General features: G+C 67.5%; 54 protein-coding genes, 2 pseudogenes and 1 riboswitch (1 of these 57 cut by a window edge). Of the genes and pseudogenes, 41 read left to right on the top strand and 15 right to left on the bottom strand.

The window, feature by feature from the left end; genetic code table 11:
• Both AWC25_RS07350 and AWC25_RS07345 read left to right on the top strand, forming a co-directional pair.
• Nucleotides 1-707, top strand: partial view of a lipid-transfer protein gene (locus AWC25_RS07350; protein ID WP_069400866.1) — the 3' portion only. It extends 484 nt beyond the left edge of the window; 707 of the gene's 1,191 nt are visible here — the last part of the coding sequence; the start codon falls outside the window, past its left edge; it ends in the stop codon at nt 705-707.
• Between the two features lie 6 nt (nt 708-713).
• Entirely contained in the window at nt 714-1,964 is a 1,251-nt protein-coding gene (locus AWC25_RS07345) for an acyl-CoA dehydrogenase family protein (RefSeq protein ID WP_085166557.1), read from the top strand.
• 81 nt (nt 1,965-2,045) lie between these two features.
• Here the strand turns inward: AWC25_RS07345 and mntR are convergent, their stop codons facing one another.
• Entirely contained in the window at nt 2,046-2,750 is a 705-nt protein-coding gene (gene mntR / locus AWC25_RS07340; protein ID WP_085166556.1) for a manganese-binding transcriptional regulator MntR, read from the bottom strand.
• Between the two features lie 112 nt (nt 2,751-2,862).
• Here mntR and AWC25_RS07335 point away from each other — a divergent pair, with 112 nt between their 5' ends.
• From AWC25_RS07335 to AWC25_RS07315, 5 genes are all read left to right on the top strand, one after another.
• A complete protein-coding gene (locus AWC25_RS07335; protein ID WP_069400869.1) occupies nt 2,863-3,834 on the top strand; it encodes a bifunctional riboflavin kinase/FAD synthetase in 972 nt (323 codons plus the stop codon).
• Between the two features lie 132 nt (nt 3,835-3,966).
• Nucleotides 3,967-4,236 (top strand): 30S ribosomal protein S15, encoded by a 270-nt coding sequence (rpsO, locus tag AWC25_RS07330; RefSeq protein ID WP_044513170.1) that lies wholly within the window; start codon nt 3,967-3,969, stop codon nt 4,234-4,236.
• A gap of 316 nt (nt 4,237-4,552) precedes the next feature.
• Nucleotides 4,553-6,844: a polyribonucleotide nucleotidyltransferase gene (locus tag AWC25_RS07325; RefSeq protein ID WP_069400870.1), complete on the top strand. Its 2,292-nt coding sequence runs from the start codon at nt 4,553-4,555 to the stop codon at nt 6,842-6,844.
• On the top strand, nt 6,822-8,207 hold the full coding sequence (locus tag AWC25_RS07320) for a M16 family metallopeptidase (RefSeq protein ID WP_084229369.1): 1,386 nt from the start codon (nt 6,822-6,824) through the stop codon (nt 8,205-8,207). The genes AWC25_RS07325 and AWC25_RS07320 overlap by 23 nt, the downstream gene beginning before the upstream one ends.
• A 60-nt stretch (nt 8,208-8,267) precedes the next feature.
• Nucleotides 8,268-9,293 (top strand): nitronate monooxygenase, encoded by a 1,026-nt coding sequence (locus tag AWC25_RS07315; protein WP_069400871.1) that lies wholly within the window; start codon nt 8,268-8,270, stop codon nt 9,291-9,293.
• A 3-nt stretch (nt 9,294-9,296) separates the two neighbouring features.
• Here the strand turns inward: AWC25_RS07315 and ald are convergent, their stop codons facing one another.
• The gene (gene ald / locus AWC25_RS07310) at nt 9,297-10,412 is read right to left on the bottom strand and encodes an alanine dehydrogenase (protein WP_085166555.1); all 1,116 of its coding nucleotides are present in this window, start codon (nt 10,410-10,412) and stop codon (nt 9,297-9,299) included.
• A gap of 43 nt (nt 10,413-10,455) precedes the next feature.
• On the opposite strand from ald, the gene aldR reads away from it, so the two are divergent.
• From aldR to AWC25_RS07285, 5 genes are all read left to right on the top strand, one after another.
• Nucleotides 10,456-10,995, top strand: coding sequence for an HTH-type transcriptional regulator AldR (gene aldR / locus AWC25_RS07305; RefSeq protein ID WP_069400916.1), 540 nt, complete (start codon nt 10,456-10,458; stop codon nt 10,993-10,995).
• Between the two features lie 30 nt (nt 10,996-11,025).
• On the top strand, nt 11,026-12,519 hold the full coding sequence (locus AWC25_RS07300) for a flavin-containing monooxygenase (protein WP_069400873.1): 1,494 nt from the start codon (nt 11,026-11,028) through the stop codon (nt 12,517-12,519).
• Between the two features lie 109 nt (nt 12,520-12,628).
• Entirely contained in the window at nt 12,629-13,549 is a 921-nt protein-coding gene (locus AWC25_RS07295; RefSeq protein ID WP_069400874.1) for a metal-dependent hydrolase, read from the top strand.
• Between the two features lie 3 nt (nt 13,550-13,552).
• Entirely contained in the window at nt 13,553-15,301 is a 1,749-nt protein-coding gene (locus AWC25_RS07290; RefSeq protein WP_085166554.1) for an SDR family oxidoreductase, read from the top strand.
• Between the two features lie 10 nt (nt 15,302-15,311).
• Complete coding sequence (locus AWC25_RS07285) at nt 15,312-16,394, top strand: PDR/VanB family oxidoreductase (protein WP_069400876.1); 1,083 nt, start codon at nt 15,312-15,314, stop codon at nt 16,392-16,394.
• 7 nt (nt 16,395-16,401) lie between these two features.
• On the opposite strand, the gene AWC25_RS07280 is transcribed toward AWC25_RS07285, so the two are convergent.
• Nucleotides 16,402-16,980 (bottom strand): TetR/AcrR family transcriptional regulator, encoded by a 579-nt coding sequence (locus tag AWC25_RS07280; RefSeq protein ID WP_069400917.1) that lies wholly within the window; start codon nt 16,978-16,980, stop codon nt 16,402-16,404.
• Between the two features lie 229 nt (nt 16,981-17,209).
• Here AWC25_RS07280 and AWC25_RS07275 point away from each other — a divergent pair, with 229 nt between their 5' ends.
• Both AWC25_RS07275 and AWC25_RS07270 read left to right on the top strand, forming a co-directional pair.
• Nucleotides 17,210-18,217, top strand: a complete 1,008-nt coding sequence (locus tag AWC25_RS07275; RefSeq protein ID WP_085166553.1) for an aromatic ring-hydroxylating dioxygenase subunit alpha — start codon at nt 17,210-17,212, stop codon at nt 18,215-18,217.
• Nucleotides 18,214-19,296, top strand: a complete 1,083-nt coding sequence (locus tag AWC25_RS07270; RefSeq protein ID WP_085166552.1) for an NAD(P)H-dependent amine dehydrogenase family protein — start codon at nt 18,214-18,216, stop codon at nt 19,294-19,296. The genes AWC25_RS07275 and AWC25_RS07270 overlap by 4 nt, the downstream gene beginning before the upstream one ends.
• A gap of 3 nt (nt 19,297-19,299) precedes the next feature.
• Here AWC25_RS07270 and AWC25_RS07265 read toward each other — a convergent pair whose 3' ends face one another.
• Both AWC25_RS07265 and AWC25_RS07260 read right to left on the bottom strand, forming a co-directional pair.
• Nucleotides 19,300-19,623, bottom strand: a complete 324-nt coding sequence (locus AWC25_RS07265) for a hypothetical protein (RefSeq protein WP_069400879.1) — start codon at nt 19,621-19,623, stop codon at nt 19,300-19,302.
• A 163-nt stretch (nt 19,624-19,786) separates the two neighbouring features.
• A complete protein-coding gene (locus tag AWC25_RS07260; protein WP_069400880.1) occupies nt 19,787-20,395 on the bottom strand; it encodes a TetR/AcrR family transcriptional regulator in 609 nt (202 codons plus the stop codon).
• 198 nt (nt 20,396-20,593) lie between these two features.
• Between AWC25_RS07260 and AWC25_RS07255 the strand changes: the two genes are divergently transcribed.
• On the top strand, nt 20,594-21,553 hold the full coding sequence (locus tag AWC25_RS07255; RefSeq protein ID WP_069400881.1) for an AraC family transcriptional regulator: 960 nt from the start codon (nt 20,594-20,596) through the stop codon (nt 21,551-21,553).
• A gap of 50 nt (nt 21,554-21,603) precedes the next feature.
• Here the strand turns inward: AWC25_RS07255 and AWC25_RS07250 are convergent.
• Nucleotides 21,604-22,963 (bottom strand): annotated as a pseudogene (locus tag AWC25_RS07250) (HNH endonuclease signature motif containing protein).
• Between the two features lie 111 nt (nt 22,964-23,074).
• Between AWC25_RS07250 and dapB the strand changes: the two are divergent.
• Genes dapB through AWC25_RS07235 form a run of 3 tightly spaced genes read left to right on the top strand, consistent with a single transcriptional unit; the run spans nt 23,075 to nt 24,716 of the window.
• The gene (gene dapB, locus AWC25_RS07245) at nt 23,075-23,812 is read left to right on the top strand and encodes a 4-hydroxy-tetrahydrodipicolinate reductase (RefSeq protein WP_069400883.1); all 738 of its coding nucleotides are present in this window, start codon (nt 23,075-23,077) and stop codon (nt 23,810-23,812) included.
• Entirely contained in the window at nt 23,809-24,264 is a 456-nt protein-coding gene (locus AWC25_RS07240) for a tetratricopeptide repeat protein (RefSeq protein ID WP_069400884.1), read from the top strand. Before dapB ends, AWC25_RS07240 begins: the two co-directional genes overlap by 4 nt.
• The gene (locus AWC25_RS07235) at nt 24,261-24,716 is read left to right on the top strand and encodes a flavodoxin family protein (protein WP_069400885.1); all 456 of its coding nucleotides are present in this window, start codon (nt 24,261-24,263) and stop codon (nt 24,714-24,716) included. The genes AWC25_RS07240 and AWC25_RS07235 overlap by 4 nt, the downstream gene beginning before the upstream one ends.
• Before the next feature lie 43 nt (nt 24,717-24,759).
• Here the strand turns inward: AWC25_RS07235 and AWC25_RS07230 are convergent, their stop codons facing one another.
• On the bottom strand, nt 24,760-25,593 hold the full coding sequence (locus AWC25_RS07230; protein ID WP_198166666.1) for an acyl-CoA thioesterase domain-containing protein: 834 nt from the start codon (nt 25,591-25,593) through the stop codon (nt 24,760-24,762).
• A 38-nt stretch (nt 25,594-25,631) separates the two neighbouring features.
• Here AWC25_RS07230 and AWC25_RS07225 point away from each other — a divergent pair, with 38 nt between their 5' ends.
• Together AWC25_RS07225 and AWC25_RS07220 are read left to right on the top strand one after the other, a co-directional pair.
• Nucleotides 25,632-27,164 (top strand): class I adenylate-forming enzyme family protein, encoded by a 1,533-nt coding sequence (locus AWC25_RS07225; protein WP_211281027.1) that lies wholly within the window; start codon nt 25,632-25,634, stop codon nt 27,162-27,164.
• On the top strand, nt 27,161-30,388 hold the full coding sequence (locus AWC25_RS07220) for an acetyl-CoA carboxylase family protein (protein WP_085166550.1): 3,228 nt from the start codon (nt 27,161-27,163) through the stop codon (nt 30,386-30,388). The genes AWC25_RS07225 and AWC25_RS07220 overlap by 4 nt, the downstream gene beginning before the upstream one ends.
• Before the next feature lie 12 nt (nt 30,389-30,400).
• Here the strand turns inward: AWC25_RS07220 and AWC25_RS07215 are convergent, their stop codons facing one another.
• Nucleotides 30,401-30,751, bottom strand: coding sequence for a PE-PGRS family protein (locus tag AWC25_RS07215; protein ID WP_069400888.1), 351 nt, complete (start codon nt 30,749-30,751; stop codon nt 30,401-30,403).
• Between the two features lie 114 nt (nt 30,752-30,865).
• Here AWC25_RS07215 and AWC25_RS07210 point away from each other — a divergent pair, with 114 nt between their 5' ends.
• The 3 genes and pseudogenes from AWC25_RS07210 to AWC25_RS07200 all read left to right on the top strand — a co-directional run bounded on the left by AWC25_RS07210 (nt 30,866) and on the right by AWC25_RS07200 (nt 33,461).
• On the top strand, nt 30,866-31,642 hold the full coding sequence (locus AWC25_RS07210) for an SDR family oxidoreductase (RefSeq protein WP_085166549.1): 777 nt from the start codon (nt 30,866-30,868) through the stop codon (nt 31,640-31,642).
• A 2-nt stretch (nt 31,643-31,644) separates the two neighbouring features.
• Nucleotides 31,645-32,172: pseudogene (locus tag AWC25_RS07205) on the top strand (acyl-CoA dehydrogenase family protein); the annotation flags it as partial.
• A 59-nt stretch (nt 32,173-32,231) separates the two neighbouring features.
• Nucleotides 32,232-33,461, top strand: a complete 1,230-nt coding sequence (locus AWC25_RS07200; protein ID WP_069400891.1) for a glycosyltransferase — start codon at nt 32,232-32,234, stop codon at nt 33,459-33,461.
• Nucleotides 33,462-33,466: 5 nt separating this feature from the next.
• Here AWC25_RS07200 and AWC25_RS07195 read toward each other — a convergent pair whose 3' ends face one another.
• Entirely contained in the window at nt 33,467-34,216 is a 750-nt protein-coding gene (locus tag AWC25_RS07195) for a dienelactone hydrolase family protein (RefSeq protein ID WP_069400919.1), read from the bottom strand.
• Between the two features lie 64 nt (nt 34,217-34,280).
• Here AWC25_RS07195 and AWC25_RS07190 point away from each other — a divergent pair, with 64 nt between their 5' ends.
• From AWC25_RS07190 to AWC25_RS07150, 9 genes are all read left to right on the top strand, one after another.
• On the top strand, nt 34,281-35,081 hold the full coding sequence (locus AWC25_RS07190) for a thymidylate synthase (RefSeq protein WP_069400892.1): 801 nt from the start codon (nt 34,281-34,283) through the stop codon (nt 35,079-35,081).
• Nucleotides 35,078-35,575, top strand: a complete 498-nt coding sequence (locus AWC25_RS07185; RefSeq protein ID WP_069400893.1) for a dihydrofolate reductase — start codon at nt 35,078-35,080, stop codon at nt 35,573-35,575. The genes AWC25_RS07190 and AWC25_RS07185 overlap by 4 nt, the downstream gene beginning before the upstream one ends.
• Before the next feature lie 100 nt (nt 35,576-35,675).
• Nucleotides 35,676-36,377 carry a DivIVA domain-containing protein gene (locus AWC25_RS07180; RefSeq protein WP_069400894.1) on the top strand — a complete coding sequence of 234 codons (702 nt, stop codon included), beginning with the start codon at nt 35,676-35,678 and terminating at the stop codon, nt 36,375-36,377.
• 41 nt (nt 36,378-36,418) lie between these two features.
• Nucleotides 36,419-37,642, top strand: a complete 1,224-nt coding sequence (locus AWC25_RS07175) for a winged helix-turn-helix domain-containing protein (protein ID WP_085166548.1) — start codon at nt 36,419-36,421, stop codon at nt 37,640-37,642.
• Nucleotides 37,642-39,018: a type I restriction-modification system subunit M gene (locus AWC25_RS07170; protein ID WP_085166547.1), complete on the top strand. Its 1,377-nt coding sequence runs from the start codon at nt 37,642-37,644 to the stop codon at nt 39,016-39,018. Before AWC25_RS07175 ends, AWC25_RS07170 begins: the two co-directional genes overlap by 1 nt.
• A complete protein-coding gene (locus tag AWC25_RS07165) occupies nt 39,015-40,085 on the top strand; it encodes a restriction endonuclease subunit S (RefSeq protein ID WP_069400921.1) in 1,071 nt (356 codons plus the stop codon). The genes AWC25_RS07170 and AWC25_RS07165 overlap by 4 nt, the downstream gene beginning before the upstream one ends.
• A 10-nt stretch (nt 40,086-40,095) precedes the next feature.
• Nucleotides 40,096-40,857: an FAD-dependent thymidylate synthase gene (gene thyX, locus AWC25_RS07160; protein WP_069400920.1), complete on the top strand. Its 762-nt coding sequence runs from the start codon at nt 40,096-40,098 to the stop codon at nt 40,855-40,857.
• A 237-nt stretch (nt 40,858-41,094) separates the two neighbouring features.
• A complete protein-coding gene (gene dapA / locus AWC25_RS07155; RefSeq protein WP_069400897.1) occupies nt 41,095-41,997 on the top strand; it encodes a 4-hydroxy-tetrahydrodipicolinate synthase in 903 nt (300 codons plus the stop codon).
• Between the two features lie 19 nt (nt 41,998-42,016).
• Nucleotides 42,017-43,693, top strand: coding sequence for a ribonuclease J (locus tag AWC25_RS07150; protein WP_069400898.1), 1,677 nt, complete (start codon nt 42,017-42,019; stop codon nt 43,691-43,693).
• Here AWC25_RS07150 and AWC25_RS07145 read toward each other — a convergent pair.
• From AWC25_RS07145 to AWC25_RS07135, 3 genes are read right to left on the bottom strand one after another with little or no spacing between them, the layout of a single operon-like run.
• Nucleotides 43,690-44,562: an SAM-dependent methyltransferase gene (locus AWC25_RS07145; RefSeq protein ID WP_069400899.1), complete on the bottom strand. Its 873-nt coding sequence runs from the start codon at nt 44,560-44,562 to the stop codon at nt 43,690-43,692. The two genes, AWC25_RS07150 and AWC25_RS07145, sit on opposite strands and share 4 nt — an antisense overlap.
• 5 nt (nt 44,563-44,567) lie before the next feature.
• Nucleotides 44,568-45,389, bottom strand: coding sequence for a mycofactocin-coupled SDR family oxidoreductase (locus AWC25_RS07140; RefSeq protein WP_069400900.1), 822 nt, complete (start codon nt 45,387-45,389; stop codon nt 44,568-44,570).
• Between the two features lie 10 nt (nt 45,390-45,399).
• On the bottom strand, nt 45,400-45,714 hold the full coding sequence (locus AWC25_RS07135; protein ID WP_069400901.1) for a putative quinol monooxygenase: 315 nt from the start codon (nt 45,712-45,714) through the stop codon (nt 45,400-45,402).
• Between the two features lie 191 nt (nt 45,715-45,905).
• Here AWC25_RS07135 and AWC25_RS07130 point away from each other — a divergent pair, with 191 nt between their 5' ends.
• Complete coding sequence (locus tag AWC25_RS07130; protein WP_084229371.1) at nt 45,906-48,407, top strand: FtsK/SpoIIIE family DNA translocase; 2,502 nt, start codon at nt 45,906-45,908, stop codon at nt 48,405-48,407.
• Nucleotides 48,408-48,479: 72 nt separating this feature from the next.
• Here AWC25_RS07130 and AWC25_RS07125 read toward each other — a convergent pair whose 3' ends face one another.
• Nucleotides 48,480-49,016, bottom strand: a complete 537-nt coding sequence (locus AWC25_RS07125) for an amino-acid N-acetyltransferase (RefSeq protein WP_069400902.1) — start codon at nt 49,014-49,016, stop codon at nt 48,480-48,482.
• A gap of 38 nt (nt 49,017-49,054) precedes the next feature.
• On the opposite strand from AWC25_RS07125, the gene pgsA reads away from it, so the two are divergent.
• From pgsA to pspM, 4 genes are all read left to right on the top strand, one after another.
• Complete coding sequence (pgsA, locus tag AWC25_RS07120; protein WP_211281026.1) at nt 49,055-49,654, top strand: CDP-diacylglycerol--glycerol-3-phosphate 3-phosphatidyltransferase; 600 nt, start codon at nt 49,055-49,057, stop codon at nt 49,652-49,654.
• Nucleotides 49,655-49,716: 62 nt separating this feature from the next.
• Nucleotides 49,717-50,034, top strand: coding sequence for a transcriptional regulator ClgR (gene clgR / locus AWC25_RS07115; RefSeq protein WP_069400903.1), 318 nt, complete (start codon nt 49,717-49,719; stop codon nt 50,032-50,034).
• 113 nt (nt 50,035-50,147) lie between these two features.
• Nucleotides 50,148-50,975, top strand: a complete 828-nt coding sequence (gene pspA, locus AWC25_RS07110; protein ID WP_069400904.1) for a phage shock protein PspA — start codon at nt 50,148-50,150, stop codon at nt 50,973-50,975.
• An 18-nt stretch (nt 50,976-50,993) separates the two neighbouring features.
• Nucleotides 50,994-51,803 carry a phage shock envelope stress response protein PspM gene (gene pspM / locus AWC25_RS07105; protein ID WP_085166546.1) on the top strand — a complete coding sequence of 270 codons (810 nt, stop codon included), beginning with the start codon at nt 50,994-50,996 and terminating at the stop codon, nt 51,801-51,803.
• On the opposite strand, the gene AWC25_RS07100 is transcribed toward pspM, so the two are convergent.
• The gene (locus AWC25_RS07100; protein ID WP_069400906.1) at nt 51,800-52,231 is read right to left on the bottom strand and encodes a limonene-1,2-epoxide hydrolase family protein; all 432 of its coding nucleotides are present in this window, start codon (nt 52,229-52,231) and stop codon (nt 51,800-51,802) included. The two genes, pspM and AWC25_RS07100, sit on opposite strands and share 4 nt — an antisense overlap.
• A 49-nt stretch (nt 52,232-52,280) precedes the next feature.
• On the opposite strand from AWC25_RS07100, the gene AWC25_RS07095 reads away from it, so the two are divergent.
• Both AWC25_RS07095 and AWC25_RS07090 read left to right on the top strand, forming a co-directional pair.
• Nucleotides 52,281-53,447: a glycosyltransferase gene (locus AWC25_RS07095; RefSeq protein ID WP_069400924.1), complete on the top strand. Its 1,167-nt coding sequence runs from the start codon at nt 52,281-52,283 to the stop codon at nt 53,445-53,447.
• Nucleotides 53,448-53,469: 22 nt separating this feature from the next.
• Entirely contained in the window at nt 53,470-53,664 is a 195-nt protein-coding gene (locus AWC25_RS07090) for a DUF3046 domain-containing protein (protein ID WP_069400907.1), read from the top strand.
• A 21-nt stretch (nt 53,665-53,685) separates the two neighbouring features.
• Here AWC25_RS07090 and AWC25_RS07085 read toward each other — a convergent pair whose 3' ends face one another.
• The gene (locus AWC25_RS07085; RefSeq protein ID WP_085166545.1) at nt 53,686-54,369 is read right to left on the bottom strand and encodes a (2Fe-2S)-binding protein; all 684 of its coding nucleotides are present in this window, start codon (nt 54,367-54,369) and stop codon (nt 53,686-53,688) included.
• Between the two features lie 43 nt (nt 54,370-54,412).
• A riboswitch (cobalamin riboswitch) is annotated at nt 54,413-54,540 on the bottom strand.
• Nucleotides 54,541-54,698: 158 nt separating this feature from the next.
• On the opposite strand from AWC25_RS07085, the gene recA reads away from it, so the two are divergent.
• Entirely contained in the window at nt 54,699-55,739 is a 1,041-nt protein-coding gene (gene recA / locus AWC25_RS07080; protein ID WP_044511015.1) for a recombinase RecA, read from the top strand.
• A complete protein-coding gene (gene recX / locus AWC25_RS07075) occupies nt 55,705-56,235 on the top strand; it encodes a recombination regulator RecX (RefSeq protein ID WP_069400909.1) in 531 nt (176 codons plus the stop codon). The genes recA and recX overlap by 35 nt, the downstream gene beginning before the upstream one ends.
• The last annotated feature ends 217 nt before the right edge of the window (nt 56,236-56,452 follow it).

The raw sequence follows: 56,452 nt of genomic DNA, 5'->3' as shown, positions 1-56,452 counted from the left end.
AGTACGGAACCAGCGCGGAACACTTCGCCAAGATCGGCTACAAGAACCACAAGCATTCGGTGAACAACCCGTTCGCGCAATTCCAGGACGAGTACACCCTCGACGACATCCTGGCGGCGAAGATGATCTACGACCCGCTGACCAAGCTGCAGTGCTCGCCGACCTCGGACGGGTCCGGTGCCGCGATCCTGGCCTCGGAAAGATTCGTCGACCGCCACGGGCTGGCCGGCCAGGCGGTGGAGATCGTCGGGCAGGCCATGACCACCGACTTCAAGTCCACCTTTGACGGCAGCGCCAAGGGCCTCATCGGCTACGACATGAATGTGCAAGCAGCGCAACGGGTTTACGATCAGTCCGGGTTGGGCCCGGAGGACTTTCAGGTGATCGAGTTGCACGACTGCTTCTCGGCCAACGAACTGCTGCTCTACGAAGCCCTCGGGCTGTGCGGTGCGGGTGAGGCGCCCAAGCTGATCGACAACGGCGACACCACCTACGGCGGGCGCTGGGTGGTCAACCCGTCCGGCGGGTTGATCTCCAAGGGCCACCCGCTGGGCGCGACCGGGCTGGCGCAGTGCGCCGAGCTGAACTGGCAGCTGCGCGGACAGGCCGACAAGCGTCAGGTGGACAACGTCAACGCCGCGCTGCAACACAACATCGGGCTGGGCGGGGCCGCCGTCGTCACCGCCTACCAGCGGGCCGAGCGTTAGGACGCCATGATCGAATGGTCCGAAACCGACCTGATGATGCGGGATGCCGTTCGTCAGTTCGTGGATAAGGAGATCCGCCCGCATCTGGACGAGCTGGAAACCGGTGGGTTGTCGCCGTATCCGATCGCGCGCAAATTCTTCAGCCAGTTCGGCCTCGACGCGATGGCCGCCGAGTCGGTCAAGAAGATGCTGGACCGCGAGCGCGCCCGGCAAAACGGTGAAAAGCCGGACGCCACAGCCGATTCCGGCGGCATGGGGGTCCAGGGCTCGACGATAGCGGTGCTGGTCTCCGAGATCGCCCGGGTCAGCATCGGATTGCTGAGCACCGCGTCGGTCAGCCTCGGCTTGGGCGCGGCGACCATCGCCAGCCGCGGCACCCTTGCGCAGAAGGAACGCTGGCTGCCGGAGCTGATGACGCTGGAAAAGATTGCGGCGTGGGCGATTACCGAGCCGGACTCCGGATCGGACGCGTTCGGCGGCATGAAGACCTACGTCAAGCGTGACGGCGAAGACTACATCCTCAACGGGCAGAAGACCTTTATCACCAACGGCCCCTACGCCGACGTGCTGGTGGTCTACGCCAAGCTGGACGAGGGCGACGCCGGCCTGGACAAGGAAGGCAAGCGGAATCGGCCGGTGCTGGTTTTCGTGCTCGACGCGGGAATGGAAGGCCTGACTCAGGGCAAACCGTTCAAGAAGATGGGCATGATGTCCTCGCCCACCGGCGAACTGTTCTTCGACAACGTTCGGCTAAGCCGGGACCGGTTGCTCGGCGAGAGCGAGCAGCCCGCCGGCGGCGACGGCCGCGATAGTGCCCGTGACAACTTCGCCGCCGAGCGGATCGGGATCGCGATGATGGCGCTCGGCATCATCGACGAGTGTCATCGGCTGTGCGTGGATTACGCCAAAACCCGCACGCTGTGGGGCCGCAACATCGGGCAATTTCAGCTGATCCAGCTCAAGCTGGCGAAGATGGAGATCGCCCGGATGAACGTACAGAACATGGTGTTCATGACGATCGAGCGTCAGCAGGCCGGTAAACCCCTGACGCTGGCCGAGGCGTCGGCGGTCAAGCTATACGCATCGGAGACCGCCACCGAGGTGGCAATGGAGGCCGTGCAGTTGTTCGGCGGCAACGGCTACATGGCCGAATACCGGGTGGAGCAGCTGGCGCGGGATGCGAAGTCCCTGATGATCTATGCCGGCAGCAACGAGGTGCAGGTGACCCACATCGCCAGGGGTCTACTGGGCGGCTAGGCTGTCGCGCCGAACGTGCTCTGAGGGTGGAAAATCGGGCGAAATGTCGCCACCAGAACACGTTGGGCGCGAGCGGAAAAGCTAGGCCACGACCCAGACCGCCCGGGCTGCCGGACTGCCCAGATCGACGGTGGTCTCGGCGCCATCGGACGATTCGATCGCGACCGAGATCATCCCGGCAAATTCCCGCCGGGTCAGCACCCGCAGCCGCGAGTCCAGGCTGATCCCGACGCTGGAGAAGTAGCGCAGCATTTCGGGGTCGGCGTCGGAAATGCGCGCCACCGTTGCGCTCTCGCCGTCATCACACGCCCACAGCTGCCGCGCCGGTGGGGTGGGTATCTGGCCGTCGGAGGCCGGGATGGGGTCGCCGTGCGGGTCGCGCTGAGGGAATCCCAGCTTGGCGTCGATGCGCGCGACCAGCCGCTCCGATACCGCGTGCTCGAGCACCTCGGCCTCGTCGTGCACCTCGTCCCAGCCGTAACCCAGCTCGTTGACCAGGAACGTTTCCAGCAACCGATGCCGGCGAACCACCGCCAGCGCCGCCCGCCGACCCGCTTCGGTCAGGCTGACCGCGCCATACTTCGCGTGGTCGACCAACCCCTGCTCGGCGAGTTTGCGGATCGACTCCGACGCGGTGCTGGCCGATACGCCGATCCGGTCGGCCAGCATCTTGGTGCTGACTTTCTGCGGAGTGCCGTCCGGAGACCACTCCTGGGCATTCCAGATGACCTTGAGGTAGTCCTGGCCCACCGCGGTGAGACCGCCAGCCTCGTCGTCAGCACTCACAACCGCAAAGTTTAGGCAAACTATCTCTGATCCGGTGGCCGGACGGGCCGCCGATGGGCGGAATCGGCATCCATCGGCGCATCGAGCGGCCGTGCACCGTAGGCTTGCGATCGTGCAGCGGTGGCGCGGCCAAGATGAGATCCCCACTGACTGGGGCAGATGTGTACTGACGATCGGGGTGTTCGACGGTGTGCACCGCGGTCATGCCGAATTGATCGCCCACGCGGTGAAGTCCGCCCGGGCGCGCAGCGTGCCGTCCGTGCTGATGACCTTCGATCCGCATCCGATGGAAGTGGTCTATCCGGGCAGCCATCCCGCCCAGCTGACGACCCTGACCCGGCGCGCCGAGCTGGTCGAGGAACTCGGTATCGACGTCTTCCTGGTGATGCCGTTCACGACCGATTTCATGAAGCTCACCCCGGAGCGGTACGTCCACGAGCTGCTGGTGGAGCACCTGCACGTCGTCGAGGTCGTGGTGGGGGAGAACTTCACCTTCGGCAAAAAGGCGACTGGCACCGTCGACACCCTGCGCAAGGCCGGTGACCGGTTCGGGTTCTCGGTGGAGTCGATGTCCCTGCTCTCCGAACATCACAGCAACGAGACCGTGACGTTCTCCTCCACCTACATCCGCTCCTGCGTCGACGCCGGCGACATGGCGGCGGCCGCCGAGGCGCTGGGACGCCCGCACCGCGTCGAAGGTGTCGTCGTGCGGGGGTACGGCCGGGGAGTCGAGCTGGGCTACCCGACCGCCAACGTGGCACCGCCGATGTACTCGGCCATCCCGGCCGACGGCGTGTACGCCGCATGGTTCACCGTCCTCGGTCACGGCCCGGCCACCGGCACCGTAATCCCAGGTGAGCGCTACCAGGCCGCCGTATCCGTCGGAACCAACCCGACATTTTCGGGCCGCACCCGCACCGTCGAGGCGTTCGTCCTGGACACCAGCGCCGACCTGTACGGCCAGCACGTCGCCCTCGACTTCGTCGCGCGCATCCGCGGCCAGCGCAGGTTCGACTCGGTGCAGGATCTCGTCGACGAGATCGGCGCCGACACCGAACGGACCCGCGCCCTGCTCTCGGACTAATCCGCCGCCCCGGCGGTTAGCTCCCGCGCCGAACCGCTGCTAAACTGCCGGACGACATCGGCGCGTGCTGCGGTTCGCGGTGGCCGGGCCTTGACAAGTAACGATCGCGGACCAATTGATGGAGATCTCTTCGTGGCGCTTACTGCCGAGCAGAAAAAAGAAATTCTGAGCCAATACGGCCTGCATGACACCGACACCGGTTCGCCGGAGGCGCAGATCGCGCTGCTGACCAAGCGCATCGCCGACCTGACCGAGCACCTCAAGGTGCACAAGCACGACCACCACTCGCGGCGCGGTCTGTTGCTGCTGGTGGGGCGCCGCCGCCGGTTGATCAAGTACATCTCACAGATCGACGTCGAGCGGTACCGCTCGTTGATCGACCGTTTGGGCCTGCGTCGCTGACGCACGGTTCCGTCGGGCGACGTTCGCCCGTGTAGAGTAAGAGCGTTCTGGGCCGTCTGGCCCGAGCAAACGGTGCGGTCCGCGCAGATCCGCGCGTTCCGTTCCAGCGTGTCACTACGCCTGTTCGTCAGAGCAGCCCAGTCTGCATCGGGCGGTCTTCGGTAGTGGCAGCCGGGCTCTCCGGATCTGGGGCAGGTCGGCTGCTTCGATCGACGGCCGTAGCCGCATTCAGACTCTCCTCTCGGGTAGCTCTCGGGGTACTCGCGCATGACGACGCGAAATAGCTGAATAACCCAGAGAGGCTGTACGGACACCCATGTCTGTAGCTGAAATTGATGAGGGCGTGTTCGAAGCGACCGCCACGATCGACAACGGGTCCTTTGGTACCCGAACCATTCGTTTCGAGACCGGTCGGCTGGCCCTGCAGGCCGCCGGTTCCGTCGTCGCTTACCTCGACGACGAAAACATGCTGCTGTCGGCGACGACCGCAAGCAAGTCACCCAAGGAGCACTTCGACTTCTTCCCGCTGACGGTCGACGTCGAGGAGCGGATGTACGCCGCGGGCCGCATTCCCGGCTCGTTCTTCCGCCGGGAGGGACGTCCCTCCACCGACGCGATCCTGACCTGCCGACTGATCGACCGGCCGCTGCGTCCGTCGTTCGTCGACGGCCTGCGCAACGAGATCCAGATCGTGGTGACGATCCTGAGCCTGGACCCCAACGACCTGTACGACGTGCTGGCGATCAACGCCGCGTCGGCGTCCACCCAGCTCAGCGGCCTGCCGTTTTCGGGCCCGATCGGGGGTGTGCGGGTCGCGCTGATCGACGGCCAGTGGGTCGCGTTCCCGACCGTCGAGCAGCTCGAGCGCGCGGTGTTCGACATGGTCGTGGCCGGTCGCATCGTCGGCGAAGGCGACCACCAGGACGTCGCGATCATGATGGTCGAGGCCGAGGCCACCGAGAACGTCATCGAGCTCGTCGAGGGCGGCGCTCAGGCCCCGACGGAAACCGTTGTGGCCGAAGGACTTGAGGCCGCCAAGCCGTTCATCGCCGCACTGTGCACCGCGCAGCAGGAGCTGGCCGGCGCCGCCGCCAAGCCCACCGGCGAGTACCCCACGTTCCCCGATTACGCCGAGGACGTCTACTACTCGGTCGCCTCGGTGGCCACCGACGAGCTGGCCAAGGCCCTGACCATCGGGAGCAAGGCTGAGCGCGATGCGCGCACCGACGAGCTCAAGGCGGAAGTGCTGGCGCGGCTCGCGGGAGACAACGGGGCCCACGAGGGCCGGGAGAAGGAGATCTCGGCGGCCTTCCGTTCGCTCACCAAAAAGCTGGTGCGCCAACGCATCCTGACCGACCACTTCCGCATCGACGGCCGCGGTGTCACCGACATCCGGGCGCTTGCGGCCGAGGTCGCCGTCGTCCCGCGGGCGCACGGCAGCGCGCTGTTCGAGCGCGGCGAGACCCAGATCCTGGGCATCACCACACTGGACATGATGAAGATGGCCCAGCAGATCGATTCGCTGGGACCCGAGACCACCAAGCGCTACATGCACCACTACAACTTCCCGCCGTACTCGACCGGTGAGACCGGCCGGGTGGGCTCACCCAAGCGCCGCGAGATCGGGCACGGGGCCCTCGCCGAGCGGGCGCTGATTCCGGTGCTGCCCAGCGTCGACGAATTCCCCTACGCCATCCGCCAGGTGTCGGAAGCGCTGGGCTCCAACGGTTCGACCTCGATGGGTTCGGTCTGCGCGTCCACGCTGGCGCTGCTCAACGCCGGTGTGCCGCTGAAGGCTCCGGTGGCCGGCATTGCGATGGGCCTGGTGTCCGATGACGTCGAGCTGGACGGCAAGTCCGAGCGCCGGTTCGTCACCCTCACCGACATCCTGGGCGCCGAGGATGCGTTCGGCGACATGGACTTCAAGTGCGCGGGCACCAAGGACTTCGTCACCGCCCTGCAGCTGGACACCAAGCTCGACGGCATCCCGTCGCAGGTGCTCGCCGGTGCTCTCGCCCAGGCCAAGGACGCGCGCCTGACCATCCTCGAGGTGATGGCCGAGGCCATCGACGCGCCCGACGAGATGAGCCCGTACGCCCCGCGTGTGACCACCATCAAGGTTCCGGTCGACAAGATCGGTGAGGTCATCGGACCCAAGGGCAAGGTGATCAACGCGATCACCGAGGAGACCGGCGCGCAGATCTCCATCGAGGACGACGGCACCGTCTTCGTCGGCGCGACCGACGGCCCCTCCGCCCAGGCCGCGATTGACAAGATCAACGCGATCGCCAACCCGCAGTTGCCGACGGTCGGCGAGCGATTCCTCGGAACCGTAGTCAAGACAACGGATTTCGGTGCTTTCGTGTCGCTGCTGCCTGGTCGCGACGGGCTGGTGCACATCTCCAAGCTCGGTAAGGGCAAGCGCATCGCCAAGGTCGAGGACGTGGTCAACGTCGGCGACAAACTGCGTGTGGAGATCGCCGACATCGACAAGCGGGGCAAGATCTCGCTGGTCCTGGTCGCCGAAGAGGACTCAGCAGACGGCGCAGCACCCGCGGCAGATTCCCCGGAGACCGCGCCATCCGATGCCGCGACAGCCAGCAGCTGACGACGCGGCCGGCGCGCGCTCGCCTCGCGTGGGGGCCTTGCGGCGGGGTAAGCAGGTCGTCAAGGCGTCGCCGGGGCCGCAGGACACGTTGCGGCGCACCACATTGCCGGGCGGTCTGCGGGTGGTCACCGAGTACCTGCCCGCCGTCCGGTCCGCGTCGGTCGGGGTATGGGTGGGCGTGGGCTCGCGGGATGAAGGCGCCACCGTGGCGGGCGCGGCGCACTTCCTCGAGCATCTGCTGTTCAAGTCGACGCCGACCCGCACCGCGGTGGACATCGCCCAGGCGATGGACGCCGTCGGTGGCGAGCTGAACGCGTTCACCGCCAAAGAGCACACCTGCTACTACGCGCACGTGCTCGACACCGATCTGGCGCTGGCCGTCGACCTGGTCGCCGACGTCGTCCTCAACGGCCGCTGCGCCGCCGACGACGTCGAGGTGGAACGCGACGTCGTGCTGGAAGAAATCGCGATGCGCGACGACGACCCGGAGGACGCGCTCGGGGACATGTTCCTTTCGGCACTGTTCGGGGACCATCCGGTCGGACGGCCGGTTATCGGGACCGCGCAATCGGTGTCGGCGATGTCCCGCGCCCAGCTGCACTCGTTTCACGTCCGGCGCTACACACCGGAACGGATGGTTGTGGCGGTCGCCGGTAACGTCGACCACGACGAGGTGGTGGCGTTGGTCCGCCAGCACTTCGGGTCGCACCTGGTGCGCGGGCGCCCACCCATCGCGCCGCGCAAAGGGAGCGGGCGGATCGCCGGCCGGCCGGCATTGACGGTAGCCAAGCGTGACGCCGAGCAGACCCACGTGTCGCTCGGTGTGCGTACGCCCGGCCGCGGCTGGGAGCACCGCTGGGCGCTGTCGGTGCTCAACACCGCGCTCGGCGGTGGGCTGAGCTCGCGGTTGTTTCAAGAGGTTCGCGAATTACGCGGGCTGGCCTACTCCGTGTTCTCGTCGGTCGACACGTTCTCCGACAGCGGCGCACTGTCGGTGTACGCCGCGTGCCTGCCCGAGCGGTTCGCCGACGTCATGCGGGTCACCAGCGCGGTGCTCGAATCGGTGGCGCGCGACGGCATCACCGAGGCGGAATGCCGCATCGCCAAAGGCTCGTTGCGTGGCGGGATCGTCCTGGGGCTGGAAGACTCCAGTTCTCGTATGAGCCGCATCGGTCGCAGCGAGTTGAACTATGGCAAGCATCGCAGTATCGAGGACACTCTCCGCAAGATCGACGCCGTCGCCGTCGACGAGGTCAATGCCGTGGCAAACCGGTTGCTGACCAAGCGTTACGGTGCGGCTGTCATGGGTCCGTATGCGTCCAAACGATCACTGCCGCAACAACTTCGGGCGATGGTACGGTAGTTCAAATGTCTGCCTCGTTGCTCGCGTCCTGCTGGCGCTGGTCGTCAATGGAGTAGCCGGATGGTACTGGGTTTTTGGGACATCCCGGTCCCGATCGTGGGTGCACCGATGGCGGGCGGGCCCGGCAGCCCGGCATTGGCGGCGGCGGTGTCCAACGCCGGCGGCCTCGGCTTCGTGCCCGCCGGTTACCTGAGCGCCGAACAGTTCGCCGCCGATGTCGCCGCGGCGCGTGCCGCGACCACCGGTCCGCTCGGGGTGAACTTGCTGGTGCCGCAACCCAGCGTCGCGGACTGGGTGGCACTGGACTTCTACGCCGACGAACTCGAAGGGGTCGCCGAGCACTACCAGGTGCACGTCGGGCGCCCCGAGTACGGTCACGACGACGATTGGGCACGCAAGCTCGAGGTGGTCGCCGATTTGCGTCCCGAACTGGTGTCCTTCACCTACGGCGTCCCCTCACCGGACGTGATCCGCCGGTTCGGCGCGCTGGGATTGCTGGTGATGGTCACCGTGACCTCGTTGTATGAGGCGGGCGTGGCGGTCGCCGCGGGTGCGGACAGCCTGGTGGTCCAGGGCCCCGACGCCGGCGGCAACCGTGCCACCTTCGCACCCGACATGGAACCCGGGAGCGAATCGCTGCATCAACTGATCGACCGCATCCATCGGGCGCATCGCGACGTTCCGATCATCGCGGCCGGCGGGCTGGGCACCGCCGAGGACGTCGCCGGGGTGTTGCGCAGGGGAGCGGTGGCCGCGCAAGTCGGCACCGCGCTGTTGCTCAGCGACGAGGCGGGCACCAGCCCGGCGCATCGCGGCGCGATGAAGAACCAGCTGTTCGCCAAGACCATCGTCACGCGCGCCTTCTCGGGCCGTTATGCGCGCAGCCTGGAGAACGAATTCATCCGCCACTTCGACAACATCGCGCCGCTGGGTTATCCCGAGGTCAACCAGATGACGCTGCCGATCCGGGAGGCCGCCGCCGAGCGGGAAGATCCCAACGGCATGAACCTGTGGGCGGGAACGTCTTTCCGCGAGGCGCAGCCCGGCCCCGTCGCGGATATCGTTGCGGATCTGACGCCCGACTGAGGCTCAGCCCAGCAAGCTCGCCGGGTCGGCGAACGGCAAACCCAGATCGGCGGCCACCCGTTCGGACAACAACGCGCCCCGGTGCGTCGAAAGCCCATTCGCCAGAGCGGGATCCGAGTGGCAGGCCTGTTGCCAGCCCTGCTCGGCGATCTTGAGCACGTAGGGCATGGTGGCGTTGGTCAGCGCGTAGGTCGAGGTCTTCGGAACGGCGCTGGGCATGTTCGCCACGCAGTAGAACACCGTGTCGTGCACCGGGAACGTCGGGTCGTCGTGAGTGGTGGGTCGCGAGTCTTCGAAGCAGCCACCCTGATCGATCGAGATGTCGACCAGGACGGCACCGGGTTTCATCTGCGCCACAAGAGAATTCGTGACCAGCTTGGGTGCTTTGGCGCCGGGCACCAGGACCGCGCCGATCACCAGGTCGGCCAGCTTGACGGCGCCCTCGAGCTCATAGGCCGATGAGTGACGGGTCTGGATGCGGCCGGCGAACTCGGCGTCGAGCAGCCGCAGCTTGTTGATGTCGAGGTCGAGCACCCGCACGCTGGCTCCCATGCCACTGGCCACCCGGGCCGCGTTATAGCCGGCCGTTCCGGCGCCGATGACCACCACATCGGCGGGTTTGACGCCCGGCACACCGCCCATCAGCACCCCGCGCCCGCCGCGGGTGCGCATCAGGTGGTACGCCCCGATCTGGGCGGACAACCGGCCGGCGACCTCGCTCATCGGCGCCAGCAGGGGCAGCGCACCGTCGCCGGTCTGGACGGTCTCATAGGCGATGGACGTTGCGCCGGAGGCGATTAGCGCGTCGGTGCAGGCGCGGGAGGCGGCCAGGTGCAGATAGGTGAACAGCACCTGACCGGCCCGTAGCAGGCCGTATTCGGATGGCATCGGCTCCTTGACCTTGAGCAGCAGGTCGGCGTCGGCCCAGACCTGATCGGCGGAGCTGAGCAGCTGGGCGCCCGCCGCCTTGAACTCCGTGTCGGCGATCGCCGAACCGTCTCCGGCGCCGGCCTGGACCAGCACCTCGTGGCCGCGCCGGGTCAGTTCGGCGACCCCCGGCGGCGTGATGGCCACCCGGAATTCGTTGTTCTTGGTCTCGGTAGGAATGCCGACTCGCATGCCACCAGTGTGAAGAAACTTCGATGAAGCGGCAAACATGCTGATGTTAATTCTATATGATTCCTGCGTGACCGATAAGTCCACGGATATCGTCGATACCGGAGGCGGGGCGCCGAAGAATGTTCGGCCCCCCGATCTCGACGCCGTCGACCACAAGATCCTGAGCCTGTTGCACGCCGACGCGCGCATCGCCAACAACGCGCTTGCCGAGGCCGTCGGGATCGCCCCGTCGACGTGTCACGGCCGGGTGCGCCGCTTGGTGGACCTCGGGGTCATTCGCGGTTTCTACACCGACATCGACCCGGTCGCGGTGGGCATGCCGCTGCAGGCGATGATCTCGGTCAACCTGCACTCCAATGCGCGCGGCAAGATCCGCGGCTTCATCCACCAGATCCGGACCAGGCGGCAGGTGATGGACGTGTATTTCCTCGCCGGTGCCGACGATTTCCTGCTCCACGTCGCGGCGCGCGACACCGAGGACCTGCGGTCGTTCGTGGTCGAGAACCTCAACGCCGACGCCGATGTGGCCGGCACCCAAACCTCGCTGATCTTCGAACATCTGCGCGGCGCCGCGCCTATTTAACCGGCGATTTGCTGTGGCTATGATCCACGAATGGGCGACCCGTGCGTAGTGGGCCCGCCGCCGACGAGACGCGATCCCGCCGTAGCCGTCGTCGGGGCCGGCATGTCGGGGCTGTGTGTCGCAATAGCCTTGCTGCGCAGCGGTATTGACGACATCACCATCTACGAAAAGGCCCACGAGGTGGGCGGCACCTGGCGGGAAAACACTTATCGGGGTCTGGTCTGCGACATCCCGTCGCGGGTTTACCAATACAGCTTCGCCAGGAATCCGAATTGGTCCCACCTATTTTCGCCCGGAGACGAGATCCAGGCCTACTTTTGCGCCGTGGCGGACCAATTCGGGTTGCGGGACCGGATCCGGTTCGGCACCGCGATCACCCATGCCCGTTTCGACGACGGCCGATGGCTGCTGCGCACCGACGCCGGATCCGAATCGCGCGTCGACTTTCTCATCTCGGCGACCGGCGTGCTGCACCACCCGCGGCTTCCGTCGATCCCGGGACTGGATGAGTTCCACGGACCCGTTTTCCACTCCGCGCGCTGGGATCACGACGTGCCGTTGCGCGGCCGCCGTATCGCGGTGATCGGCAACGGATCCACCGGTGTCCAACTCGTGTGCGGTCTCGCCGGGGTGGCAGGCACGGTGTTGACGTTCCAGCGCACGGCGCAATGGGTGTTGCGGCTGGCGAATCCCCGCTACAGCAAATTCACCGCGCTGACCCGGCGACGGCTGCCGTGGCTCGATCGGGCGGCGTACCGGATGTACAGCCTGGGCTACGACTTCTTCGCGGTGGGCCTGACCAAACCCGGATTGCGGCGGTGGATCATGGCGGCGCTATGCCGCGCCAGCCTCTGGGAGGTGCGCGACCGCCAGCTGCGCCGGGCCCCGACCCCCGACTACACACCGGCGTGCAAGCGGCTGGTGATGTCGGATGGCTTCTACCGGGCCATCCAACGCGACGACGTCGAGCTGGTCACCGCCGGCATCGATCATGTGCAGCGAAGTGGCATCGTGACCGACGACGGCGTGCTGCACGAGGTCGACATCATCGTGCTGGCAACGGGATTCGACACGCACGCGTTCTTCCGCCCGCTACAGCTGATCGGCCGCGATGGGATCGCGGCCGACGACGTCTGGCGCGACGGCCCACACGCCTACCAGGCCGTGGCGTTGACCGGCTTTCCCAACTTTTTCATGATGCTGGGCCCGCACAGCCCGGTGGGGAACCTCGCCCTGACCACCGTCGCGGAATCGCAGGCCGACCACATCGTAGGCTGGATCCAGCGCTGGCGCCGCGGCGAATTCGACACGATCGAACCCACCGCAGCGGCGACCGAGCGCTTCAACGACAAGCTGCGGGCGGCGATGCCGAACACGGTGTGGACGACCGGCTGCAACAGTTGGTACCTCAACAAGGACGGCGTGCCGGAGGTGTGGCCGCTGACGCCGGCCGAACACCGCAGCATGTTGTCGCGCCCCGATGCCGGCCAGTACGACCTGCGCCGCCGGGTGCCCACTCGCTGAAGAACCCGGTACCGGCGGTTTCGCATATTCGCCTGCCAACTTATACTTGCCATGCCCGATGTTCACCGACGACCTTGAGGTCGACGTAGACGCTGAGGTAGGGGGCCGAATGTTCACTGTCGACGACCGGGCGGTAGGCCCGCATTCAGGCAGGTCCGGGACGCCACCCAAGCATGAGCGTCTGGTGCTCGAGGCGCGCGATGTCGCATTCGACTGGGCCCGACTCCCGGTCCACTACGTGCCCGACGAACCCTTCACCACCCACATGCTCAACGTCCTGCATTTGCTGTTGCCCGCGGGCGAAGAGTTCTTCGTCGAGGTGTTCAAGAAGGCGTTGCCGTTGATCAGGGACGACCAGTTGCGTCTGGACGTGCAGGGATTCATCGGCCAGGAGTCGGTGCATTCGCGGGCGCATTCGGGTGTGCTGGACCGCTTCGAGGCCCAGGGCATCGACGTGACGCCCTACACCGACCAGGTCAGGTGGATGTTCGAGAAGGTGCTCGGCAATCGGCCCGGGTGGAGCGCGCGCCGACAGAGCAGCTGGCTGGTCGAACAGGTGTCGTTCATCTCGGCGATCGAGCACTACACCGCCATCCTGGGCGAGTGGATCCTCAACACCCCGGCGCACGATGCGATCGGCACCGACCCGGTGATGCTGGACATGCTGCGCTGGCACGGCGCCGAGGAAGTCGAACACAAGGCGGTTGCCTTCGACACCATGAAACACCTGCGGGCCGGCTACTGGCGGCGGGTCCGGGCGCAGCTGGTCGTCTCGCCGGCCATGTTGTTGTTGTGGATTCGCGGCGTGCGCTATCTGTATTCGGTGGACCCCCGGTTGGCTCCGGGCGCCAAGCCGCGCTGGCGCGACTACTTCCGGGCCGCCCGCCGGGGCCTGTTACCGGGGCCGCTGCGATTCGTGCGGGGTATCGCGAACTACTACCGGCCGGGGTTCCATCCCTCCCAACTGGGCGGGGTCGGGCTGGCGGTCGATTACCTGGCCGTCTCGCCGGCGGCGCGGGCGTCGCGCTGACCCATGGCCACCGATTCCGGATTCATGTCGTCCAACGGCGTTGTGCTGGCCGTCCATCGTTACACGGAGATCGACGCCGCCCGGCCGACCATCCTGGCCATCCACGGCTGGCCGGACAACCACCACGTGTGGGACCCGGTCGCCGAGGAATTCGCCCGCAATTACCCCGGCCGGTACAACGTGGTCGCCTACGATGTCCGTGGCTCAGGCGAATCGTCAACTCCCGCAAAGCGATCCGGGTACGAGTTTGCGCAGCTGATCGCGGACCTGGGCGCGGTGATCGAGCAACTGGGCGTGGAGCGCGTCCACCTGCTGGCGCACGACTGGGGCTCGCTTCAGGCCTGGGCGGCCATCACCGACGAATCGGTGATGGGCCGAGTCGCCTCGTTGACCTCGATCTCGGGACCGCATCTGCAATACGCCGGCGCCTTTTTGCGTTCGGCGCGTACTCCGCGAGCTCTGGCCCGGGTCGCCGGGCAGTTGCTCGGGTCGACCTACATCGGCCTGTTCTTGTGCCCCGGTCTGCCGGAGGTGGTGTTTCGCTCCCGGGTAGGGGTGAAAGTCGTTGAGGCGATTGAGCGTATCGGGCGATCGAGCACCCGCAGTCAACGGCGTACGACGCCACGGTCGATGGGCGACTACGTCAACGGGCTCAACCTATATCGGGCCAACATGCCTGCGCCGATGTTGCGGCCCGGGCGCGAGTTGCCGAAGACCGACGTGCCGGTCCAGGTGCTGGTGCCCCGCAAAGACCTGTTCGTGACCCCGGCACTGCAACGGTTCACCGGCGCGATCCCGCCCGACAGTCGGGTCGTTTCGATCGAAGGCGGGCACTGGGTGGTGACATCGCGGCCCGACGTCATCGCCCGGTTGACCAGTGAATGGATCGATCGCGACACCGGCGTGGTGACGGGGCTCGGTGCTCCCGGCGAGATAGCGGGCAAGCTCGCGCTGATCACCGGGGCGGGTGCCGGCATCGGCCGCGCAACGGCGGTGGAACTGGCCCGCCACGGTGCGCGCAAGGTGATCGTCGTCGACCGAGACGTGCTCGCGGCCAATGACACCGCGGACGCCGTCCGCGCCGCGTGCGCCGAGGCCGCGGTGTACCAGGCCGATGTCAGCGACGAAGAGAAGATGAATACGCTTGCCGCACAAGTACTCAACGATCACGGCGTGGTAGACATCCTGGTGAACAACGCCGGGATCGGCATGGCCGGTCGGTTCCTTCAGACCAGTCCGCAAAACTGGGAAGACATCATCGGGGTCAACCTGCGCGGGGTGATCGCCGGCAGCAGGGCGTTCGGTGCGCAGATGGTCGAGCGCGGGGCGGGCGGGACGATCATCAACGTGTCGTCCGCGTCGGCGTACCTGCCGTCGAAATCGATGATCGCCTACAGCACCACCAAGGCGGCAGTGCTCGCGTTCAGTGAATCGTTGCGCGCCGACTTCGCCGACGAGGGCATCACCGTCACCGCGGTCTGCCCCGGCTTCGTCAACACCGATATCGCCAAGAACACCATCTACGCTGGGACGTCGGACGATGAACAGGAGCGCGCCCGGACCAAGGCCGCAGCCGGCTACCGGCGACGAAACTACACACCCGAAGCCACCGCCGCCGCAATCGTCAAGGCCATCAAGACCGGTCCCGCCGTCGCGCCGATCGCCGCCGAAGCCAGGATCGGCTACGCGATGCGCCGGATCAGCCCGTCGCTGATCCGGCTACTCGCGCGGGTGGACATCCGCCCGAAGTAGATTCAGGGGATTGACTGTGCGAGAAAGCCTTTGGGATAGCAGGCCCGCCGACCTCTATGGGCGGCGAGACCGTGACCGGCTGGGCTCGCTGCTGTGGGGCATCCGGAAGGTGTTCGACGGCTTCAACTCCGTGTCGCGGTGGGAGCCATCCCGCATCACTGCCGTGCGACGGACCCTGTCCGTCCTCGTCACCGGACGCGAGCTCGTGGCGCCCGACGTGGTCGCCCTGACGCTGGCCGACCCGGACGGCGGGCTGTTGCCGTCGTGGACGCCCGGCGGGCATATCGACGTGGTGCTGCCCTCGGGGCGGCGCCGGCAGTATTCGTTGTGCGGCCCACCCGGGCGGCGCACCGACTACCGGATCGCGATCCGCCGCATCGCCGACGGCGGGGGCGGTTCGATCGAAATGCACGATGCATTCCGGGTGGGCGATCGACTGACGTTCGAAGGTCCGCGCAATGCGTTCTATCTCGGCACGGCCGAGCGCGACGTGATGTTCGTGATCGGCGGCATCGGCGTGACGCCGATCCTGCCCATGATGCGGGTGGCCCAAAAGCGCGGAATCAGCTGGCGCGCCGTCTATGCCGGGCGCAGCCGCGAGTACATGCCGCTGCTGGACGAGGTGGTGTCGGTGGCCCCGGAGCGGGTGCGAGTCTGGGCCGACGACGAACACGGCCGGTGCGCCGCGGTCGACGATCTGTTGAGCGGTGCCGGACCGACGACGGCCGTCTACGTGTGTGGGCCGTCGGGCATGCTCGAGGCGGTACGCAAGGCGCGTAGCGAACACGCCGACGCCCCGCTGCATTACGAGCGGTTCAGCCCGCCGCCCGTCGTCGACGGGACGCCGTTCGAACTCGAGCTGGCGCGGTCGCAACGCGTGCTCCAGGTGCCCGCCAACCGCTCGGCATTAGACGTGATGCGCGACCACGATCCGAGCACCCCGTACTCCTGCCAGCAAGGGTTCTGCGGGACGTGCACGGTCAAAGTGCTTGCCGGACAGGTCGATCACCGCGGCCGGAGGGCGGTCGGTGGCGACGAAATGCTGGTGTGCGTGTCGCGCGCCGAATGCGGCCGGCTCGTCATTGACGTCTGAGGTCGGCCTACGGCCGGGGTGACTGTTCGAGATAGGTGACCAGGGCGTTGATCAGTCCGCGGCGCGCCACGTCCAGATCGACGTAAGAACCCAGCTGGCGCTCCGAGACCAGACCGCGCATCGCACCCGGGATCAGCGCCGCCACCTCGGCCACCCGGTCCGGGTCCACATCGAGACCGGCGAAGGCGTGCTGGCAGGTTTCCAGCCAGCTTTTGCCCCAAGAGAACAATTCGGCGGCGGTCCGCGGGTACAACCGCTCGAGTTCGTCGGGGTTGCGCGGCAACGCCGCACGCAGATTCTCGATCGCGCGAGAATCCGCCGACGCCAGGCCGCGGTAGAGGGTCTCGATGATCACGCTGACCCGCTCACGCAGCGGCGTATCCGATGACACCGGAGTCGACAGTGCCGAGAACGTGGCCCGGCGCCGCTCGGCGGTGCGATGCAGCACCGCCGCCCAGAAACCGTCGGTGTCGCCGAACTGGTACTGCACGGCGCCCCATGTCGCGCCGATCTCCTTGGCAATGCGGTTGGCCGACACCGATCCCGGTTCACCCGAAGCCAGCGAGCGCAACGCGGCCTCGAGCATGTTCTCCCGCGTCGCGCTGCCGCGCCGGTTGGGACGGCGACCGACGATGCCCGCCTTCGAAATGTGCTGGGTAGCCCGCTGCGCCATCGGCCGATCGTAGTCGATTTCTTGCGTGCGGCGCGGGGACCAATTATCTTTTCATAGAAGGTACTCTTATTATTCGGCGGGGTCGCTATGATTCGTTCGCGAGGAGGACGGCTTAGATGGCTGAGCTTTATGGCTGAGTTCCGTGGTTAAGCCGCCGTTGTCGATGAAGCCGACCGGATGGTTCCAGGTCGCCTGGTCCGACGAGATCGGCGTCGGCGACGTCGTCAAGATGAAGTATTTCGACCAGGAAATGGTCGGGTGGCGGGCGGAGTCGGGCCAACTCACCGTGATGAACGCCTACTGCGAGCACCTGGGGGCGCACCTGGGATACGGCGGCAAGGTCGTCGGTGAGGTGTTGCAGTGCCCATTCCACGGCTGGCAGTGGAGCAGTGAGGGCCGCAATGTCTGCATCCCGTACCAGGACCGCCCCAACCGCGGCCGGCGAATACGCACCTATCCCGTGGCGGAGCGCAACGACTCGGTCTACATTTGGCACGACGTCGATCGGCGCGAACCGTTCTTCGATCCACCGGACGTGTTCGCCGCCTTTCGCGACGACAGCAGCGCAGACGGCTACCACCCGCAGCAGCGGTTGTACCGGGCGGGGCTGGAATTGCACCCGCAGTACGTGCTGGAGAACGGCGTCGACTTCGCGCACTTCAAGTTCGTGCACAACACGCCCATCGTTCCGGTCTTCACCCGCCACGACTTCGGCGGGCCGGTGTCCTTCGTCGACTTCACCATCACCTTCGAGGGCGACGACGGTCAGAAGATCGAGGACGTCAACAGCGGCGTGGAGGCGATCAACGGTGGGCTGGGCATCGCCGTGACCAAGAGCTGGGGCATGATCGACAACCGCACCATTTCGGCGGTCACGCCGGTCGACGAGTTCACCTCCGACGTCCGATTCATGGTCTACATCGGTCGGATGCCGGGCAAAGACCCGGACCGCGCCCAGCGCAAGGCGGCCGAGTTCGGCCGCGAGGTGATCAGGCAGTTCGAGCAGGACATCGAAATCTGGCAGCATCAGCGCTACTCCGATCCACCCGCCCTGGCAACCGATGAGTATGCGGGTTTCACCGCAATTCGCAAGTGGGCCAAGCAGTTTTATCCCGAGGCATTCGCAACGCAGGAGGGCTTGAGGCAATGAGTACAGCACCGATACGCGTCTTCCAGGTTGGCAGCGGCAACGTGGGCTCGGAGATGATCAGGCGGATCGCCACCCAGCCCGACCTCGAATTGATTGGCGTGCACTGCTATTCGCCGGAAAAAGTGGGCAAGGACACCGGCGAGTTCGCCGGCCTACCGGCCAGCGGGGTGAAATTCACCGGAACCATCGAGGAGATCATCGCCGCCAAGCCCGACGTGCTGACCTTTCACGGCGTCTTTCCCGACGAGGACCTCTACGTCAAAGTGCTCGAGGCGGGAATCGACATCGTCACCACCGCCGACTGGATAACCGGATGGCACCGCGACACCAATCATCCGCACCCGTCCGGCAAACTGGTGACTCAGCTGTTGGCCGAAGCGTGCGAAAAAGGCGGGGCCACCTTTTACGGAACCGGGATGAACCCGGGCCTCAACCAGATTCTCGGCGTCGTGTGCTCGGCCGACGTCGCCGAGATCGAGAACGTCACCACCATCGAATCCGTCGACGTGTCGTGTCACCACTCCAAGGACACCTGGATCGAGGTGGGTTACGGCCTGCCGGTGGATCATCCGGAGATCGGAGGGAAGCTGGAGAAGTACACGCGGGTGTTCGCCGACAGTGTGCTGATGATGGCCGACTGCTTCGATCTGGAACTCGACGAGGTCAAGTTCAGCTACGAGTTGGGCGCCTGCACAAAGGATGTCGACCTGGGCTGGTACACCCTGCCGAAGGGTTCGCTGGGTGGCAACTACATCAAGTACCAGGGCATGGTAGACGGGGTGCCGCGGGTCGAGACGCATCTGGAATGGCAGATGACGCCGCACACCGATCCGCATTGGGACATCAAGGGTTGCTACATCACTCAAATCAAGGGTGACCCGTGCATCTACAACAAGCACATGATCTTTCCCAAGCCCGGTGTGGACCTGTCCCGACCCGAGAACTTCGCCTCGATCGGCATGACCGTCACGGGTATGCCCGCCCTGGCGGCGATCAGGTCGGTCGTGGCGGCGCCGCCGGGCCTGATCACCAGCGGCGACCTTCCGCTGCGCGCGTTTGCGGGCCGGTTCAAGAAATAGCGACTACTCCCGAGTGAGCCGAAGCATGTTGACGGCGTCGTCGATCGCGGCTTCCAAAAAACTCGGATCGCCGGTGGCCAGCAATATTTCGGCTCCGCCCTGAACACCGGCCAACAACGCCGCCGCGGTTTGGACCGCGTCGATCGCGCGGTCGGTCTTGCCGTCACGTTGCAAGCGGTGAATAGCCGTGGCGATTTGATCGTGCCAACGCCGAACGCGCGCCGGCGTGACGGCGTGCTTCCCCAGCGACACCGTCGTGGCAGCCTCGAGCAGCGACGCCCAAATTCGCAGATCCGTCGGTTCGGGCGGCACACCCTCGTCGCTCATGGGGGATCCACGTCATTTCCCCGACGTCGCTGACTGCTGCGGATGGCCATTCATCAACGCTGAAGCTACAGGCAGCCGGGGTGGCGGCTTAGCTGTCGAGACAGACTCGGCAGCCGACTGTACTTATTGCGAACGATTCCGGCCCGAGACGGCCCCGAGACGGTTATGTACCGGCCGTTCGCAGTGCGTTGATGGCACCGTCGATGGCCGCTTCGAGGAAGGTCGCGTCGCCGATGGTCAACAGCATGCCGGCGCCACCTTGAATGCCGGCCAGCAGGGCGGCCGCGCTGCGTTCGGCGTCGACGCGACGATCGATCTTGCCCTGGTCCTGCATGTTTCGAATGCCCTTGGCCACCTCGCCGCGCCATTGCCGGACCGCTGCGGCGATGATCGCCTGCGCGTCCGGTGAGGTCCGGCCCAGATCGGACATGAGGACCGCGTTCGGACGACATCGAGCCCGGTAACGGTAGCGCTCGACGACCGCGTCGCGCCACCGCTGCCACCCGGCCCATGAGGTCAGCTCGCCGAGATAGGGCTGTTGCTCGGCCATCACCAAGTCTGCCTCGTACTGAACGACCGCCAGCAGCAAGTCTTCCCGTCCTCCCGGGAAGTAGTGAAACAGCTGGCTCTTCGATGTTTGGGTACGGGCAAGAATGTTGTCCAGTGTCGTGAGGACGACACCGTTGGTGCGGATCTCCTCGGCCGCGCCTTCGATGATCCGGCGGCGGGTGGCCGCGCCCTTTCTAGTGAATTTCTGGACTTGCGAGTCCATTTTTTTCGACTCAGACTCCGGAGTCATGCTTCCCCACCCTACGCCAGGGTTGGGATGCGCAGCCATCTTCGCCGGGACGGCGCCACCGGCCCGAACCGGCGACTGTCCAAGCGACGACGACAAAGACGAAGGGAGGGAAGTGATTACATGCCATCCCATGACCGAGTCACACTTTATGCGGTTGATCAGACGCGTAGCGTGTTCCCGTTTCAGGACGCATTGGGAGTGGTCGACGAGGACAGCCGGTTCTCGCTGACCCAGCGTGCCGGGCAGCTCGGACCGCTGACCGTCCTCGACTTGGCGTTTGGCACCGACACCTGGGTCCGGTGTCTCGACGAACGTCCTTACTACATGGTCAGCCTCCCGGTCGCCGGTCGAATAGAACTGATACACAGGAGAACAACGCTCGATGTCGCGCCCGGGCATGCCTCGTTGTGTCTGCCGGAAGGCGAGCTCTTCGTCTCGCGGTGGGCCGGTGGCGGGCGGACCATTACGCTTCGCATCGACCGCAGTGTCATCGAGGATGCACTCAGTGACGCGCTCGGTCGGCAGATGACGTCACAGATCGCGTTCCAGCCTTCATTGGCGACCACCCAAGGCTCGGCGCGCAGCTTGGTCCAGATGCTGTTGATGCTCAATCACGAAATCTTCAAGGTTGACAACGCGCTTTGCCGACCGCTCGTCGCCGGCCCGTTTGTCGAGAGCTTCGTGCACGCCTTGCTGGTGGCCGCCGATCATCCCTACCGGGAACTGCTGGGCGCCGAGGTGAAACACGTGGCGCCCCATACGATCCGGACTGCGGTCGAAATCATCGAGGCGGAACCGCATCTGCCCCTGCGGGTCTCCTCGTTGGCTGCGCGCACCCAGGTCAGCGCACGAGCGTTGCAGCAGGGCTTCCAGCGCCACGTCGGTATGTCCCCGATGAACTATCTGCGCCAGGTCCGGTTGCGGCGCGCGCATCAGGATTTGCTGGAATCCGACCCGTCGTCGAAGACGGTCGAATCGATCGCGCTGCGTTGGGGTTTCACCAATGCGGGGCGTTTTGCTGCCGTGCATGCCGCTCGTTACGGCGAGAACCCGGCACAAACCTTGCGGCGTTCTCGGTATCCGCGTGTTTTGACGTTGGAAGCCGACAAGACCGCCAAACCGACCGCCTGACCACGCTGCGGCGCCTGCGCCGGATGATCGCTTGGCGTGCCGATGAAGAGCTAGCATGGTTCGTCGTCCTCCACAAGCCGTTCCGGGTGGTGGTAATCGTTGGTCCGTGCACCGATGTCGAGTTCGGGCGGCGGGATCCATTCGGTTCGCCCGTTCGCGAGTTTTCGGGTCTGCCAACCCAGGCCGACGAGCTTGTGGTGCGGTCGGCAGGCAAATGTCAGCGCGTCGGCGTCGGTGCCGCCGCCCGCCGCCCAGTCGTCAACATGGTGGACCTGACACCAATAGCCCGGTACGTCGCAGCCGGGATGCGTGCAGCCGCGATCCTTGGCGTAGAGGACGACACGCTGGTCCGGTGAGGCGACGCGACGCGACCGCCCGAGATACAGTGGCCGGTTTTGATGTTCGTCGAACACAGCCAGGTAGTGGTAGGCATGGCGGGCCATCCGGATCAGAACCGGAATCGGCAACAGCGTGCCCCCGCCCGTCACCGCCCGTCCCGCACCCGTCGTCAGCTCGCGCAGCGTGGTCGAGACGATGACGGTCACCGGCAGCCCATTGTGCTGGCCGAGCTTGGGGTCGCCCAGCTGGCCCCGAACCAGGGCATTGAGAGCGTCGTGTTGACGCTGGGCCGGTGTTCGCGTGTCGTTCCCGACAGATTCCTCATTGGGTTCGCCTGTAATACAGGGAGATTCATCGTCCGGATTGCACATGCCCGGAGCGGCGAATCGCCCTAGCCACGCGTCGATATTGGCGCGCAGTTCCGCAGACGCGACAAGCTTTCCGATGCTCATTCCGTCACGGCGCTGACCGCACCAGGAGAACCCGCGCTGGCGCGCGCGGTCGGTGTCGGAGAACTTGCCGTCGGGAATTGATGTGCAGAGCGATTCGGTGCGCGGCCCGTTCCAGTTGGTCGGGCCGCAGCTTGGTGGCCTGCTCGGCGAGGAAGCGCTCGGCGTCGGCAACCGTGGCAGGCGGTGTCGCGTCGGGAAGGTCGCGGGCGAATGCCTGGATCACGCGCAGGTGCTGGGCATCGAGGAGACCTTTACGCCAGACATCGGCGGTCGCAGGCAGCTCCGGCGGCAACTCCTGGCCGGTGAGAGTCAGCCGCTTCGACAGCTGTTCGGCTTCTCTGGTGCGTCGGCGGGCGTCCGCATAGCTGATCCGCAACCGGTCGGCAATCACCTTCTGGACCGGTCCGCCGACTGCGGCGGGCTCCTCTCGAGCGAGGCTTGCGATCACGTCGTGACTCACCGCAATCTGCCTGCGGCGCGAGGCCTCCATACGAGCCAACACGTGCAGCCGGGCGGCGGGGCTCAGCCCGTCGAAGCTCAAGCCCCGGACGGTGGCATCGGCCGCGTCCAGTCCGTCCAGGGCATCGGTCACCTCCGTCGGCAGCTGAATCGAATGCATGTTCGAATGCTATGGAAATTCGGGCCTCGGGTCGCGGCACGAAGCGTCACCTGTGGAGCAATGCCGAACTGTGCATAAAGCCCGTCTGGTGACCCGTCTAGGGTGAAGGCCATGCGGGTAGGAGTGCTGGGAGCCAAGGGCAAGGTCGGGTCGGCGATGGTGGCGGGGGTGCGCGCCGCCGACGACCTGACCCTGTCGGCCGAGGTCGACGCCGGCGATCCGATGAGTCTGCTCACCGAGACCGGCACCGAGGTCGTCATCGACTTCACCCACCCCGACGTGGTGATGGCCAACCTAGAGTTCTTGATTACCAATGGTATTCATGCGGTGGTCGGCACCACCGGCTTCACCGCCGAGCGGCTGCAGCAGGTCGAACAGTGGCTGACGGGCAGCCCCGCCACGTCGGTGCTGATCGCGCCCAACTTCGCGATCGGGGCGGTGTTGTCCATGCATTTCGCCAAGCAGGCCGCGCCCTTCTTTGAGTCCGCGGAGGTCGTCGAGCTGCACCATCCGCACAAGGCCGACGCCCCGTCGGGAACCGCGACCCGCACCGCCAAGCTGATCGCCGAATCGCGAAAGGGCCTGCCGCCCAACCCCGATGCCACCAGCACCGGCCTGCCCGGGGCACGCGGCGCCGACGTCGAGGGCATACCGGTGCATTCGGTGCGGCTGGCCGGACTGGTCGCCCACCAGGAGGTGTTGTTCGGCACCGAGGGTGAGACCTTGACCATCCGTCACGACAGCCTGGACCGCACGTCGTTCGTGCCCGGTGTGCTGCTGGCCGTCCGCCGCGTCCGGGAACGCCCCGGGCTGACCGTGGGGCTGGAGCCCCTGCTGAACCTGCAATGAACAAGACGCTGCGCACGCAATTGCTCATCGCGTTCCTGTGCGCGGCAATGCTGGTGTATTTCGTGCTGCTCGGCCGGCTGGCCGTCGTGCTGATCGGGGCGGGGCGGGCACCCGCGGTGGGTCTAGGGCTGGCGATTCTGATCATGCCGGTGATCGGCCTGTGGGCAATGGTCGCCACCCTTCGGGCCGGCTTCGCCCAGCAGAGACTGGCCCGCCTGATCGCCGAGGACGGGATGGAACTCGACACCCGCGCGCTGCCGCGGCGGCCGTCGGGTCGCATTCCCCGCGCGGCCGCCGACGCGCTGTTCGCGACCGTGCGCGGCGAGGTCGAAGCCGACCCCGACGACTGGCGGCGGTGGTACCGACTCGCCCGGGCCTACGACTACGCGGGGGATCGTCGCCGTGCCCGGGAAGCCATGAAGACCGCCCTGCGGTTGCAGGGGCGCCCATGACCAAGACGCTGTTGATCATCCACCACACACCGTCACCGCACACGCAGGAGATGTTCGAGGCGGTGCTGGCTGGTGCCATCGACCCCGAAATCGAAGGCGTGCAAGTCATTCGGCGGCCGGCGTTGGTGGTCTCACCCGTGGAGATGTTGCAGGCGGACGGTTACCTGCTCGGCACGCCGGCCAACCTCGGCTACATCTCCGGCGCACTCAAGCACGCATTCGACTGCGCGTATTACCAATTGCTTGATACGACACGCGGCCGCCCGTTCGGCGTCTACCTGCACGGCAACGAAGGTACCGAGGGCGCCGAACGGGGACTCGATGCCATCACGACCGGGCTGGGGTGGGTGCAAGCCGCGCAGACGGTGGTGGTGTCGGGCAAGCCGAGCAAGGACGACGTCGAGGCGTGCTGGAACCTCGGTGCCACCGTCGCCGCTGCACTGATGGAGTGAGACCCGTTGGCCGTCCAGCGCCGGACGCGCCGGTTGCCGGCGGCTAGGCGTGGGTCGGCTGGAATGCGTCGGCGGGCTGGGCGACGGCCGTCGCGAAGCTGGTCCCGATCGGGCCGTGGCGGTCGAACAGGGTTGCGGTGCCGGTGGCCACACCGGCCGTGCCGTAATGGCTTTGCGCGGCCAACCCGACAAATTCGCCGTCGGGCAATCGGCTGGCGGTGACGGTGTAGTCGGCGTTGATGTAGCGCAATCCGCCTGTCCCCCAATGCGTGACCGAACTGGTGATGTCGCCGGCGAATGCGAGGCGGGTGAACGCTGTCAGCGGGTGGCCCTGCACCATCGGGCGAAACAGCCGGGCCCAGGCGAACTTCCGGGCATGGGACTGTTCCCACTCCCCGGCGGAGATGCCGGGACTACCTTCGCGCGAGGCGCCATACCCCCAAATGTGAAACGGCATGTCCGCCGGGAAGCGGCCAGAGCGGGTCGGCAGGGGTGGCATCTCGATCGGAGCGGACCAGACCTGGCCATCGGGATGTTCACCGCGGCGCAGCAACAATGCGCTGGCGCGGGCGACGACGGTGTCGCGCTGGATCAGGCTCGCGTCGACCAGCCTGATCCGCCGCCCTTCGCGCACCACCGAAACCCGAATCTGCACCGGCAGCAGCAGCACCGGCCGCAGCAGGTCGACCGTCAGACGGGCGGGCTGAAAATCGGGATCGAAACCCGATTGTTCTATGCCCCAACCCAACAAACCGCCGACGATCTGCCCGCCCATCGCCGCGCCCCAAGGGCCACGGGTCATCGGCCCGGGCAGGAAGGAGCCCCCATCGACAGTGAAGAATGCCTCGGGCATGATGGCGGAATCCGCGATCGTCACCGCTCTCACGATAGGACACCGGATAGTAAGGAGCGGGCATGCCGCCAGTGATTGAGATTCCGCGCCGCCAGAACCCGTTCTCGACGGCGGGCGTGTCCCGAGATCGCGACGGCATTCCCCGCTACGACGAGGTGCCGGCCACGTTGCTGGACATGCTTGCCGAACACGTGGCGAGCCATCCCGATCGGGAGGCGGTGGTGGAGGTCGGCGCCGGCCGATTGACCTACCGGCAGCTGTGGGACCGCGCCGCGCGAGTCGCCGGAGGCCTGCGCGCGGCCGGGGTGCGGCCCGGGGACCGGGTGGCGGTGCGCTACCCGGCCGGAATCGAGTGGGTGCTGGCGTTTTGGGGCGCGGTGATGGCCGGCGGCGTTGTGGTGGCGGTCAATACCCGGTCGGCGCGGCCGGAGGTCGAGTTCGTGCTTTCCGACGCGGGTGCCCGGGTAGATCTGGCCCCGGGTACATCGCTGCCCGACGATCGACCGTTCGTGACCGAGCGGCACGCACGCGCGGACACGGCCGCACTGTTCTACACATCGGGGACGACGGGGCATCCCAAGGGCGTACCGACGACGCACGAGGCGTTCGTCACCAACACCGAGAACACGATTCGGTGCGTGGGAGTCGCCACCGACCGCGGCGAGGACCTGCGCACCCTGATCTCGGTGCCACTGTTTCACGTGACCGGTTGCAACTCACAGCTTTTGGTCGCCGTCCGGCTCGGGGGAACGGCGGTGATCATGCCGACTCTCAACCTGGACCTGCTGGTCGCCACGCTGACGGCCGAGCGTGTTTCGCTGATGGTCACCGTTCCCGCCGTTTATGCCTTGCTCTCGCGGCACAAGGAGTTTGGCGATACCGACGTGTCCGGCGTGGGCTGGGTGGGATACGGCGGCGCGCCGATCGCGCCGTCGCTGGTGCGGGCGGTGAAGGACGCTTTTCCGCGGGCCGAGGTGTTCAACGGCTACGGCATGACCGAGTCCGCGTCCCTGATGACGGTGCTACCCGATCGGGACGCCATCGACCACGCCGACTCGGTGGGCTACGCGGTGCCCTCGGTCGACCTCGGCCTGATCCCGAACGGGGACGACCCCTGCGTGGGCGAGTTGGTGGCCCGCGGCGCCAATCTGACCACCGGGTATTGGAACCGGCCGCAGGCCACCGCGGACACCATCGTGGACGGCTGGCTGCATACCGGCGACGTGGTGCGGGTCGACGACGCGGGCCGCGTGTGCATCGTCGACCGGCTCAAGGACATCATCAATCGCGGCGGCGAGAACGTATCCAGCGTCGAAGTCGAAGCGGTGCTGATGGCCGCGCCGACGGTCGCCGACGCCTGTGTGCTGGCCGTGCCCGATGACGTGCTGGGCGAGAAGGTCGGAGCCGTGCTGTTCGGCGGCGAAACGCCCGTCGATGTGAGCGCCGTGCTCGAGCATTGCCGCGGGCAGCTCGCCGACTTCAAGGTCCCGCAGTATGTCTCGGTCGTATCGGAAGCGTTGCCGCGCAACGCCGGTGGGAAGCTGCTGAAGGCCAAGCTGCGTGGTGAAGTGCAATGGGGCGAGCCGCTTCGATGACCGTGCTGATCGCCAACCGCGGCGAAATCGCCCTGCGAATCATCCGCACCGCCGCCGAGGTGGGACTGCCGACGGTCGCGATTTATGCCGAGGACGACGCCGAAAGCCCGCATGTACACGCGGCGGACGAAGTGATCGGGCTGCCGGGAGTCGGGGCGCAGGCCTATCTGGATCAGTCGTCAATCCTCGCGGCGGCCGACAAGGCGGGGGCACAGCTGATCCATCCGGGCTACGGCTTCCTCTCCGAGAGCGGCGATTTCGCCCGCGCGTGCGTCGCGGCCGGGCATACGTTCGTGGGACCCGATGCCGACGTCCTGGACATGGTCGGCAACAAAGCCTCGGCGCGCGCCGCCGCCGGCGCCGCCGGTGTGCCGGTGCTGCCCGCGACCGACGGGCCGAGTTCGGTCCAGGACGTGCACGCGTTCTTCGCCGCCCAGGCCGGACCGGTGCTGATCAAGGCGCTGGCCGGTGGCGGCGGGCGGGGCTTGCGCAGGGTGGACAGTGCCGAGCAGATCGACGACGCCTACCGCCAGTGCGCGTCGGAGGCGCAGTTGGGGTTCGGCACGTCCGCGGTGTTCGCCGAGGCGCTGCTTGCGGGCGCGCGGCACATCGAGGTCCAGCTCGTCGCGGCGCCGGCCGGGCCCCGCACACATGCGCTGGCCCTGGGCGACCGTGATTGCAGCATTCAGCGCCGCTATCAGAAGGTCGTCGAAATCGCACCCGCGCAAGGGCTTTCGGACGCGTTGCGGCGGGAGTTGCATGTGGCCGCGGCCCGGTTGTGCGGCCGAGTCGGCCTCCGCGGCCTGGCCACGGTCGAGTTTTTGGTCCGCGGCGATGAATTCGTCTTCCTCGAGATCAACCCGCGCATCCAGGTGGAGCACACGATCACCGAGGAGACCACCGGCGTCGACCTGGTAGCCGCGCAGCTCGCGATCGCTGGGGGCGCGTCCTACTATCAGCTGGGCCTGCCGTCGGGAATAGCGTCCGACGGTGACGAGGTCATCGGCGAGCCCGCCGCGCGCCGAGGTATTGCCGTACAGGTCCGGGTCAACACCGAAACGGTGTCGGCGCACGGCACTGTTTCGCCCGCGTCGGGAACTCTGACCCTGTTCTCCCCGCCGAGCGGCCCGGGGGTGCGGGTTGACACCTACGGACGGACCGGCCTGGATGTGACCGCTCGATACGACTCCTTGTTGGCCAAGGTGATCACCCACGTGCACGGGTCATCGTTCCCGGCGGCGCTGCGCAAATCGCGTACCGCATTGGCGGAGTTCGGCATCGAGGGTGTCCGCACAAATCTGAGTTTCCTACGGGAGTTGTTGTCTGACAGCGATATTCAGTCGGGCGCGGTGGCAACGGATTTCCTCGACCGCAAGCTTCCCGAGCTGGCCGCCGCGGCGCTGACCCCCGAGCTCGACGCCAGGGTGGCCGCCGTCGAGCTGCATCCGGGGGAGGAAGCGCTGCGCGCGCAGCTGGCCGGCACGGTGATCGAGATCGCGGCCGAGGGCAGCGAAACCGGCCCCGGCGAACAGTTGGTCGTACTCGAAGCGATGAAGATGCAGCACGTGCTCGTCGCGCCGGATGCGGTGCGCACCGTCCGCAATCTGGTGACACCGGGTCAGGTCGTCGGCACCGGCGATCCGCTGCTGGTGTTCGTCCGCACCGGCGCCGGTCCGGCCGGCGAGTCGGACAGCGCGGCGGTCGATCTGGATCGGCCCCGGCCGGATCTCGACGAGGTCCGGCAGCGCCATTTGCTGACGCTCGACGAGGGCAGAGAGGCGGCGGTGGCCAAACGGCACCAGCAGGGCCGGCGCACCGCTCGGGAGAACATCGCCGATTTGGTAGACGCCGGCAGCTTCGTCGAGTACGGCGCCTTGGCCGTCGCCGCGCAGCGCAGTCGCCGCTCCGAGGCGGACCTCATCGCCAACACTCCGGCCGACGGCCTGGTCGCCGGCCTGGCCACGATCGGCGCCGAACGGTTCGGACCGGCCGCCGAGGCGGCGGTGGTGTCCTACGACTACACCGTGCTCGCCGGGACCCAGGGCATGCGCAATCACGCCAAGACCGACCGCGTCTTCGAGCTGGCCGCCCGAAAGCGTTTGCCCGTAGTGCTTTTCGCCGAGGGCGGCGGAGGCCGCCCCGGCGACACCGATGTCGGCGGCGCGGCCGGACTGGACGTGCCGACCTTCCGCGTACTGGCGGCTCTGCGGGGCCGGGTGCCGTTGGTGTCGATCGTTTCGGGGCGGTGTTTCGCCGGCAACGCTGCCCTCGCGGGGGTATGCGACGTGATCATCGCAACGCCCGATGCCAACATCGGTATGGGTGGTCCGGCGATGATCGAGGGCGGCGGGCTGGGGGTCTACCCGCCGGAAGCGATCGGGCCGGTCGAGGTGCAGCGCCGCAACGGTGTGGTGGACCTTGTGGCACGCGACGAGGCCCACGCGGTGTCGCTGGCCAAGCAGTATCTGTCGTATTTCCAGGGTCGCGTCGCCGACTGGTCCGCACCCGATCCACGACTGGCCCGACACGTGGTGCCGGAGAACCGATTACGGGCCTACGACGTGCGGCGCGCCATCGAGTCGATCGTCGACGTCGGCTCTGTCCTCGAGCTGCGGTCCGACTACGCCGTGGGCATCGTCACCGCACTGGTCCGTGTCGAGGGGGTGGCATTCGGCCTGCTCGCCAACAGCAGCCACCATCTGGGCGGCGCGATCGACGCCGACGCGGCGGACAAGGCCGCCGACTTCCTGACGCTGTGCGAATCGTTTCGGCTGCCGGTGATTTCGTTGTGCGACACACCGGGATTCATGGTGGGGCCGGACGCTGAGAAACACGCGGCAGTGCGTCGGTTCGGCCGGCTGTTCGTGGTGGGCGCGCGCCTGACGGTGCCAATGGGGATGATCATCCTGCGCAAGGGTTACGGCCTGGGCGCGATGGCCATGGCGGGCGGATCGTTTCACGCCCCGCAGTTCACCGTCGCCTGGCCGACCGGTGAGATCGGCGGCATGGGATTGGAAGGGGCGGTACGGCTGGGCTTCAGCAAAGAACTGGCCGCCGCGGGCAGCCCAGCCGAGCAAGAGGATCTGTTCGGCCGTTTGGTCGCCGCGGCGTATCAGCACGGCAAGGCGCTACGTGCCGCAACGACCTTCGAACTCGACGATGTAATAGACCCCTCGGACTCCCGGGCGTGGATCGCCAGGCTGACGGAAGTCCGAGGGGTCTAAGCCGAGGATTTATCAGGCGTGGCCGGATCCGCAGCCGACGCCCGGCAGACAGCCGGTGCCACCGGGAACACCGCCCGGACCGGCGAACTGGCCGCCCGAACCGCAACCGACGCCGGGGACGCAACCCTGTCCGCCCGGACCGCCGCCGGGACCGTTGTTTTGGCCGCCGGAACCGCAGTTGCCGTTGGCGTCGCAGCCGCCGCCACCCGGGTCGTCCTTGAACACGATGTGGGTGGGGGTGGGTCCGGTCATCGCCGGGCCGGTCGCAAAACTATCCGCAGCGGCCATCGGTGCGGCGGCGATCGCGGCAGCAACAGCGCCACCGACCACCAGTGGTTTGAGGAGGGTGAATTTCGCTAACATGCGTCAACGCATACCACGCGCATGCGTCGACAAAACCTCTCGACGAAAGATTAATTGCGTTCGACACTCACCGTTGGCGACGTCGAACTCTCACACAACAAAAGGCGTTCAACGATGACCACATTGGATTTGACCGGCCGCACCGCGATCGTCACGGCAGCCTCCCGCGGCATCGGGTTGGCGATCTCGCAGCAGCTCGCCGCCGCCGGGGCCAACGTGGTGCTCACCGCCCGCAAGCAGGAGGCCGCCGACGCCGCCGCCGCGCAGGTGGGTGCGGGGGCCGTCGGCGTAGGGGCGCACGCCGTCGACGAGGACGCCGCGCGGCGGTGTGTGGACTTGACGCTGGACAAGTTCGGCAGCGTCGACATTCTGATCAACAACGCCGGCACCAACCCGGCCTTCGGCCCGCTGATCGAACAGGACCACGCGCGCTTCAGCAAGATCTTCGACGTCAACCTGTGGGCGCCGCTGCTGTGGACATCGTTGGTTGTCAAGGCGTGGATGGGCGAGCATGGCGGCTCGATCGTCAACACCGCCTCGATTGGCGGACTGCACCAATCGCCGGCGATGGGCATGTACAACGCCACCAAGGCCGCGCTGATCCACGTCACCAAGCAACTGGCCCTCGAACTTTCACCGCGCATCCGCGTCAACGCCATCGCGCCCGGCGTGGTTCGCACCAGGCTGGCCGAGGCGTTGTGGAAGGAAAACGAGGATCCACTCGGGGAGTCGATCGCGCTCGGGCGCATCGGCGAGCCCATCGACGTGGCAAACGCGGTGACCTTCTTGGTTTCCGACGCCGCGAGCTGGATCACCGGCGAGACGATGGTGATCGACGGCGGTCTGCTGCTCGGCGGCGCGCAGGGCTTCCAAATGCGGCCGCAGAGCTAACCGTGAGCACCCCCGATCTCGCGGTCGACTTGGATGCCCGGATCCAGGCGCTACTGGACTCTCACGACCCCGCAACCACCGATCCCCCCGAATTCCTTGGCGCGCAATATGATGCCGGACTCGCCCGGGTGGATCTATCGGAAGGCTTCGGCGGTCTGGGTCTGCCGCGCCAGGCGCAGCAAGCGGTGAACGCACGCCTGTCGTCCGCCGGCGCGCCGGTCGGCGGAACCCCGCAGAACCTCATCGGGATGGGCATGGCCGCCCCGACCATCGCCGCGTTCGGCACCGACGAACAAAAGCGAAAGTTCCTGCGCCCGTTGTTCACCGGTGAGCAAGTGTATCGCCAGCTGTTCAGTGAACCGGGTACCGGATCCGACTTGGCGGGGCTGACCTACGTTTTGTGCGACATGCCCCAGCCCGGGGTCGACGTCCGACCGCCGCGCCAAATCACCGGCGAGGCGGACTTCAACGAGGTGTTTCGCACCGACGTGCGGGTGCCGGACGCGAATCGGCTCGGTCCGGTGGGTGGGATCATCGGCGAGCTCGTCGACCGCCCGGCCTCCTAAGCCCCGGGAACGGAGTAAGCGCAATGCGCGTGTTGCTGTCTACCTACGATTCGCGCGGCGGTGTCGAGCCACTGCTGGCCGTCGCGGTGCAGCTGCACGCGCTCGGGGCGCAGGCTGTGGTGGCGGCCCCGCCGGACGAGGAATTCGCCCGGCGCGCAGCAGATTTCGGCATTCCCATGGTGGCCTTCGGCCCATCGGTGCGTGCGGTGACCACCGCGGCGACACACTCCTCGGAGGAGCAGCTGCGCAGTCATGTGCTCGGCCTGATCGATGCCCAGTTCGACACGGTCGCGGCGGCGGCACAGGGGTGTGACGCGCTGGTGTCGACCGCGCTGGTGTGGACCGCGGCCGGCGCGCGGTCCGTCGCCGACAAGCTGGGCATCCATTACGTCTACGCCAGCTACCACCCGACGCACCTGCCGTCGCCGTATCACCCGCCGCCGGAGTACGTCGGCCGGGCGACCGGTAGCAGCGAAATCGACAACCGGGTGATGTGGAATCACAACGCCCGCAACGCCAATGCGTTGTTCGGACCGACGCTGAACAGCCGTCGGGCATCGATCGGCCTGCCGCCGGTGAGCGATGTGCGCGGCTACGCTTACACCAACCGGCCGTGGCTGGCCGCCGACCCGACCTTGGGCCCGTGGCAACGGCTGGCCGGCCTCGACGTCGTGCAAACGGGCGCGTGGTTGCTAGCCGACGACCGTTCGCTCTCGCCCGACCTGCAGGAGTTCCTCGCCTCCGGTCCGCCGCCGGTGTACCTCGGGTTCGGCAGCATGCCGCTGTGGGGTGCCAAGGAGGTGGTGCCGATGGCGATCGCGGCCATCCGCGCCCAGGGCCGGCGGGTACTGCTGTCCCGTGGCTGGGCGGACCTGGCGGTCGACGGCGACGCCGACGACTGCTTCGCGATCGGGGAGGTCAACCAGCAGGCGCTGTTCGGGCGGGTGGCCGCCGTCGTACATCACGGCGGGGCGGGCACCACGACGACCGCCGCCCGAGCCGGCGTGCCGCAAGTGGTGGTGCCGCAGGGCGCCGACCAGGTGTACTGGGCGCTGCGGGTGATCGAGCTGGGGATTGGCAGCGCGTGCGACGGACCCACCCCGCCCGCGGGGGCACTGCCGGCCGCGCTGGAGGTCGCACTGGCCGACGAGACCCGCGCCTGCGCCGCCGCGGTGGGCCGCAACATCGCCGCGGACGGCGCGGCGGTGGCCGCAAGGCTGCTCCTCAAGGCGGTGAGCGGCGCAACGCCGTAACGCGCTTAACGCGGCAGTGCGGCGGCGAAGACCTCCGTCATCGCCGTCCAGTGCCGCTCGGCGGCCGCCTCGTCGTAGGGGGCGTTGTCCGGAACCGCGAAGCCGTGGCGGGCCGGATACCACTCGATGGTGTGCGGCACCTGGGCCGCCGTCAGCGCCTTGTCGAGCTGTTCGGCGTCGTCGGTGGTGAACGACGCGTCGTCCTGGGCGCCGCCGACGTAGATCGTGGCCGTCATGCGATGTGCGAGCAGATGGGGGCTGTCCGCGGCGTCGGTCACCAGTCCGCCGCCGTGGAACGAGGCGGCGGCGGCGACGCGGTCGGGAACCCGACCGGCCACCAACAGCGAGATTCGCCCGCCCATGCAGTAGCCGCACACGCCGAAGCGTTCGCCGGAGACCTCGGGGCGGTCCGATAGGTAGTTGAAGAACGCGCGCGCGTCGCTGGCCACCTTGTCCGGGGTCAGGGTCCCGATCATGCCGAACAGCCGCTTGCGTTCGCTCTCGTCGCCGAACACGGTGGCCATGTCGAACGGTGCCCAATCGCCGCTGCGGTAGTACACATCCGGCAGCAACACGGTGTAGCCGTACGAGGCCAGTTTGGCCGCCATGTGCTGGAAGGTGTCGCGCAGTCCGCCGGCGTCGGGATACATGACCACACCCGGCCACGGGACCCGGGCCTCGTGTCCGTTGGGGGTGAGCAGGTGGACGGTGCAGCTTCCGTCGGCGGTGGTGATGGTGTCGATGATGTTCGGCATGGCACCGTTGTACTCCGCGGCGTTGAACACCGGATTTTCGGTATCGACCCGCTAAGCTGGCCGCGTGCTCATCCCCACGCCCTACGAGGACTTGTTACGCCTGGTCCTGGAAACGGGATCGGCCAAGGCGGACCGCACCGGCACCGGAACTCGCAGCCTGTTCGGCCAACAGCTGCGCTACGACCTGTCGGCCGGCTTCCCACTGCTGACCACCAAGAAGGTACACCTGAAATCGGTGGTCTATGAGTTGCTGTGGTTCTTGCGCGGCGACTCCAACGTTGACTGGCTACATGAACACGGCGTCACCATCTGGGATGAGTGGGCCAGCGACACAGGCGATCTGGGGCCCATCTACGGCGTGCAGTGGCGGTCTTGGCCCACCCCGTCGGGGGAGCACATCGACCAGATCAGCGCCGCCCTGCAGTTGCTGCGCACCGACCCGAACTCGCGGCGCAACATCGTGTCGGCGTGGAACGTCGGCGACATCCCGCAGATGGCGCTGCCGCCGTGCCACGCCTTCTTCCAGTTCTACGTCGCCGAGGGGCGGCTGAGCTGCCAGCTCTATCAGCGCAGCGCGGACCTGTTCCTGGGCGTGCCGTTCAACATCGCCAGCTACGCACTGCTCACCCACATGATGGCGGCCCAGGCCGGCCTGGACGTCGGCGAGTTCATCTGGACGGGCGGCGACTGTCACATCTATGACAACCATGTCGACCAGGTCCAGACCCAGCTCAGCCGCGAGCCGCGCCCGTACCCGGAACTCCTTCTCGCCCAACGGGATTCGATCTTCGACTACACCTACGACGACATCGTCGTGAAGAACTACGATCCGCACCCGGCGATCAAGGCGCCCGTCGCTGTATGAGGCATGCCGTCGGTCTGGTGTGGGCTCAGTCCACCTCCGGCGTCATCGGCCGCAACGGCGACATCCCGTGGCACGTGCCCGAAGACCTGGCCCGGTTCAAACAGGTGACGGTGGGCCACACCGTGATCATGGGACGGCGGACCTGGGATTCGTTGCCGGCCCGGGTGCGGCCGCTGCCCGGCCGCCGCAACATCGTGCTGTCCCGGCAGGCCGATTTCACCGCCGACGGGGCCGAGGTGGCCCGCTCGCTGGAGACCGCCGTCGAATCCCTGACCGAGCCCGAAGCGTGGGTGATCGGCGGCGCCCAGATTTACGCACAGGCGTTGCCGCTGGCGACGCGCTGTGAGGTCACCGAGATCGAGGTCGACCTGGTGCGCGACGACGAGGACGCACTGGCTCCGGTGCTCGACGAGGCGTGGCTGGGCGAGACGGGGGACTGGCAGGTCAGCCGGTCCGGGGTGCGGTACCGCTTCCACAGCTATCGTCGGGGCTGACGCGCTCGTCTCGGCACCGACCGCCCGACCTGACATACTCGAGGAGTCGGTTGGGGTCGGCGCGACGGGGTTTATCACGTTTCCGGGGAGGGAAAGTGGAGTGATGACCGAACCCACCAAGACGTTCAACCGCAAGTTCATGGGCTACGAGCCGGCCGCGGTCGATGCTCACATCGAGATGCTGACCGCCAAGCAGAAATTGTTGCTGGACGACGTCGAAAGCCTGCGGGCGCGGCTGAAGGATTCCGCCGACGAGGTGGCCGCGCTGCGCAAGGAGGTCGCCTCGCTCACCGACACCTCGCCGACGCCCCACGCGATGCAGCAACGGATGGCCAAGATGCTGCGCCGCGCGGTCGACGAGATCTCGGAGATGCAGGCCGAGGCGCGGGCCGAGGCGGAGGCGACGATCGCGGCGGCCGAGGCGGAGATCGAGGCCGAGCGGCGCAAGCACGAAAAGACGTTGGCGGAGCTGGCGTCGCGGCAACAGGCCATGGAGAGCGAGTACCGCGAAGCCAAGGAGGCACTCGAGGCCGAACTGACCGGCATGCACGACGACGCCCGACGGGCGCGTGAACAGCTGCTGGCCGACGCGAAGGAGCAAATGGACCGCGAGCGCGCGGAGGCCCGACGCGCCGTCGCCGCCGCCCGGGAACAGCGGGTCAAGGTGTTGGAGCAACTGCTGGCCGTGCATCGCGACCTCGACTCGATTCCGGCCGCACTCGAGGCGGCCTACCGAGAACAAACGCAACCGCAAGAAGACGGCGCGGCGGCGCCGGCGGACGAGAAGGTCGGCGCGGGGTGAGCCTTCGCTGATCGTGGCGCGCCGACCGGTATTCTCGGCGGGTGTCGACTCCGACGCTGACCGTCGCTCAGGCCCGGCGGATAGCCGTTGCGGCCCAAGGATTTAACGAGCCGCACCCAGGCGGCCCGATCAACCGCGGGCACCTTCGTCGGTTGATCTCCAGAATTCAAGTGCTGCAACTGGATTCGGTCTCGGTAGCGGTGCGCGCTCACTACGCCCCGGTGTTCAGCCGGCTCGGCCCGTACGACCGCGACGTGCTGGACCGTGCCGCCTGGGGGCCCCGTTCGGCACGGTTGCTGGCCGAGTATTGGGCGCACGAGGCCGCGCTGATGGCGGTCGACGATTGGCCGCTGTTGCGCTGGCGGATGCGCCAGTACCGGCACGGCCGATGGGGCACGCACATCGTCAAGGCCAATCCGGAGCTCGCCGACAAGATCGTCGCCGCCGTCGGCGAGCTGGGCCCGAGTACCGCCGGACAGATCGAGGCTCACCTCGAGACACAGTCGCGCGGCCCCAGAGGCAGCTGGTGGGGCAGCCGCAGCGACACCAAGTGGGTCGCCGAGGCGCTGTTCGCCTCCGGCGTGCTCACCACGGCCACCCGGGTGGGCTTCGCCCGCCACTACGACCTCGTGGAACGGGTGCTACCGGCGAGCGTGCTGGCCCGCGAGGTCGACGACGCCGAGGCCGTCCGCGAGCTCGTGGCGCGGGCGGCCAGCGCGCTGGGGGTGGGCACCGAGCCCGACATCCGCGACTACTTTCGGCTGTCGCCGCAGCAGGTCAAGCCGGCGCTGGCGGACCTGGTGGCCGCCGGTGAGATCGAGCGGGTGCAGGTCGACGGGTGGTCGGCGCCCGCGTATCTGCGGGCGGGCCGGTCGGTGCCGCGGCAGGATCGCGGCACCGCGCTGCTGTGCCCCTTCGACCCGCTCATCTTCTTCCGGCCCCGGGTGGAACGGCTGTTCGGCTTCCACTACCGCATCGAAATCTACGTGCCCGAGAAGCAACGAAAGTACGGCTACTACGTCTGGCCACTGCTGGTCGACGGTGAGCTGATGGCGCGGGTCGATCTCAAGGCCGACCGCACCGCCGACACGCTGCGGGTCGTCGGCGCGTTCGCCGAGCCCGGGGCGCCGCGGCCGAAGGTGGCCGACACCCTGGCGGGCGAACTCGCGTCCATGGCGTCCTGGCTCGGGCTGGGTGGCGTCAGCGTGGCCGGCCGCGGCGACCTGGCTGCCGAACTGCGCGGGGCCGTCCAGAGAGTCGGCTGATGGCGCCGCCCAAAGAACTCAAGTCCACGCTGTGGAAGGCGGCCGAGAAATTGCGCGGGTCGCTGTCAGCCAGCCAGTACAAGGATGCGGTATTGGGTTTGGTGTTCCTCAAGCACATCCGCGAGTCGACCTGGAACATGTTGGCCGCGAATGCCGATAACGACAGCATCGGCCGAATGCTGGATGCTGCGATCATCGACGCGACGGTTGCCGACCACGCGTTGGGCGTGCCGCCCGGGTTGTACGCAAACCTCGATCAGCGCCGACTCGGGGAGCTCGTGCGACTGCTCGACGGCGTGCCGACCGGCCAGCATCCCCGGGATGCGTTGGGCGAGGTGTACGAATACTTCCTGAGCCGTTTCGCCCGCGCCGAGGGCAAACGAGGCGGCGAGTTCTTCACCCCGCCCAGCGTGGTGCGGCTGATGGTGGAGGTGTTGGAGCCGACCGGCGGACGGGTGTACGACCCGTGCTGTGGATCGGGCGGAATGTTCGTTCAGACAGGGACTTTCATCACCCGGCACGCCGGTGATCGCACCGGTGTCCGCATCTACGGCCAGGAAAGCATCGAACAGACCTGGCGAATGGCGAAGCTCAACCTCGCGATTCACGGCATCGACAACACCGGCCTGGCGCGTGGCGACACGCTCGCCGAAGACGCGCACGCCGGACTGCAGATGGACTACGTGATGGCCAATCCGCCCTTCAACATCAAGGATTGGGCCCGCGCCGAGAATGACGGGCGATGGCGCTTCGGTGTTCCCCCGGCGGGCAACGCCAACTACGGCTGGATTCAACACATCCTGGCGAAGCTGGCCCCGGGCGGCAAGGCCGGCGTGGTGATGGCCAACAGATCGATATCGTCGAACACGCTGGGGGAGGGCGCTATTCGATCCCGAATCGTCGATGCGGACCTGGTTTCCTGCATGGTCGCATTGCCCACCCAGCTGTTTCGCAGCACCAGCATCCCGGTGTGCCTGTGGTTCTTCGCCAAGGACAAGGGCCGACGGGCCGGGCAGGTACTGTTCGTCGACGCCCGCGGCTTCGGCCACCTCGTCGATCGCACCGAACGCGTGCTGACCGACGCCGAGGTGACCCGCATCGCCGATACCTATCATGCCTGGAGCGGCGCTGCCTCGGCCAAAGGCATTGATTACCAAAATGTTCCGGGGTTTTGCCGATCGGTTGCCACAGACGAGATCGCGGCCGCAAACTATCTGCTCACGCCCGGACGTTACGTCGGCACTGCGGTGGCCGAGAGCGACGCGCAGCCGGCCGCCGCGAAGATCACCCGGCTCACCAAGGATTTGTTGCACGCGCTCGACGAGTCCGCACGACTGGAGACGGCGGTGCGCGAACAGGTGCGGCGACTGTGCTGACCGCGACGCTTGGCGAACACCTCGACTTCCACGCCGGCAGCGGCGCACCGGTACGGGTGCCGGACGGGCCTTTTCCGGTGTACGGAGCCAACGGCGCCATTGGCTTTACGGCCCGGCCCAACGCGCGCGGCCCGCTGATCGTGCTCGGCCGCGTCGGATCCCATTGCGGCAGCCTGCACTACTGCGAGACCGACGTGTGGGTCACCGACAACGCGCTGGCGTGCCGCGCCAAGCAGCCCGCCGAGACGCGATATTGGTATTACGCGCTGCAGACCTGCCGCCTCAATGAGTACCGGGCCGGGTCGGGGCAACCGCTGCTGAACCAGGCGATTCTGCGTGACGTGTCGGTGCGGACGGTGCCGGAAGGTCAGCGCCAACGAATCGCCGAACTGCTCGGCGCTTTCGACGACAAGATTGCCGCCAACCGCCGGGTGATCGCGGCGGCCGAGCAGCTGATGGTCGCGCTCGTCGAGACGGTCACCGATCGGGTGCCGTTGTCGCGCCTGGCCGAACACCGCACGGCGCTGCGAGATCCGGGACAATTCGACGACGTGGTCGCCCACTTCAGCCTGCCCGCTTTCGACGACGGCGCCACGCCGCGACTCGTGCGGCGGTCAGCCGTGCGGAGCGGCAAGTTCGTGCTGTCCCGGCCGTGTGTGTTGTTCGCCAAGCTGAATCCACGAATCCCGCGGATCTGGAACGTGACGCGGTTGCCCACCGAAATGGCTGTGGCCAGCCCCGAATTCGTCGTACTGACGCCGATCGCTGTGGGCACCTCGGCGTTGTGGGCGGCGCTGCGGCAGCGCGACGTCGTCGATGGCCTGCAGCAGCAGGTCGGCGGGACCTCGGGCAGCCACCAGCGGATCCGGCGCGACGACCTGATGACCGTCGCGGTGCGTGACGTTCGGCAGCTGACCGGCCGCATGACGCGGACACTCGCCGGTCTGGGGGCGTTGTGCCACCTGCGGCGCAACGAATCCGTGCGGCTGTCGGCGCTGCGCGACGCCGTGCTGCCGTCGCTGATCTCGGGTGATGTCCGAGTCCGGCGGGGCCGATCGCCCGGCTAAGGTAAGCGCCGTGGCCGAAACCGCGCCGCTGCGCGTGCAACTGATCGCCAGGACCGAGTTCCTGGCGCCGCCGGACGTGCCGTGGAGCACCGACGGCCCCGACGTTCCGGGCGGGTCGGCGCTCGTCGAGTTCGCCGGGCGGGCCTGCTACCAGAGCTGGTCGAAGCCCAACCCCAAGACCGCGACCAACGCCGGCTACATCAAGCACATCATCGACGTCGGCCACTTCTCGGTGCTAGAGCACGCGAGCGTCTCGTTTTACATCACCGGCATCTCGCGGTCGTTGACCCATGAGCTGATACGGCACCGGCACTTCTCCTACTCTCAGCTCTCCCAGCGCTACGTGCCCGAGGTTGAGGCGCAGATCGTGGTGCCGCCCGGTATGGAGGACGATCCCGAGCTGCGGCAGATCCTGTCCGCCGCCGCCGACGCCAGCCGGGCGACCTACATCGAGCTGCTGGCCAAGTTGGAAGCCAAGTTCGCCGACCAGCCCAATGCGGTGCTGCGGCGTAAGCAGGCGCGGCAGGCCGCCCGCGCCGTGCTGCCGAATGCCACCGAGACCCGCATCGTCGTGACCGGGAACTACCGGGCCTGGCGGCACTTCATCGCGATGCGCGCCAGCGAACATGCCGACGTGGAGATCCGTCGGCTGGCCGTCGAATGTCTGCGTCAGTTGAGTCGGGTGGCGCCGGCGGTATTCGCCGATTTCGAGATTTCCACGCTGGCCGACGGCTCCGAGGTCGCGACCAGTCCGCTAGCGACCGAAGCCTGAACCGCGCGTGGCCGGGCGCGCGTAGCCGCGCGCGCGAAGCCCGGCCGCCGAAGCCCGGCCGCCGAAATCGAGTGTGCGTTTGTGGCGTCGCGCGTGCGTCCTGGGCGGGATTCGTCGGCGTGTCGGCGCCCGGTGTGGACACTCAAGACCCTGAATGCACACCCGAGGCTCGGGCGGTGCGGCGCCGCCTCGCGCGGCGCCGAAATCCCGTTGGCGTCGCCAGGTAATCTGAGACCCGTGAGTTCCGTCGGATTCGATGCCCCCGCGCGGCTGGGGACCTTGCTGACCGCAATGGCGACGCCGTTCGGTGCCGACGGTTCCCTCGACCTCGCCGGCGCCGAGAAGCTGGCAAACCACCTGGTTGACGCCGGGTGCGACGGCCTGGTCGTCTCCGGAACCACCGGTGAATCGCCGACCACCACCGACAACGAGAAGCTCGAGCTGCTGCGCGTCGTCCTGGAAGCCGTCGGCGACCGGGCCCGTGTCATCGCCGGGGCGGGCACCTACGACACCGCACACAGCATCAAGCTGGCCAAGGCCAGCGCCGCCGCGGGCGCACACGGTTTGCTGGTCGTCACACCCTACTACTCCCGCCCTCCGCAGAGCGGGCTCGTCGCGCACTTCACCGCGGTCGCCGACGCGACCGAGCTGCCGGTGTTGCTCTACGACATCCCCCCGCGGTCGGTGGTGCCGATCGAGCCCGACACCATCCGCACGCTGGCGTCGCACCCGAACATCGTCGGGATCAAAGACGCCAAGGCCGATCTGCACAGCGGCGGCCAGATCATCGCCGAAACCGGATTGGCCTACTACTCCGGAGATGACGCGCTCAACCTGCCCTGGCTGGCGATGGGGGCCACGGGCTTCATCAGCGTGATTTCTCATCTCGCGGCCAGCCAGCTGCGAGAGTTGTTGTCCGCCTTCGGTTCCGGCGACATTGCGACCGCCCGCAAGATCAATGTCTCGGTCGCTCCATTGTGCAACGCGATGAGCCGGTTGGGCGGGGTGACCCTGTCCAAGGCCGGTTTGCGCCTGCAGGGACTCGACGTCGGCGATCCGCGGCTGCCGCAGGTGCCGGCGACGCCGGAACAGGTTGAGGCCCTGGCGGCCGACATGCGTGCGGCGTCGGTGCTGCGGTGACCCAAAGGCTGGCCTAGAAGTGGACGAAGCTCTCAGCCCGCCCGGTCCGTTGACCGCCGGTGGGTTGCGGGTGACCGCGCTGGGCGGAATCAGCGAAATCGGCCGTAACATGACCGTTTTCGAACATCTCGGCCGACTGTTGATCATCGACTGCGGCGTGATGTTTCCCACCCACGACGAACCCGGCGTCGACTTGATCCTGCCCGATTTGCGGCACATCGAAGACCGGCTCGACGACATCGACGCGCTGGTGTTGACCCACGCCCACGAGGACCACATCGGGGCGATCCCATTCCTGCTCAAGCTGCGGCCCGACATCCCGGTCGTCGGCTCCAAATTCACCCTGGCGATGGTCGCCGCCAAATGCCGCGAGCACCGCCTCAAGCCGGTGTTCGTCGAGGTCAAGGAGGGTCAACAGACCCGGCACGGGGTGTTCGAGTGCGAGTACTTCGCGGTGAACCATTCCATCCCCGATGCGCTGGCCATCGCCGTGTCCACCGGAGCCGGGACGGTGCTGCACACCGGCGACATCAAGCTCGACCAACTACCACTGGACGGCCGGCCCACCGATCTGCCCGGCATGTCGCGGCTCGGCGGCACCGGCGTGGATCTGTTCCTGTGCGACTCGACCAACGCTGAAGTCCCCGGGGTAGGCCCCTCGGAAAGCGAGGTGGGCCCCACACTGCACCGGCTTATCCGGGGCGCCGACGGCCGGGTCATCGTGGCGTGCTTCGCCTCCAACGTCGACCGGGTGCAGCAAATCATTGATGCCGCGGTGGCTTTGGGGCGGCGGGTGTCGTTTGTCGGCCGGTCCATGGTGCGCAACATGGGCATCGCCCGGGAGTTGGGCTTCTTGCGTGTCGCCGATTCCGATCTGATCGACATCGGCGCGGCCGAGATGATGCCGCCCGAACGCGTGGTGCTGATCACCACCGGCACCCAGGGCGAGCCGATGTCGGCGTTGTCGCGGATGTCCCGCGGCGAGCACCGCAGCATCACGCTGACCGCCGGTGATCTCGTGGTGTTGTCGTCGTCGCTGATCCCCGGCAACGAGGAGGCGGTCTACGGCGTCATCGACGCGTTGTCCAAGATCGGTGCCCGCGTGGTCACCAATGCCCAAGCGCGCGTGCATGTTTCGGGACACGCCTACGCCGGGGAACTACTGTTCTTGTACAACGGGGTGCGGCCGCGCAACGTGATGCCGGTGCACGGCACCTGGCGCATGCTGCGTGCCAACGCCAAGCTGGCCGCCAGCACCGGAGTGCCCGAATCCTCGATCCTGTTGGCGGAGAACGGCGTCAGCGTCGACCTGGTGGGCGGCCGGGCATCGATCGCCGGAGCGGTACCGGTCGGCAAGATGTTCGTCGACGGTTTGGTCACCGGCGACGTCGGCGACATCACCCTGGGCGAGCGGCTGATTCTGTCCGAGGGCTTTGTCGCGGTGACCGTGGTGCTGCATCGCGGCACCGGCCGCTCGGCGACCACGCCGCACCTGCACTCGCGGGGTTTTTCCGAGGATCCCAAGGCGCTCGAACCGGTCGTCCGCAAAGTCGAGGAGGAGCTGGAAGCGCTGCTCGCCGCCAATGTGACCGACCCGATCCGGATCGCGCAGGGGGTGCGGCGCACCGTCGGCAAATGGGTGGGCGAGACCTATCGCCGGCAGCCCATGATCGTGCCGACCGTCATCGAGATCTAGATTTTCTGGGCATAAGCAGACCATTCCAGCTGCGACGCCTTGAGTTTGCGGCCGGTGGGCCGCACGTAGCGCGCCATCAGTTCGTCCGGGCCGGCCTGTTCGATCAGCCGCCAGCCGTACTCGCCGATGAAGTCGGCGACCTCGCCCGGCTGCAGACCGAAATGCCACAGTTGCTTGCGCTGACGAACATTGCGGTACAGCGTGCGGGTACCGTAGCGGTTGGTCCCGTCGATGAAATCGCGGCGGACGTAGGTGAACACCAGCCGGCTGCCCGGCGCCGCCGCGCGCAATCCGTCGAGCGTGCGTCGCACCCCGTCCTCGGTGAGGTACTGGGTCACCCCCTCGCAGATGAAGAACGCTCGATAGTCGGGCAGATAGCCGTGCTCGGCCAGCGCGGTGAGCAGATCGTCGCGCTCGAAATCCAACGCCACCAACCGAACCGACAGCGGCGGCCCACCCAGCACCCGTCGCACCGTCTTGGCCTTGCGAGCGATGTTCACCGGCAGGTCGACTTCGAAGACCGGGATGCGGATCTGCCGGTTCAGCAGATAGGCGCGGGTGTCCAACCCGGCGCCCAGGATGACCACCGCGTTGATGTCGTCGCTCGCCTCGGCGATCTTGTCGGCGATGAACCGCTTCCGGCACGCCAGGGTGGCCCACAAACCCGGCCCCGCCCACTCCGACCCGCGAATCAGCAACCGGCGCAACGCAGTAACCCGCGACGCGCCGACCAGCCAGCGCAGCGGAGCCGGCAGGAACAGGTCCGCGAGATCGTCGTCGACCAGCCGGCGCGCCGGCGGTTCGTTTTGCTCGACCGCGGCCAGCACCATCGGGCCGAAAGCAGTCTGTGCCGCAGGGTTTCGTGCCATGGCCGCTACCTGTTCAAGTAGCCCGCATCGACCGGCAGCGTGACGCCGGTGATGTAGCGGGCTTGATCGGATACCAGCCACGCCACCGCGTTGGCGACGTCTTCGGGGTCGAGTACCTCCACCGGCATGGCGTTGCCCATTGCGCCGGGTGCATCGGTCGCGGCGGCCATCTTGGCCAGCCACTCCCGGGTGAACTCGTTGTTGATCATCGGGGTGTCCACCCCGGACGGGTGAATCGAGTTGACCCGAATCATCTGCCCCGCAAGCAGGTTCGCGTACACACGCATCAACCCTACGACGCCGTGCTTGGCGGCGGCGTAGCCGACGGACCCGGCGTCGGCGCTGCCCACCCCCGCCAGTCCCGCACTCGAGCTGATCAGCACGATCGAGCCGCCGGTGCCCTGCTTGACCAGGATCGGGATCGCGGCCTTGATGGTGTTGTAGACACCGGTGAGGTTGACGTCGATGACGTCGCGCCAGCCGTCGTCACCGGACTGCATCGGTGCGATCCCGGCGTTGGCCACCACGATGTCCAGGCGGTCGAACTCGTCCAGACCCGCCTGGACGGCGGCCGCCAGCGAGGCGCGATCACGCACATCGCCCTGTCGGGCCACGATGCGGGCACCGGCGTCTTCGACGAGTTTGACCGTGGCCGCCAGGTCCTGCGGTGTGGCCAGTTGGTAGGGGACGCTGGCAATCTGCTCGCACAGGTCGACCGCGATGATGGCGGCGCCGTCGGCGGCCAGGCGAAGCGCGTGTGCGCGACCCTGCCCACGGGCCGCGCCGGTGATCAGCGCGACCTTTCCGGTCAGGGGCCCGGCCTTCATGATTGGCGGGTCATTTGCGCAATTGCCCCTTGTCGGGGTCGCCGGCGGGGATGGGCTGCAGGGTCTTGATGTCGGGCGGTCCGGCAAGGTGGTCGCCGGCCGCCGCGAACAGCTTGCCGATCGCGGGTGCGGTGCTGTGCACCTTGAGCGCGGCTTCGTCGGCCCACTGCTCGATGAAGACGAAGGTCTCGCCGCTCTGATGCACCGAGTAGAGCTGGCATCCGGGCTCCTCGTGCACTTCCTCGACGGCGGTCGTGAGGATGTCGCGGACGGTGTCGACCGACTCGGGTTTCACTGTCAGGGTGGCGACGACGACGACGGGCATCGGGGCTCCTTGCGGGTAGCGGGCGGGATGGCTGTCACCCTACTCACACCGCCGTCCCTGCTGGTGTCTTGGTTGCGGCCCTCGCAGCGGCCGGTCTCGGGGGGCGGGTGCCCGGATGACCGAACCGACACCGTTTTGTAACCAGTGTGGCAGATGGTGAATATGGGGCGATTGCGATTAGGCTGGACCCCATGGCTAGTAAGACCGCCGCCCGCTCCGGAACCCGAACGAGCAGGTCAAAGGGCCCTTCGCGGGCCAGCGGGTCACGAAGTGCGCGCCGGGCTCCCCGCAAAAGGCCAAGCAGGCCCGCGAAGCGGCGAAACCGTTCGCTGCTGGTTGCTACCGGAGTGACCTGCGGCCGCGCCCTGCGGGCCACCTGGTTGATGGCGGCGCGGGGCACCGGCGGGGCCGCCAGGTCGATCGGGCGCGCCCGCGACATCGAACCGGGGCACCGCCGCGACGGCATCGCGCTGGTACTGCTCGGCCTGGCCGTCGTGGTCGCCGCCAGCTCATGGTTCAACGCCGCCCGGCCGATCGGAGCCTGGGTCGACGCGGTGCTGCGCACCTTCATCGGCGCCGGTGTGCTGGCCCTGCCGGCGATCCTCGGTGCGGTGGCGGTGGTGCTGATGCGCACCGAGCCCAACCCCGAGGCGCGGCCCCGGCTGATCCTGGGCGCCAGCATGGTCAGCCTGTCGCTGCTGGGCCTGCGGCATCTGTGGTCCGGCTCGCCGGGCGACCCCGAATTGCGCCGTCGCGCCGCAGGATTCATCGGCTTCGCCATCGGTGGTCCGCTGTCGGAGGGGCTGACCTCCTGGATCGCCGCGCCGCTGCTGTTCATCGGCGCGCTGTTCGGGTTGCTGCTGCTGACCGGCACCACGATCCGTGAGCTGCCCGAGGCCATGCGCGCCATGTTCCACACCCGGTTCGTCGACGACGACTACGACGACTACTACGACGACGACTACGCCGACGACCAACCGCGCGAAGACTTTTCCGATGGTTACTACGACGACGACGTCTCCGACGACCAGCCGCGGGCGTGGCCGTCGACGCCGGCGCCCGTCTCGCTCGACGAACCACCCGCCGACGAAACGCCGACCGTTCCGGCCCTCAAAGACGAGGCGGCCAAAAGGCGCCGGGGCGGCGCCAAGAAACAGGACACCCAGGTGCTGGACCGGGTCGTCGAAGGGCCGTACCACCTGCCGCCGCTCGAGTTGCTCGTCGCCGGTGACCCGCCCAAGAAGCGCAGCGCGGCCAACACGCAGATGGCCGAGGCCATCGGGGAGGTGCTGACCCAATTCAAGGTTGACGCCGCCGTCACCGGCTGCACCCGCGGACCGACCGTCACCCGCTACGAGGTGGAATTGGGGCCCGGTGTCAAGGTCGAGAAAATCACTGCGCTGCAAAAGAACATCGCGTACGCGGTGGCCACCGAGAGCGTCCGGATGCTGGCCCCGATTCCGGGCAAGTCGGCAGTTGGTATCGAGGTGCCCAACACCGACCGGGAAATGGTGCGGCTGGCCGACGTGCTCACCGCCCCGTCGACCCGTCGCGACCACCACCCGCTCGTCATCGGGCTGGGCAAGGACATCGAAGGCGATTTCATCTCCGCGAATCTCGCGAAGATGCCGCACCTGTTGGTCGCCGGCTCCACCGGCTCCGGTAAGTCCAGCTTCGTCAACTCGATGCTGGTCTCGCTGTTGACGCGGGCCACGCCCGACGAGGTCAGGATGATCCTGATCGACCCGAAGATGGTGGAACTGACGCCGTACGAAGGCATTCCGCATCTGATCACCCCGATCATCACCCAGCCGAAGAAGGCGGCAGCCGCGCTGGCCTGGCTGGTCGAGGAGATGGAGCAGCGCTACCAGGACATGCAGGCGTCCCGGGTGCGCCACATCGACGATTTCAACGCGAAGGTGCGTTCCGGCGAGATCACCACACCGCTGGGCAGTCAGCGCGAATACCGGCCGTACCCCTACATCGTCGCGATCGTCGACGAGCTGGCAGACCTGATGATGACCGCCCCGCGCGACGTCGAGGACGCCATCGTGCGCATCACCCAAAAGGCCCGCGCCGCAGGCATTCACCTGGTGCTGGCCACCCAGCGTCCGTCCGTCGACGTCGTCACCGGGCTGATCAAGACCAACGTGCCGTCGCGGCTGGCGTTTGCGACGTCGTCGCTCACCGACAGCCGCGTCATCCTCGACCAGGCGGGCGCGGAGAAGCTGATCGGCATGGGCGACGGGCTTTTCCTGCCGATGGGCGCCAGCAAGCCGCTGCGGCTGCAGGGGGCGTTCATCACCGACGAGGAGATCCACGCCGTCGTCACCGCCTGTAAGGACCAGGCCGAACCCGAGTACACCGAGGGCGTCACCACGGCCAAGCCCGCCGGCGAGCGCACCGATGTCGACCCCGACATCGGCGACGACATGGAAGTCTTCCTGCAGGCCGTCGAGCTCGTCGTGTCGTCGCAATTCGGCTCGACCTCGATGCTGCAGCGCAAGCTGCGCGTCGGCTTCGCCAAGGCCGGCCGGCTGATGGACCTGATGGAGACGCGCGGCATCGTCGGCCCATCCGAAGGCTCCAAGGCTCGCGAGGTGCTGATCAAGCCCGACGAGCTGGCGGGGACGCTGGCGCTGATCCGCGGCTCTGGGACTGGATCGGCCGACGCGGATGACGGAACCGATTAACGGCGAACGTGCTCTGGTGGCGGGCTTTTCGCAGAATTCTCGCCACCAGAGCACGTTCGGCGCGACTAACGGCTAGAGCTTGAGTAGCATCCGGGTGTTGCCGAGGATGTTCGGCTTGACGTAGCTGAGGTCCAGGAACTCGGCGACACCGATGTCGTAGGAGCGGCACATCTCCTCGAACACCTCGGCGGTCACCGGGGTGCCCTCGATCTCGGTGAACCCGTGCTTGCCGAAGAACTCCGTCTCGAAGGTGAGCACGAAGATCCGCTGCAGCTGCAGTTCGCGGGCCACCTCGATCAGCTTGGTGACGATGGCGTGGCCGACCCCGTGGCCGGTGACCGAGGGATCGACCGCGACGGTGCGGATCTCGCCGAGATCCGACCAGAACACGTGCAACGCGCCGCAGCCGACCACCGCGCCGTCCAGGTCGGCAACCCAGAACTCCTGGACCGCCTCGTACAGCGTCACCAGGGCCTTCTCCAACAGGATCTTGCCCGAGTAGGTGTCGACGAGGTGCTTGATCGAGGGGACGTCGGAGGTCCGGGCACGCCGGACGACAACCTGCTGGCTTCCCCGTGGGCTTTGGGTCACGGGTAACAGTATTGACATCCGGGGCGGTTGCGCTGGTCAACCGTTATTCTGATGCGGTGTCGGGGCAGCCGCAGACTGGACCTGCGGCAGGACGTGTCAGCATCGCCAACCTGGCCAACGTCCTGACGCTGCTGCGGCTCGTACTGGTGCCGATCTTCCTGCTCGCGTTGTTTGCCGGGGGCGGCCACGAAACCGTCGCCCGCATCGTGGCTTTCGTGGTGTTCGCGGTGGCATGTGTCACCGATCGGTTGGACGGCCTGCTGGCCCGCAACTACGGCATGGCGACCGAATTCGGCGCGTTCGTCGATCCGATCGCCGACAAAATGCTGATCGGGTCCGCGCTGGTGGGCCTGTCGATGCTGGCCGAACTGCCCTGGTGGGTCACGGTGCTGATCCTGGTCCGCGAGATCGGGGTGACGTTGTTGCGGCTGGCCGTGATTCGCCGCGGCGTCATCCCGGCCAGCTGGGGCGGCAAACTCAAGACTTTCGTCCAGGCGGTGGCGATCGGGTTGTTCGTGCTGCCTTTGGATGCTCTGCCGGGCGCATTGCTGACGGCGGCCTCGGTGGTGATGGGCGCCGCGATCGTGCTAACGGTCGTCACCGGAATCGACTATGTCGCTTCGACCGTCAGGGAAATTCGCCGGACGGGAACCTAGACCCCGGCGGCCGGCGTTGAGCGGAGTGAAGGCGCTCGGCGCTGGAGATGAAGGAGAGCAGAATGCCGCCACTGGTGCGCGAAGTCATCGGCGAGGTGCTGCGCGTGGCCCGCACCTCGCAGGGCCGGACGCTGCGCGAGGTGTCGGACACGGCGCGGGTGAGCCTCGGCTACCTCTCGGAAGTGGAGCGCGGCCGCAAAGAAGCCTCCAGCGAGCTGCTCAATGCCATCTGCGACGCTCTGGACGTCCCGCTGTCGACCGTGCTCACCGACGCCGGTGAGCGGATGGCGATTGAGGAGCGCGCCGCCTCCGGCGCGGCGAACATCGACGCCAGCACCAAGGTGGTCATCCCGCCGGTGGCCTCGCTTGCGGTGGCCTGAGTGCCCGTTAAGGGTAGGGCGAAGGGCGCCGACCCGATAAATTGGGCGACAAGGTGATCGCTGGGGCCTATCGGGGGTCCTTGAGTACACAGAACCGAAGGTGGAGCTAACTCATGGCCAATCCGTTCGTCAAAGCGTGGAAATACGTCATGGCGCTGTTCAACGCGAAGATTGACGAGCACGCCGACCCGAAGGTCCAGATCCAGCAGGCCATCGAGGAAGCGCAGCGCACCCACCAGGCGCTGACCCAGCAGGCCGCGCAGGTGATCGGCAACCAGCGGCAACTGGAGATGCGGCTCAACCGGCAGCTCGCCGACATCGAGAAGCTTCAGGTCAACGTGCGTCAGGCACTGACACTGGCCGACCAGGCCACCGCGGCCGGCGACGCCGCCAAGGCCACCGAGTACACCAACGCTGCCGAGGCGTTCGCGGCCCAGCTGGTGACCGCCGAGCAGGGCGTTGAAGACCTCAAGGCCCTGCACGACCAGGCGCTGCAGGCCGCCGGGCAAGCGAAGAAGGCCGTCGAGCAGAACTCGATGGTGCTGCAGCAGAAGATCGCCGAGCGAACCAAGCTGCTCAGCCAGCTCGAGCAGGCCAAGATGCAGGAACAGGTCAGCGCGTCGCTGCGCTCGATGAGCGAGATCGCCGCGCCGGGCAACACGCCCAGCCTCGACGAGGTGCGCGACAAGATCGAACGCCGCTACGCCAACGCGGTCGGGGCGGCCGAACTAGCCCAGGGCTCGGTGCAGGGCCGCATGCTCGAGGTTCAGCAGGCCAGCGTGCAGATGGCCGGCCATTCCCGCCTCGAACAGATCCGGGCGTCGATGCGCGGCGAGGCCCTGCCGACCGGCGGGGCAGGCGCTCCCGGCGCGACGCCGGCCACTCCCGCTTCCGCCGAGGGCGCCGGCGGCCAGGTCGCCGAGAAGCCGTTCGGCCAGTAAACCGACGGCCGGTGTGACATGGCGGTGAAAGCCAGCCAGGGCGGACTTTGGCGCAACCTGCTGCAGCAGGGGCTGGACACCGCCGCCGACCTGCTCGGCTTCCTCGCCCACAAGATCAGCGCCGCCGCCGATCCGCGGGCCCGGCTGTTGCGCCGCCGCCGGCGCGCCCTGCGCTGGGCGTGGATCTTCACCCTGGGGGCGGTGTTTTGGGCCGTGCTGACCGCGGTGCTCGCCTGGTGGGGCTGGTTCGCGCTGCTGCTTCAGGTCACCGGCGGGATCGCCGTGCTCGAGGTGATCCCCGCGACGTTGCTGTTCTTCCGCTACCACTGGCTGAAGTCGGAGCCGCTACCGGCGAGCCGGCCCGCCGCGGCCCGCCGGTTGCCGCCGCCCGGTTCTGCGGCACGCCCGGCGATGTACGCCCTCGGCGCTTCCGAGCGGGGGTTCTCCTCGCTGCTGGGCGTCATCGAGCGGGGCGCCCTGCTGCCGCCGGACGAAATCGGCGACCTGACCGCGGCAGTCACCAGGACCTCGGCCGCCATGGCCGCCACCGCGGCGGAGGTGGTGTCGATGGAGCGGGCGGCGCAGAACTCCGAATCCTCCCGGTCCTACCTGGTGCCCACCATCAACGCGTTCACCGCGCAGTTGAGCTCCGGGGTTCGGCAGTACAACGAAATGGTCACCGCCGCCGCGCAATTGGTCTCTTCGGCCAACGGCGACGCCGGTCTGGCGGCGGCCCACCAGCGCTACCGGGCCGAGTTGACCGAGGCCACTGATCGGCTTACGGGTTGGGCCAAGGCGTTCGACGAACTCGGCGGCTTGCCGCGCTAAAACGACGCTTTGAGCGACGGAATAATCAGTCCGGCCAGGCCGCGCAGCAACGCCTTGGTCATGTCGAAGAAGTCAAAGTAATCCCGCCACAACGTGATTCGGCCGTCGTGCACCTCGAACACGCCGCACACCCAGAACTGCAGACGCAGCGGCCCAAAGATCAGCGCGTCGGAGCGCTCGGTGAGCACCGCGGCGCCGTCGGCGGCGATGCGGTGGATCTTGACCTCGAAACCCGCCCGGCCGTCCATCCGGCGGAACAACTGCATGGCCCGGCGCCGGCCGTGGATCGTGGGCAGTCCGACGTTCTGGTAGACGAGGTTTTCGTCCAGCGCGGCCTCCGCGGCGTCGAGGTCCACGTCCTGCAGCGCGTTGAGAAATCGTTCGACCGTGCGCGTGTTCGCGACGGCTGTCTGGGTCGGCTCGGTCATGGTGCCAGCGTAGGCGCGTGCCGGCGGGGTGTTGTGGCAGGGTAAGGCGGTGCGAGTCGCCGTCGTCGCCGGCCCGGATCCCGGGCACACGTTTCCCGCGATCGCGCTGTGCCTGCGGTTCCGCGATGCGGGTGACGAGCCCACCCTGCTCACCGGCGAGCAGTGGGTTGCGGCCTCGGGCGCCGTCGGCATCGTGGCGCTGCCGCTCGACGGCCTGGCGGCCACCGATGAAGACCTCGACGCCGGTGCCCGCATTCACCGGCGGGCGGCGCGGATGGCGGTGCTCAACGTGCCGGCATTGCGCGAGCTGCAACCCGACCTGGTGGTGTCCGACGTCATCACCGCCGGCGGTGGCATGGCCGCCGAGTTGCTGGGCGTCCCGTGGATCGAGCTCAACCCGCATCCGCTGTACCTGCCGTCGAAGGGACTGCCGCCGATCGGCAGCGGGCTGGCGCCGGGCACCGGCGTCCGGGGACGGCTACGCGATGCCACCATGCGCGCTCTGACGGCGCGGTCGTGGCGGGCCGGGCTACGGCAGCGAGCGCTGGCACGCGCGGAGATCGGCCTGCCGGCCCACGATCCCGGGCCGCTGCGCCGGCTGATCGCCACCCTGCCGGCGCTGGAGGTGCCCCGACCGGACTGGCCGGCGGAGGCCGTCGTGGTGGGTCCGCTGCACTTCGAGCCGACCGACCGCATCCTCGAGGTCCCGGACGGCTCGGGCCCGGTCGTGGTGGTCGCGCCGTCGACCGCGTTGATCGGGACCGAAGGTCTCGCCGAGGTCGCCCTGGCGTGCCTGACGCCGGGGGAGACGTTGCCGGCCGGGTCCCGGCTGCTGGTGTCGCGGCTCGGCGGGGCGGAGCTGACCGTGCCCGCCTGGGCAACGGTCGGGCTGGGCCGCCAGGACGAGCTGTTGGCGCACGCCGACCTGGTGATCTGCGGCGGCGGGCACGGCATGGTCGCCAAGACGCTGCTGGCCGGCGTGCCGCTGGTGGTGGTGCCCGGCGGGGGCGACCAATGGGAGATCGCCAACCGGGTGTCGCGGCAGGGCAGCGCCCGGCTGGTCCGGCCGTTGACCGCCGACGCGCTGGCGGAGGCGGTCAACGACGTCTTGTCGTCGCCGCGCTACCGCGAGGCCGCCCGCACCGCCGCGGCCGGCATCCATCGGGTCGCCGACCCGGTGCGGGTCTGCCATCAGGCGCTGGCCCTGACCGGCTGACCGGTCCCAGTATGTTGGCGGTGTGCGTCTGACGGAGTTCAACGAACGGGTGGTGTTGCGCTTCGGTGCCGCTTACGGCGCATCGGTGCTGGTCGATCACGTGCTGGCGGATTTCGGCGGCCGGACCGCCGCGCAGGCGATCGAGGATGGCGTCGACCCGCGTGAGGTCTGGCGGGCGTTGTGCGTCGACTTCGACGTGCCCCGCGACCAGTGGTGAGACGGCCGGCTCAGCGCGGGCTCACCAACGGGCCGACCCGTGCGCCCGAAACACGCAGTCGGCGCAGACGGATTGCCCCGGCAGCCGATAGAACAGGCAGCAGCTGCCGCGCCGGAAGCCCAGATGCGCGTCGGTGACGACACCGGTGCCCGACAGCACGCCGGTGTTCAGCAGCGAGTCGGTGATCTGCAGGATCGGCCCGCGCAGGTCCGGCCGTGCCGAGAGCAGCGCTCGCGCTGCGCCGGCGAGGGCGGACCCGAGGTTGCCGGCCAGCAGCCCCGGGGCCAGCTTGACCCGCAACCCGGCCGCCAACGGCTGCAGGTGTTGCCGCACCACGGCGTCGTACAGCGCCCTCGCCGCGGCGTCGGGGTCGGCGGAAACGGCCTGTCCGACGGGCTCGGGTAGGCGCAGCCGCGCCCCGTCGTCGGCGCGGTCGAGCTGTTCCAGGTTCGGGACGACGTGGTGGGCCACCGCGCAGGCCAGCGCCGGTGACCACAACCGGCTGGCATGGCCCAGCTGCACCAGCGAGGCGGCGATCCGTAGATCGCCGGTGCGGTAGCGGCGGGCGGTGGCATCGATCAAATCGGCGAAGCCGGCGTCGTAGTCCCGTCGGACCGGATGCCATCCGTTCGCGGTGCCGCCCACCGGTAAGGCGAAAAACCCTTTGTACGAAGCTATTTGGGCAAGCTCGCCCGAGATGTCCATGCCTGTGCGACCGCCCTCCCCGGGGAGATCCGCCCCGGTGTCTGGTGAGCAGGCGCCGACGGTGAGTATCTGGCTCTCGGGTGGGAAGTGCCCGATCACAGTGGCGGGACCGCACCGGATTCGCACCGGTTTCCTCAGCGTGAACGCGGGCCCGTCGCCGCCCTTTTTCGGTAGCCGATGTTGCCACACGAGCGGCGTGTCGAACTTGAATCGAACAGGTGTTCGGCTACTGTGGGGAGCGCTGAAGCGGAATTGTCGGACCCCGCGCCTAGTGTCACGGCCAACCGACCGAAACCGGTCATCGAACACACTGCTATAGGAGAGGCACCATGACGCAAGCCCCCGACCGCGAGAAGGCTCTCGAACTGGCGATGGCCCAGATCGAAAAGAGCTACGGCAAAGGCTCGGTGATGCGTCTCGGCGACGAGATGCGGCAGCCGATCTCGGTCATCCCGACCGGATCCATCGCGCTGGACGTGGCCCTGGGCATCGGCGGCCTGCCGCGCGGCCGGGTCGTGGAGATCTACGGCCCGGAGTCCTCGGGTAAGACGACCGTCGCGCTGCATGCGGTGGCCAACGCCCAGGCGGCCGGCGGCGTCGCTGCGTTCATCGACGCCGAGCATGCCCTGGACCCGGATTACGCCAAGAAGCTCGGCGTCGACACCGATTCGCTGCTGGTCAGCCAGCCGGACACCGGCGAGCAGGCCCTGGAGATCGCCGACATGCTGATCCGCTCCGGTGCGCTGGACATCCTGGTCATCGACTCGGTGGCCGCACTGGTGCCGCGCGCGGAACTCGAGGGCGAGATGGGTGACAGCCACGTCGGTCTGCAGGCCCGGCTGATGAGCCAGGCGCTGCGGAAAATGACTGGCGCGCTCAACAATTCGGGAACCACGGCGATCTTCATCAACCAGCTTCGCGAGAAGATCGGGGTGATGTTCGGCAGCCCGGAAACCACCACGGGTGGAAAGGCCTTGAAGTTCTACGCGTCGGTGCGCATGGACGTGCGCCGGATCGAGACGCTCAAGGACGGCACCAACGCGGTGGGTAACCGCACCCGGGTCAAGGTCGTCAAGAACAAGGTGTCGCCGCCGTTCAAGCAGGCCGAGTTCGACATTCTCTACGGCCGGGGCATCAGCCGGGAAGGCTCGCTGATCGACATGGGCGTGGACCAGGGCTTCATCCGCAAGTCCGGTTCCTGGTTCACCTACGAGGGCGAGCAGCTCGGGCAGGGCAAGGAGAACGTCCGCAACTTCCTGATGGAGAACGCCGACATCGCCAACGAGATCGAAAAGAAGATCAAGGAGAAGCTCGGCATTGGTGCGGTGGTGACCGATGATGACGTCTTGCCAGCCCCCGTCGACTTCTGAGCCCGCCCGCGAAGAGCAGGCACGGGCGTTGTGCCTGCGCCTGCTCACCGCGAGGTCGCGTACCCGGGCCGAGCTGTCCGATCAGCTGGCCAAGCGCGGATACCCCGGCGACGTCAGTGCGCGCGTGCTCGACCGGCTGACCGCCGTCGGGCTCGTGGACGACCGGGATTTCGCGGAACAGTGGGTGCGGTCGGGGCATTCCAGGGCGGGAAAAAGCAAGCGGGCGTTGGCTGCCGAGCTGCACACCAAAGGCGTCGGCAAAGAGGTCATCGCCGCGGCGCTGGCCGACATCGACGCGACCGCCGAGCGAGAGCGGGCCGAAGAACTGGTCCGGGCCAAGCTGCGCCGCGAGGCGCTCAGCGGCGACGGCAACGATGAGGCGCGGATCACCCGCCGGCTGGTGGGCCTGCTGACCCGCCGCGGTTACAGCCAGAACCTAGCCTGCGAGGTCGTTCTTGCCGAGCTCGCCGCCGAACGGGAACGCCGCCGAGTCTGACGGGGAGTTCTAGCTGCGGGTCATGAGGTTGTAGACGCCGACACGGGTTGAGGTGTTCGGGGGACGGGTTCTTCGGCGGCAGGATGAGAAATCGCCAAACCCCTCGTCCTGACTACCGAAGGAACCCGTCCGTGACCCACGGTAATGCCCCGTTGTCCGTTGAAGGCCGTCGTCGACTCGTGGCCCGTTGCGCTGATCGTCCGATCGCTCACGTGGC

Source organism: Mycobacterium sherrisii (genome assembly GCF_002102355.1).
Classification (GTDB): domain Bacteria; phylum Actinomycetota; class Actinomycetes; order Mycobacteriales; family Mycobacteriaceae; genus Mycobacterium; species Mycobacterium sherrisii.
This window is presented reverse-complemented; position numbering and strand designations above follow the sequence as displayed.

Bases quoted from the DNA above. Each gene is read 5' to 3' on its own strand.
- AWC25_RS07265 (WP_069400879.1), bottom strand. From the start codon at position 19,623: ATGAGCGACGAGGGTGTGCCGCCCGAACCGACGGATCTGCGAATTTGG.
- recA (WP_044511015.1), top strand. From the start codon at position 54,699: ATGACGCAAGCCCCCGACCGCGAGAAGGCTCTCGAACTGGCGATGGCC.
- AWC25_RS07140 (WP_069400900.1), bottom strand. From the start codon at position 45,389: ATGAAGGCCGGGCCCCTGACCGGAAAGGTCGCGCTGATCACCGGCGCG.
- AWC25_RS07130 (WP_084229371.1), top strand. From the start codon at position 45,906: ATGGCTAGTAAGACCGCCGCCCGCTCCGGAACCCGAACGAGCAGGTCA.
- recX (WP_069400909.1), top strand. From the start codon at position 55,705: ATGATGACGTCTTGCCAGCCCCCGTCGACTTCTGAGCCCGCCCGCGAA.
- AWC25_RS07300 (WP_069400873.1), top strand. From the start codon at position 11,026: ATGGGCGACCCGTGCGTAGTGGGCCCGCCGCCGACGAGACGCGATCCC.
- AWC25_RS07290 (WP_085166554.1), top strand. From the start codon at position 13,553: ATGGCCACCGATTCCGGATTCATGTCGTCCAACGGCGTTGTGCTGGCC.
- AWC25_RS07345 (WP_085166557.1), top strand. From the start codon at position 714: ATGATCGAATGGTCCGAAACCGACCTGATGATGCGGGATGCCGTTCGT.
- dapB (WP_069400883.1), top strand. From the start codon at position 23,075: ATGCGGGTAGGAGTGCTGGGAGCCAAGGGCAAGGTCGGGTCGGCGATG.
- pspM (WP_085166546.1), top strand. From the start codon at position 50,994: ATGGCGGTGAAAGCCAGCCAGGGCGGACTTTGGCGCAACCTGCTGCAG.
- AWC25_RS07280 (WP_069400917.1), bottom strand. From the start codon at position 16,980: ATGCTCGAGGCCGCGTTGCGCTCGCTGGCTTCGGGTGAACCGGGATCG.
- AWC25_RS07260 (WP_069400880.1), bottom strand. From the start codon at position 20,395: ATGGACTCGCAAGTCCAGAAATTCACTAGAAAGGGCGCGGCCACCCGC.
- AWC25_RS07125 (WP_069400902.1), bottom strand. From the start codon at position 49,016: ATGTCAATACTGTTACCCGTGACCCAAAGCCCACGGGGAAGCCAGCAG.
- AWC25_RS07085 (WP_085166545.1), bottom strand. From the start codon at position 54,369: ATGGACATCTCGGGCGAGCTTGCCCAAATAGCTTCGTACAAAGGGTTT.
- pspA (WP_069400904.1), top strand. From the start codon at position 50,148: ATGGCCAATCCGTTCGTCAAAGCGTGGAAATACGTCATGGCGCTGTTC.
- AWC25_RS07295 (WP_069400874.1), top strand. From the start codon at position 12,629: ATGTTCACTGTCGACGACCGGGCGGTAGGCCCGCATTCAGGCAGGTCC.
- AWC25_RS07235 (WP_069400885.1), top strand. From the start codon at position 24,261: ATGACCAAGACGCTGTTGATCATCCACCACACACCGTCACCGCACACG.
- AWC25_RS07185 (WP_069400893.1), top strand. From the start codon at position 35,078: ATGAGGCATGCCGTCGGTCTGGTGTGGGCTCAGTCCACCTCCGGCGTC.
- aldR (WP_069400916.1), top strand. From the start codon at position 10,456: ATGTTAATTCTATATGATTCCTGCGTGACCGATAAGTCCACGGATATC.
- AWC25_RS07320 (WP_084229369.1), top strand. From the start codon at position 6,822: ATGCCGCGACAGCCAGCAGCTGACGACGCGGCCGGCGCGCGCTCGCCT.
- AWC25_RS07195 (WP_069400919.1), bottom strand. From the start codon at position 34,216: ATGCCGAACATCATCGACACCATCACCACCGCCGACGGAAGCTGCACC.
- AWC25_RS07145 (WP_069400899.1), bottom strand. From the start codon at position 44,562: ATGGCACGAAACCCTGCGGCACAGACTGCTTTCGGCCCGATGGTGCTG.
- AWC25_RS07215 (WP_069400888.1), bottom strand. From the start codon at position 30,751: ATGTTAGCGAAATTCACCCTCCTCAAACCACTGGTGGTCGGTGGCGCT.
- AWC25_RS07210 (WP_085166549.1), top strand. From the start codon at position 30,866: ATGACCACATTGGATTTGACCGGCCGCACCGCGATCGTCACGGCAGCC.
- AWC25_RS07240 (WP_069400884.1), top strand. From the start codon at position 23,809: ATGAACAAGACGCTGCGCACGCAATTGCTCATCGCGTTCCTGTGCGCG.
- AWC25_RS07170 (WP_085166547.1), top strand. From the start codon at position 37,642: ATGGCGCCGCCCAAAGAACTCAAGTCCACGCTGTGGAAGGCGGCCGAG.
- AWC25_RS07315 (WP_069400871.1), top strand. From the start codon at position 8,268: ATGGTACTGGGTTTTTGGGACATCCCGGTCCCGATCGTGGGTGCACCG.
- AWC25_RS07200 (WP_069400891.1), top strand. From the start codon at position 32,232: ATGCGCGTGTTGCTGTCTACCTACGATTCGCGCGGCGGTGTCGAGCCA.
- ald (WP_085166555.1), bottom strand. From the start codon at position 10,412: ATGCGAGTCGGCATTCCTACCGAGACCAAGAACAACGAATTCCGGGTG.
- AWC25_RS07100 (WP_069400906.1), bottom strand. From the start codon at position 52,231: ATGACCGAGCCGACCCAGACAGCCGTCGCGAACACGCGCACGGTCGAA.
- AWC25_RS07270 (WP_085166552.1), top strand. From the start codon at position 18,214: ATGAGTACAGCACCGATACGCGTCTTCCAGGTTGGCAGCGGCAACGTG.
- AWC25_RS07325 (WP_069400870.1), top strand. From the start codon at position 4,553: ATGTCTGTAGCTGAAATTGATGAGGGCGTGTTCGAAGCGACCGCCACG.
- AWC25_RS07135 (WP_069400901.1), bottom strand. From the start codon at position 45,714: ATGCCCGTCGTCGTCGTCGCCACCCTGACAGTGAAACCCGAGTCGGTC.
- clgR (WP_069400903.1), top strand. From the start codon at position 49,717: ATGCCGCCACTGGTGCGCGAAGTCATCGGCGAGGTGCTGCGCGTGGCC.
- AWC25_RS07225 (WP_211281027.1), top strand. From the start codon at position 25,632: ATGCCGCCAGTGATTGAGATTCCGCGCCGCCAGAACCCGTTCTCGACG.
- AWC25_RS07220 (WP_085166550.1), top strand. From the start codon at position 27,161: ATGACCGTGCTGATCGCCAACCGCGGCGAAATCGCCCTGCGAATCATC.